Annotated in this window: 53 protein-coding genes (1 of these 53 running past the window's edge); 30 read left to right on the top strand and 23 right to left on the bottom strand. The window is 62.5% G+C overall.

The features are described 5' to 3' along the window. Window positions 1-248: the end of a DNA polymerase IV gene (gene dinB / locus GWP04_04575; protein ID NIA24823.1), read on the top strand. 994 nt of this gene lie to the left of the window's left edge; only the last 248 of its 1,242 coding nucleotides appear in the window; its start codon lies off the left edge, out of view; it ends in the stop codon at window positions 246-248. A gap of 59 nt (window positions 249-307) precedes the next feature. Here dinB and GWP04_04570 read toward each other — a convergent pair whose 3' ends face one another. Then, the gene (locus GWP04_04570) at window positions 308-1,279 is read right to left on the bottom strand and encodes a nitronate monooxygenase (protein NIA24822.1); all 972 of its coding nucleotides are present in this window, start codon (window positions 1,277-1,279) and stop codon (window positions 308-310) included. Between the two features lie 119 nt (window positions 1,280-1,398). Here GWP04_04570 and GWP04_04565 point away from each other — a divergent pair, with 119 nt between their 5' ends. Both GWP04_04565 and GWP04_04560 read left to right on the top strand, forming a co-directional pair. Then, window positions 1,399-2,580, top strand: a complete 1,182-nt coding sequence (locus GWP04_04565; GenBank protein ID NIA24821.1) for an acyl-CoA dehydrogenase — start codon at window positions 1,399-1,401, stop codon at window positions 2,578-2,580. Between the two features lies 1 nt (window position 2,581). Further along, entirely contained in the window at window positions 2,582-3,694 is a 1,113-nt protein-coding gene (locus GWP04_04560) for an acyl-CoA dehydrogenase (protein NIA24820.1), read from the top strand. A 176-nt stretch (window positions 3,695-3,870) separates the two neighbouring features. Here GWP04_04560 and sulP read toward each other — a convergent pair whose 3' ends face one another. From sulP to GWP04_04540, 4 genes are all read right to left on the bottom strand, one after another. Next, on the bottom strand, window positions 3,871-5,580 hold the full coding sequence (gene sulP, locus GWP04_04555) for a sulfate permease (protein ID NIA24819.1): 1,710 nt from the start codon (window positions 5,578-5,580) through the stop codon (window positions 3,871-3,873). Window positions 5,581-6,000: 420 nt separating this feature from the next. Beyond that, window positions 6,001-7,059 carry a mannose-1-phosphate guanylyltransferase/mannose-6-phosphate isomerase gene (locus tag GWP04_04550; protein NIA24818.1) on the bottom strand — a complete coding sequence of 353 codons (1,059 nt, stop codon included), beginning with the start codon at window positions 7,057-7,059 and terminating at the stop codon, window positions 6,001-6,003. Continuing rightward, a complete protein-coding gene (locus GWP04_04545) occupies window positions 7,056-7,703 on the bottom strand; it encodes a hypothetical protein (GenBank protein NIA24817.1) in 648 nt (215 codons plus the stop codon). The genes GWP04_04550 and GWP04_04545 overlap by 4 nt, the downstream gene beginning before the upstream one ends. A gap of 1 nt (window position 7,704) precedes the next feature. After that, window positions 7,705-8,508 carry a crotonase/enoyl-CoA hydratase family protein gene (locus GWP04_04540; protein NIA24816.1) on the bottom strand — a complete coding sequence of 268 codons (804 nt, stop codon included), beginning with the start codon at window positions 8,506-8,508 and terminating at the stop codon, window positions 7,705-7,707. A 33-nt stretch (window positions 8,509-8,541) separates the two neighbouring features. On the opposite strand from GWP04_04540, the gene GWP04_04535 reads away from it, so the two are divergent. From GWP04_04535 to GWP04_04525, 3 genes are all read left to right on the top strand, one after another. Further along, window positions 8,542-9,483 carry an aldo/keto reductase gene (locus GWP04_04535; GenBank protein NIA24815.1) on the top strand — a complete coding sequence of 314 codons (942 nt, stop codon included), beginning with the start codon at window positions 8,542-8,544 and terminating at the stop codon, window positions 9,481-9,483. A 337-nt stretch (window positions 9,484-9,820) separates the two neighbouring features. Beyond that, on the top strand, window positions 9,821-11,476 hold the full coding sequence (locus GWP04_04530) for a hypothetical protein (protein ID NIA24814.1): 1,656 nt from the start codon (window positions 9,821-9,823) through the stop codon (window positions 11,474-11,476). Between the two features lie 47 nt (window positions 11,477-11,523). Continuing rightward, window positions 11,524-11,751, top strand: coding sequence for a hypothetical protein (locus GWP04_04525; protein ID NIA24813.1), 228 nt, complete (start codon window positions 11,524-11,526; stop codon window positions 11,749-11,751). A 102-nt stretch (window positions 11,752-11,853) separates the two neighbouring features. Here GWP04_04525 and GWP04_04520 read toward each other — a convergent pair whose 3' ends face one another. Next, window positions 11,854-12,846: a deoxyguanosinetriphosphate triphosphohydrolase gene (locus tag GWP04_04520; GenBank protein NIA24812.1), complete on the bottom strand. Its 993-nt coding sequence runs from the start codon at window positions 12,844-12,846 to the stop codon at window positions 11,854-11,856. A 311-nt stretch (window positions 12,847-13,157) separates the two neighbouring features. Here GWP04_04520 and GWP04_04515 point away from each other — a divergent pair, with 311 nt between their 5' ends. Further along, window positions 13,158-16,373: an ExeM/NucH family extracellular endonuclease gene (locus GWP04_04515; protein ID NIA24811.1), complete on the top strand. Its 3,216-nt coding sequence runs from the start codon at window positions 13,158-13,160 to the stop codon at window positions 16,371-16,373. 167 nt (window positions 16,374-16,540) lie between these two features. On the opposite strand, the gene GWP04_04510 is transcribed toward GWP04_04515, so the two are convergent. The 6 genes from GWP04_04510 to GWP04_04485 form a co-directional block, all read right to left on the bottom strand. Further along, window positions 16,541-17,611 carry an ABC transporter permease subunit gene (locus tag GWP04_04510; protein ID NIA24810.1) on the bottom strand — a complete coding sequence of 357 codons (1,071 nt, stop codon included), beginning with the start codon at window positions 17,609-17,611 and terminating at the stop codon, window positions 16,541-16,543. Between the two features lie 820 nt (window positions 17,612-18,431). Further along, window positions 18,432-19,184, bottom strand: a complete 753-nt coding sequence (phnC, locus tag GWP04_04505) for a phosphonate ABC transporter ATP-binding protein (protein NIA24809.1) — start codon at window positions 19,182-19,184, stop codon at window positions 18,432-18,434. An 86-nt stretch (window positions 19,185-19,270) separates the two neighbouring features. After that, window positions 19,271-20,383, bottom strand: coding sequence for a phosphate/phosphite/phosphonate ABC transporter substrate-binding protein (gene phnD / locus GWP04_04500; protein NIA24808.1), 1,113 nt, complete (start codon window positions 20,381-20,383; stop codon window positions 19,271-19,273). 84 nt (window positions 20,384-20,467) lie between these two features. Further along, on the bottom strand, window positions 20,468-21,028 hold the full coding sequence (locus tag GWP04_04495; GenBank protein ID NIA24807.1) for a hypothetical protein: 561 nt from the start codon (window positions 21,026-21,028) through the stop codon (window positions 20,468-20,470). A gap of 179 nt (window positions 21,029-21,207) precedes the next feature. Continuing rightward, a complete protein-coding gene (locus tag GWP04_04490; protein ID NIA24806.1) occupies window positions 21,208-22,812 on the bottom strand; it encodes a hypothetical protein in 1,605 nt (534 codons plus the stop codon). Continuing rightward, window positions 22,788-23,573 (bottom strand): ATP-binding cassette domain-containing protein, encoded by a 786-nt coding sequence (locus GWP04_04485; protein NIA24805.1) that lies wholly within the window; start codon window positions 23,571-23,573, stop codon window positions 22,788-22,790. The genes GWP04_04490 and GWP04_04485 overlap by 25 nt, the downstream gene beginning before the upstream one ends. Before the next feature lie 226 nt (window positions 23,574-23,799). On the opposite strand from GWP04_04485, the gene dnaX reads away from it, so the two are divergent. The 5 genes from dnaX (at window position 23,800) to GWP04_04460 (ending at window position 27,671) form a co-directional block, all read left to right on the top strand. Then, window positions 23,800-25,593 (top strand): DNA polymerase III subunit gamma/tau, encoded by a 1,794-nt coding sequence (gene dnaX / locus GWP04_04480; protein ID NIA24804.1) that lies wholly within the window; start codon window positions 23,800-23,802, stop codon window positions 25,591-25,593. A 19-nt stretch (window positions 25,594-25,612) separates the two neighbouring features. Then, window positions 25,613-25,936: a YbaB/EbfC family nucleoid-associated protein gene (locus GWP04_04475; protein ID NIA24803.1), complete on the top strand. Its 324-nt coding sequence runs from the start codon at window positions 25,613-25,615 to the stop codon at window positions 25,934-25,936. Then, entirely contained in the window at window positions 25,936-26,529 is a 594-nt protein-coding gene (gene recR / locus GWP04_04470; protein NIA24802.1) for a recombination protein RecR, read from the top strand. The genes GWP04_04475 and recR overlap by 1 nt, the downstream gene beginning before the upstream one ends. Window positions 26,530-26,660: 131 nt before the next feature. Then, complete coding sequence (locus tag GWP04_04465) at window positions 26,661-26,939, top strand: DNA-binding protein (protein NIA24801.1); 279 nt, start codon at window positions 26,661-26,663, stop codon at window positions 26,937-26,939. An 87-nt stretch (window positions 26,940-27,026) separates the two neighbouring features. Continuing rightward, complete coding sequence (locus tag GWP04_04460) at window positions 27,027-27,671, top strand: HAD hydrolase-like protein (protein NIA24800.1); 645 nt, start codon at window positions 27,027-27,029, stop codon at window positions 27,669-27,671. A gap of 133 nt (window positions 27,672-27,804) precedes the next feature. Here the strand turns inward: GWP04_04460 and glpX are convergent, their stop codons facing one another. Together glpX and GWP04_04450 are read right to left on the bottom strand one after the other, a co-directional pair. Then, window positions 27,805-28,794, bottom strand: coding sequence for a class II fructose-bisphosphatase (gene glpX, locus GWP04_04455; protein NIA24799.1), 990 nt, complete (start codon window positions 28,792-28,794; stop codon window positions 27,805-27,807). Further along, entirely contained in the window at window positions 28,791-29,972 is a 1,182-nt protein-coding gene (locus GWP04_04450) for an acetyl-CoA C-acyltransferase (protein ID NIA24798.1), read from the bottom strand. The genes glpX and GWP04_04450 overlap by 4 nt, the downstream gene beginning before the upstream one ends. Before the next feature lie 56 nt (window positions 29,973-30,028). Here GWP04_04450 and mce point away from each other — a divergent pair, with 56 nt between their 5' ends. From mce to GWP04_04420, 6 genes are all read left to right on the top strand, one after another. Beyond that, window positions 30,029-30,439, top strand: coding sequence for a methylmalonyl-CoA epimerase (mce, locus tag GWP04_04445; protein ID NIA24797.1), 411 nt, complete (start codon window positions 30,029-30,031; stop codon window positions 30,437-30,439). Continuing rightward, window positions 30,429-30,605 (top strand): hypothetical protein, encoded by a 177-nt coding sequence (locus GWP04_04440; GenBank protein ID NIA24796.1) that lies wholly within the window; start codon window positions 30,429-30,431, stop codon window positions 30,603-30,605. Before mce ends, GWP04_04440 begins: the two co-directional genes overlap by 11 nt. A 48-nt stretch (window positions 30,606-30,653) precedes the next feature. Further along, window positions 30,654-31,712 (top strand): hypothetical protein, encoded by a 1,059-nt coding sequence (locus GWP04_04435; GenBank protein ID NIA24795.1) that lies wholly within the window; start codon window positions 30,654-30,656, stop codon window positions 31,710-31,712. A 62-nt stretch (window positions 31,713-31,774) separates the two neighbouring features. After that, window positions 31,775-32,161 (top strand): response regulator, encoded by a 387-nt coding sequence (locus GWP04_04430; protein NIA24794.1) that lies wholly within the window; start codon window positions 31,775-31,777, stop codon window positions 32,159-32,161. A gap of 154 nt (window positions 32,162-32,315) precedes the next feature. Then, window positions 32,316-33,416, top strand: a complete 1,101-nt coding sequence (locus tag GWP04_04425) for a hypothetical protein (protein ID NIA24793.1) — start codon at window positions 32,316-32,318, stop codon at window positions 33,414-33,416. Next, a complete protein-coding gene (locus GWP04_04420) occupies window positions 33,413-34,819 on the top strand; it encodes a glycosyltransferase (protein NIA24792.1) in 1,407 nt (468 codons plus the stop codon). The genes GWP04_04425 and GWP04_04420 overlap by 4 nt, the downstream gene beginning before the upstream one ends. A 193-nt stretch (window positions 34,820-35,012) precedes the next feature. Here the strand turns inward: GWP04_04420 and murJ are convergent, their stop codons facing one another. The 3 genes from murJ to GWP04_04405 all read right to left on the bottom strand — a co-directional run bounded on the left by murJ (window position 35,013) and on the right by GWP04_04405 (window position 38,340). Continuing rightward, entirely contained in the window at window positions 35,013-36,569 is a 1,557-nt protein-coding gene (gene murJ / locus GWP04_04415) for a murein biosynthesis integral membrane protein MurJ (GenBank protein NIA24791.1), read from the bottom strand. Next, entirely contained in the window at window positions 36,566-37,414 is an 849-nt protein-coding gene (locus tag GWP04_04410; protein NIA24790.1) for a PHP domain-containing protein, read from the bottom strand. The genes murJ and GWP04_04410 overlap by 4 nt, the downstream gene beginning before the upstream one ends. 74 nt (window positions 37,415-37,488) lie before the next feature. Continuing rightward, entirely contained in the window at window positions 37,489-38,340 is an 852-nt protein-coding gene (locus GWP04_04405) for a peptidylprolyl isomerase (protein ID NIA24789.1), read from the bottom strand. A 133-nt stretch (window positions 38,341-38,473) separates the two neighbouring features. Here GWP04_04405 and GWP04_04400 point away from each other — a divergent pair, with 133 nt between their 5' ends. Both GWP04_04400 and GWP04_04395 read left to right on the top strand, forming a co-directional pair. Beyond that, complete coding sequence (locus GWP04_04400; GenBank protein NIA24788.1) at window positions 38,474-39,694, top strand: aspartate kinase; 1,221 nt, start codon at window positions 38,474-38,476, stop codon at window positions 39,692-39,694. Between the two features lies 1 nt (window position 39,695). Next, window positions 39,696-40,700 carry an aspartate-semialdehyde dehydrogenase gene (locus GWP04_04395; protein ID NIA24787.1) on the top strand — a complete coding sequence of 335 codons (1,005 nt, stop codon included), beginning with the start codon at window positions 39,696-39,698 and terminating at the stop codon, window positions 40,698-40,700. A 4-nt stretch (window positions 40,701-40,704) separates the two neighbouring features. On the opposite strand, the gene GWP04_04390 is transcribed toward GWP04_04395, so the two are convergent. Beyond that, a complete protein-coding gene (locus tag GWP04_04390; protein ID NIA24786.1) occupies window positions 40,705-41,310 on the bottom strand; it encodes a hypothetical protein in 606 nt (201 codons plus the stop codon). Between the two features lie 215 nt (window positions 41,311-41,525). Between GWP04_04390 and GWP04_04385 the strand changes: the two genes are divergently transcribed. Both GWP04_04385 and GWP04_04380 read left to right on the top strand, forming a co-directional pair. Further along, window positions 41,526-41,699, top strand: coding sequence for a LacI family DNA-binding transcriptional regulator (locus tag GWP04_04385; protein NIA24785.1), 174 nt, complete (start codon window positions 41,526-41,528; stop codon window positions 41,697-41,699). 261 nt (window positions 41,700-41,960) lie between these two features. Then, complete coding sequence (locus GWP04_04380) at window positions 41,961-42,272, top strand: hypothetical protein (GenBank protein ID NIA24784.1); 312 nt, start codon at window positions 41,961-41,963, stop codon at window positions 42,270-42,272. A 28-nt stretch (window positions 42,273-42,300) separates the two neighbouring features. Here GWP04_04380 and GWP04_04375 read toward each other — a convergent pair whose 3' ends face one another. From GWP04_04375 to GWP04_04365, 3 genes are all read right to left on the bottom strand, one after another. Then, window positions 42,301-42,525, bottom strand: coding sequence for a hypothetical protein (locus tag GWP04_04375; GenBank protein NIA24783.1), 225 nt, complete (start codon window positions 42,523-42,525; stop codon window positions 42,301-42,303). A gap of 361 nt (window positions 42,526-42,886) precedes the next feature. Further along, window positions 42,887-44,473, bottom strand: coding sequence for a phosphoenolpyruvate carboxykinase (ATP) (gene pckA, locus GWP04_04370; GenBank protein NIA24782.1), 1,587 nt, complete (start codon window positions 44,471-44,473; stop codon window positions 42,887-42,889). A 637-nt stretch (window positions 44,474-45,110) separates the two neighbouring features. Next, the gene (locus GWP04_04365) at window positions 45,111-45,533 is read right to left on the bottom strand and encodes a hypothetical protein (GenBank protein ID NIA24781.1); all 423 of its coding nucleotides are present in this window, start codon (window positions 45,531-45,533) and stop codon (window positions 45,111-45,113) included. A gap of 386 nt (window positions 45,534-45,919) precedes the next feature. On the opposite strand from GWP04_04365, the gene GWP04_04360 reads away from it, so the two are divergent. The 3 genes from GWP04_04360 to GWP04_04350 all read left to right on the top strand — a co-directional run bounded on the left by GWP04_04360 (window position 45,920) and on the right by GWP04_04350 (window position 49,731). After that, window positions 45,920-46,624 carry a hypothetical protein gene (locus tag GWP04_04360; protein NIA24780.1) on the top strand — a complete coding sequence of 235 codons (705 nt, stop codon included), beginning with the start codon at window positions 45,920-45,922 and terminating at the stop codon, window positions 46,622-46,624. Window positions 46,625-47,058: 434 nt separating this feature from the next. After that, on the top strand, window positions 47,059-47,844 hold the full coding sequence (locus tag GWP04_04355) for a SagB/ThcOx family dehydrogenase (protein ID NIA24779.1): 786 nt from the start codon (window positions 47,059-47,061) through the stop codon (window positions 47,842-47,844). A 453-nt stretch (window positions 47,845-48,297) separates the two neighbouring features. Continuing rightward, the gene (locus tag GWP04_04350; GenBank protein NIA24778.1) at window positions 48,298-49,731 is read left to right on the top strand and encodes a nitronate monooxygenase; all 1,434 of its coding nucleotides are present in this window, start codon (window positions 48,298-48,300) and stop codon (window positions 49,729-49,731) included. A gap of 106 nt (window positions 49,732-49,837) precedes the next feature. Here the strand turns inward: GWP04_04350 and GWP04_04345 are convergent, their stop codons facing one another. Beyond that, entirely contained in the window at window positions 49,838-50,635 is a 798-nt protein-coding gene (locus GWP04_04345) for a methyltransferase domain-containing protein (GenBank protein ID NIA24777.1), read from the bottom strand. A gap of 340 nt (window positions 50,636-50,975) precedes the next feature. On the opposite strand from GWP04_04345, the gene GWP04_04340 reads away from it, so the two are divergent. After that, entirely contained in the window at window positions 50,976-51,416 is a 441-nt protein-coding gene (locus GWP04_04340; protein ID NIA24776.1) for a GNAT family N-acetyltransferase, read from the top strand. 322 nt (window positions 51,417-51,738) lie between these two features. Here GWP04_04340 and GWP04_04335 read toward each other — a convergent pair whose 3' ends face one another. Continuing rightward, window positions 51,739-52,821, bottom strand: a complete 1,083-nt coding sequence (locus GWP04_04335) for a glycoside hydrolase (GenBank protein NIA24775.1) — start codon at window positions 52,819-52,821, stop codon at window positions 51,739-51,741. Window positions 52,822-53,093: 272 nt separating this feature from the next. Here GWP04_04335 and GWP04_04330 point away from each other — a divergent pair, with 272 nt between their 5' ends. The 4 genes from GWP04_04330 to GWP04_04315 form a co-directional block, all read left to right on the top strand. Continuing rightward, on the top strand, window positions 53,094-54,362 hold the full coding sequence (locus GWP04_04330; GenBank protein NIA24774.1) for an ROK family protein: 1,269 nt from the start codon (window positions 53,094-53,096) through the stop codon (window positions 54,360-54,362). A 23-nt stretch (window positions 54,363-54,385) separates the two neighbouring features. Further along, complete coding sequence (locus GWP04_04325) at window positions 54,386-55,780, top strand: extracellular solute-binding protein (protein ID NIA24773.1); 1,395 nt, start codon at window positions 54,386-54,388, stop codon at window positions 55,778-55,780. Between the two features lie 171 nt (window positions 55,781-55,951). Continuing rightward, window positions 55,952-56,812 carry an ABC transporter permease subunit gene (locus GWP04_04320; GenBank protein NIA24772.1) on the top strand — a complete coding sequence of 287 codons (861 nt, stop codon included), beginning with the start codon at window positions 55,952-55,954 and terminating at the stop codon, window positions 56,810-56,812. Beyond that, a partial coding sequence (locus tag GWP04_04315) for an ABC transporter permease subunit (GenBank protein NIA24771.1) occupies window positions 56,812-57,671 on the top strand: 860 nt, incomplete at its 3' end. The genes GWP04_04320 and GWP04_04315, both read left to right, overlap by 1 nt.

The raw sequence follows: 57,671 nt of genomic DNA, 5'->3' as shown, positions 1-57,671 counted from the left end.
TCTCGTTGCTCGCGATCTCGGTCTCTCAGCTCACTCACGAGGCGGCGCTGCAGCTCGAGCTCCCCATTGACGTGGGTGACGGGCGGCTGCAACCGGGCACCGAGGAAGGCTCGGAACGCTGGGCGCTGGATCGCGCCGTCGACAGTGTGCGTGACCGGTTTGGGCGCACGTCGGTTGGCTATGCGTCGGTGATCCTCGACGAATTGGGTTCTGTGCCCGACGAGTTCCGGGAGCTGGCAGAACACTGACATCCTGAACCCTGGGCTCGTAGGTACCCCAGGGGTACCCGTGAGCCCAGGGTTCAGAGTTACGCGAGCTTGGCCAAGCGGTCGGAGATGATGTGAGTGGCCTCGGTCATGATGTGATCGATGAGTTCTTGCACGGTCGGGATGTCGTGGATCAAGCCGATGACCTGACCGACGGCCAGGGTCCCTTCATCGACGTTGCCTTTCTCGACGACCTCTTCAAGACCCCTGCGACCGGACACGTAGGAGACGATGTCCTGGATCGTCGCGTGACCGGTCGATTCGATCTCGATCACCTTCTCCGCCGTCTTGTTGCGGAGGACACGCTCGGTGTTGCGAAGTGTTCGCATGATCAGGGCGGTGTCGGTCTCGTTGTGATCGAGGATCGCCTGCTTCACCGCCTCGTGGACGGGGGCCTCCTTGGTCGCGACGAACCGCGTTCCCATGTTCATCCCGTCCGCGCCCAGGGCCAGCGCCGCGACGAGTCCTCGGCCGTCGCCGAAACCTCCCGAGGCCACGATCGGGATGTCGAGAGCGTCGACCGTTACCGGAAGCAGCACCAGCGACGTGACGTCGTCCTCGCCCGGATGCCCCGCGCATTCAAAGCCGTCGATCGACACCGCATCGCAGCCAATCGCCTGGGCTTTGAGCGCGTGACGAACCGACGTGCACTTGTGGATTACCTTCATGCCGGCGGCCTTCATGTGGGGCATGTACGGTTCCGGATTACGACCGGCCGTCTCGATGAACTCGATACCTTCTTCCGCGCACACTTGGAGGTAGGCGGGATAGTCGGGCTGGCGCAGTGATGGCAGGAACGTGAGGTTGATCCCGAACGGCTTGTCGGTCATGTCCCTGCACTTGCGGATCTCGTTACGCAGACCGTCTGGAGTCTCATGGCTGAGGGCAGTCATGAAGCCCATGGCTCCGGCGTTGGCGACTGCAGAGGTGAGTTCTGCGGTGGCGATCCACATGAGGCCGCCCTGGACGATCGGGTGCTCGATCCCGAACAGATCCGTGATTCTGGTCTTCATTCCCGACTCCCTTCGATTGTCCACAGCGTAGATCCATTCAGCGGGGCAGGGCACGTCGTTGTGCAGCGAACCGGGGTCTGCGTTGCCTGATAACGTGTGATCGATCAAAAGGAGTCGCTATGACAGATGGAGCGTCGCTCGTCGACGAGCGTGTCGCGGAACTCTTGTCCGGGTTCGACCCGGACATGGATCCCAAGGAGTTCTGGGGAAGACAGTACGACCTGGGCCTCGCGTGGGTCCACTTCAAGGAGGGGTTTGGCGGTCTCGGAGTCAAACCCAAGTACCAATCCGTCGTGCAGGATCGTCTCGAAGCGGCCGGTGCATCGGTCGAGAATCGTGAGCTGAACCTCCTCGGCATCGGCATGGGCGCCGGCGTTCTCGCCGCACACGGGACGGAGGAGCAGCAGCGTCGCTGGCTGCGTCCCATGTTCACGACCGAGGAGATCTGGTGTCAGCTCTTCAGCGAGCCGGGTGCCGGTTCAGACCTCGCGGGTCTGTCGACGAAGGCCTATCGGGACGGGGACGAATGGATCGTCAACGGCCAGAAGGTGTGGACGACGCTCGCTCATGTCGCCAAGTGGGGGATGCTTCCGGTGCGCACCGATCCGGAAGCGCCAAAACATCGGGGCATCACGTATTTCATTGTCGACATGAAGGCCGAAGGTGTCGACGTACGCCCCCTGTACCAGATCACCGGTGAGGCCGAGTTCAACGAGGTGTTCTTCGACGACGTGCGAATTCCGGACGATCAGCGCATCGATGCGGTCGGTGCAGGCTGGCGTGTGGCGATGACGACACTCATGAACGAGAGGGTCGCGATCGGCGGCAAGACCTTCCCAAGGGGATCGGGGGCGATCGAGAATGCCGTCGAAACCTGGCGGGAGTACGGGCTCGACGATCCGGTCCTGCGCGACGAGTTGGCGAGATTGTGGGCCGAATCGGAGGCGTTGCGCCTGACCACGATGCGCGCGGCAGAAATGAGAAAAGTCGGTGTTCCCGGTCCGGAAGGTTCTACCGGCAAGCTCGCATGGGCCGATCTCAACAAGGTGATCACCTCGTTCACGATGGACATGATGGGCTGGGACGGTACTTTGTTCCCCGGTGGCTATCAGAAGGTTCGGCCCGTATCGATTGGTGATCCGAAAGCGAGACAGAAGCAATACCTGCGTTCACGCGCCAATTCGATCGAAGGAGGGACGTCGGAGATCTTGCGCAACATCCTCGGAGAGAGAGTGCTCGGCCTTCCGGGCGAGCCGCGGGTCGACAAAGATGTGCCCTGGAAGGACGTTCGCCGTGGCTGAGATGACCTTTGCACTCACACAAGAGCAGCAGATGCTGCAAGAGACGACTCGGCAATTCCTCGAGGACCGTGCGGATTCAAAGATCGTCCGCGATCTGATGGAGAGTCCAGATGGTTTCGACAGCGACTTGTGGAAGGCAGGCGCAGAACTCGGATGGCACAGCCTGGCCATCCCCGAAGAATACGGTGGCGTCGGATATGGGTTCGCCGAGACGAGCATCGTCATCGAGGAGCTCGGCAGGGCTCTGTTCCCGGGACCGTTCCTTCCGACCGTTGTGATGGCGGCCAACGCGATCCTGCTCGCCGGTTCGGAAGAGCAGAAGCAGGAGCTCCTGCCAGATGTAGCTGCGGGAGAGACCATCATGACGATGGCGCTGTTTGAGGGATCGCACGGTGCCGGACCGAGAGACATCGCGATGCGAGCGACGGCCGCCGAGGGCGGCTGGGTGCTCGACGGAGTCAAACGATATGTGCTGTATGGCAATATCGCCGACACGCTCATCGTGGCTGCCCAGACAGATGGCGGTCTCAGCCTTTTCCTCGTTCCTGGTGACGCGGACGGTCTGAGTGTGACCGTTGTACCGACACTCGACGCGACGCGTCGTGAGACCGACGTGTCCTTCGACCATGTCGTCGTGAAAGAGCTCCTCGGCGAAGAAGGGTCGGCGGAGCCGGTGATCGAGCGGGTTCTGTTGCTCGCCAACATCGCGCTTGCCGTCGAGCAGATTGGGGGAGCGCAGTGGTGTCTCGAAACGGCCGTCGAGCACGCCAAGACCCGTTTCCAGTTCGGCCGGGCAATCGGGTCGTTTCAAGCGATCAAACACAAGTGTGCCGACATGCTGGTCGCGGTGGAGCACGGGAAGTCCGCCGCATACTGGGCGGCGCGCAACGTGGACGATGAAGCCGAAACGAGGATCGCGTCGCCGATGGCGAAGGCGGTCTGCTCGGATGCCTACGTCTCAGCGGCCGGAGAGACTATCCAGATCCTCGGCGGAACGGGCTTCACGTGGGAGCACGACATCCATCTGTATCTGAAGAGGGCCAAATCCACGTCGCTCATGTTCGGCGGAGTCCGGCACCAGCGCCGGCTTTTGGCCGACGCGCTCGGCTTCTGAGCAAATCCGCCCCCGGCGATGTCGGTGTGGGGATGGGCGGCTGTGCACGCCATTCGTGAGGCCGGAGATTCCGTCGGTACCTGTGTGGTACCGACGGAATCGAGAAGCCGGCAGTGGTGCACGGTCGCCGAGACGCATGCCACACATTTCTCGGCGGGCTCGGAGGAGTTCTCGTCTCAGTCGAGTTGGCCGTGTGTGCGCTTGAACGCCTTGATGCCGGCGGTGATCGATCCGTAGATGTGGTCTTCGCCGATTGCATCGAGCACGCCGCTGGACCGCATCACGTCCTTGACGGGATCGCGGACACGAGCGAAACACAGTGACACTTGACGACGCTTCAGTTCGTCGTGCAGCTCGAGGAGTCGTTCGGCTGCGGTGGAGTCCAAGCCGTTGATGCCTTCGGCATCGACGAGGACCGTGTCGACGTCGCCTTCGGAGGCCAGACGCTCAACCTCGTCTACGAAGTAGGCGGCATTCGTGAAGATCAACGGGGCCTCGAAACGGAACACGACGAGTCCCGGGACGGTCTTGCCCTCCGGGTGCAGCGAGAGGTCCTGGAAGACGTGACCGGCGGTCTTGCCCAGGGTGACCGCTCGGGGGCGGCTGGCGCTGCGGATGAGGAGGAGCAGGTCGAGGGTGATTCCTGCCCCGATTCCGGGAAGCACGCCCAGCAAGAGGACTCCGAACATGGAAACGAAGGCGAGCAGGAATTCCGAGTGGCTGATACGCCAGAGTCTCCGGAAGTACGCGGGATCCGCAAGGGTGAACATCGCCTCGATGACGACAGCGGCAAGGGCCGCGTCGGGCAGATGCGCGAAGACCGGCATGAGGTACAGCAGCGTCAGGACGACGAGGCCCGCTGTGATGACAAACCCGAGTTGTGTCTTGGCTTTCGCGGCGAGTGCCACCGAGGTCTTGGAGAAGCTCCCGACGGCGACGAAACCTCCGCTGAGGCCTGCCCCAAGGTTGGCCGGCCCTAGGGCGAGGAGTTCCTGGTTGGGATCGATTGTCTCGCCGGTCTTGGCGGCGGCGGCCTTGGCCGATCCGAGCGTCTCGGCGTAGCCGAGGAGAACGATGGCGAGCGCCCCGGAGAGAAGTGTCCTGTACGCAGAGAAGCCGTCGACGGAGGGCAGACCCAGGCTGGGAAGACCCGCGGCGACGGTTCCGACGGTGGCAACCCCGTGACTTTGGAGGTCGAACAAGGTCACGGCCATGATGGCAACGGCGATGGTCACCAAGGCTGCGGGGACCCGCGGCGCGTGCTTCCTGATCCAGAAGAGCAAGAACAGACTGCCCACGCCAACGATGAGTGTGGCCGCGTTGACCTCGTTCAGGGCACCGAGGATGTTCCAGAACTGCTGGAAGAAGTCACCCCTTGTCGCGGTGAGTCCGATCAGTGTCGGAACCTGACCGATGATGGTGACCAACACGACACCGGCGATGAAGCCCTGCATCACCGGGTGGGAGATGAAGTCTGTGACCCATCCGAGGCGAAGTAGGCCGAACACCAGAAAGAGGATCCCGACCAGGATGGCGAGTGCCGCCGTGAGGGCCACGTAGTCGGCGGTGCCGCTCGCAGCCAGAGATCCAATCGTTGCAGCCGACAGCAGTGCGGTTGCCGAGTCGGGACCGACCACCATGATGCGAGAGCTCCCGAAAATGGCATAGGCGAGCAGCGGCAGGGGGACCGTGTAGAGACCGATGACAGGGTCGACCCCGGCGATGCCGGCATACGCCATGGCTTCCGGTACGAGCACCGCCCACAGCGTGAGTCCAGCGAACAGGTCCGGGCGCAACCACGAGCGCCGGTAGTGAGGCAACCACGCCATGATCGGCAGGTAGCGCTGAAGAGCGCTCGTTCGACGTTCGCTGCTCCGTTCCCGCATACTTCGAGACTAGGAGCCCGCCGAGTAATGCATGGCACACACCTCGACGACCGTGCATCGCTCATCGAGGTACTCCGTACCGCTCGCGAAGCGAGCCTACGACAGGGGACCTCTCAGTCCTCGCTCACTTCGGGTCAGGAGGTGCGCTGGTCGGGTGCGTCGGGATCGATGCCGCATCTGTCGATCGCGTCTTGTGACCTTTCGAAGCCGATAGCAGCAGCCGCTACGTCCGCCCTGCGGTCTTGCATCAATGCCGCCTCGCGATACGAAGTACGAAATACGAAGTACTGGAGAACCGCCAGGACATCGTTCCCATTTGGCAGGATGTGTGTTGTCTCTTTGGGAGGTTGTCGTGGCCGATGGTTTCGGTTCGGTGCAGCCGCGTCGGAGGGGGCACTTCAGCGTGTCGAGGAGAAGCGCCTACTCGATTTCCGGCCGATCGGCCGCTTCGAGACGTTCGACCAGTTGCGCGACGTCCTGGGCCTTCTCGCGAGAACACACGAGGATCGCATCGGGAGTCTCGACGACGACCACATCATCCAGACCGACGATCGCGACGAGACGGCTCTCCGCTCGTATGTACGACCTCGAAGTGTCCAGAGCGAGAACATCTCCGGTCAGGATGTTGTCGTTCTCGTCCCGATCCCCGATATCCCAGAGGGCGGACCACGAGCCGATGTCGCTCCAACCTGCGGCGAGAGGTACGACGACGGCGTCTGCCGTCTGTTCCATCACCGCGTAGTCGATCGAGTCGCCTTCTATTGCTGCAAAAGACTCGAGGTCGATGCGAATCGTTCCGTTGCTTCGAGCGCTGTGCGATGAAGCCGACCGGACGGCGGCGAGCATCTCGGGACGGTGTTTGCCGAGCTCATCGAGGAACCGGGAAGCCCGGAACACGAACATGCCGCTGTTCCACAGGTAGCGGCCTGACGCGATGTAGTTGGCCGCGATCGCGGCGTTGGGCTTCTCGACGAACCTGGCGACCCGGTACGCGTCCCCGATGGAGCCTCCCTGCTCGATGTAGCCGTATCCGGTCTCGGGTGCGGTCGGTACGATCCCAAAGGTGACGAGCCTGCCGGCATCGGCATGGGGGATCGCCCGGGCCATCGCATCGAGGTAGGCGTCGAGGTCTTTGATCACGTGGTCGGCCGGCATGACCAGCAGGATCGGATCGGTGCCATCGGCGGTGGCGTAGAGAGCGGCGAGAGCCGCGGCGGGCGCCGTGTTCCGTCCGACAGGCTCGATGATCAATGTCGCTCCGGGTGCCTGTTCGCGCACGGTGTCTGCCTGGGCGGCGTTTGTCACGATGATCGGGGCCCCGGCAGCTTCAATGGCCTCGGCTCGCTCGACGGTATCTTGGAGCATCGTCTGAGAGCCGGTGAGGGCGGTGAACTGCTTCGGGCTGGTCCGTCGCGACAGTGGCCAGAGACGTGTTCCGGAACCGCCGGCCAGGATCACCGGGATGATTGGACTACTCATTGCGCTACCTCGGCTTCGGTGATGCCTTCTTGGGTTGCGAGCAACTCCACGAGCGTCTCGGCACGCTGGGCATCGACTTCCATGCGCATCATGCCACCCGTGTCCCCATACCGCTGAAAGCTGACATCTTGAGCGGAGGGGTCGATTTTGGTTGCGGTCTTCCAGACTTTCGAGAAACTCGCTGCGTCGTCGAGGATGACCTCGACCGTGACGAGGTTGGTGCCGAGGCGCCGCCGCAGCCAGGCGTCGATGATTCGCAAACCCAAGAGGACCAGGAGCACGACTGCGGTGGCGACGATGGCCAGCAGCAGACTTCCGGCGCCGGCGGCCATTCCGATCGCCGCCACGGTCCACAGTCCTGCTGCCGTAGTGAGGCCTCGAACGGTTGCGCCTTCCTTGAAGATGGCGCCTGCGCCGAGGAAACCGATGCCGGTCACGATCTGTGCGGCGACACGAGCCGGATCGGCCGTCGGGCCGAAGGCGGTGAGCGAAAGGAGCGTGAAGAGAGCCGAGCCCACGCCGACGAGCATGTGGGTGCGGAATCCGGCGGCTTTGAGTTGGACCTCTCGTTCCAACCCGATGGCGCCCGAGAGCAGTGCCGCGACCAGGAGTCGGCCCGCATCAGCGAAGAGGATGAGATCCACGTCACTCTCCTTTGAAGTCTGGTGTACGGCGTTCCATGAGCGCGGCGAGGCCTTCTGCGAAGTCGTTGGAGTTGAGGAACGCCGCGTTCCAGAGGGCCACGTAGTCGAGTGCCTCCTCGATCGACCGGTTCGCGCCGGCGCGCAGCACCTGCTTGATGCCGCGGATCGTAAGCGGTGAGTTGGCGGCGATGGACCCGGCGAGATCCTGTGCGGCTGCGATGAGGGCGGCGCTGTCCGGGTAGACACGGTTGACGAGACCGATGCGTTCGGCCTCGGCCGCAGAGACATCGCGTCCGGTGTAGATGAGCTCGGCGGCGTACCCGGCAGGGATGATCTTGGGAAGGCGCTGCATTGTGCCGACATCCGCGATCATACCGAGCCGGGTCTCACGCACCGAAAACAGGGCGTCTGCGGCGGCGAGGCGAATATCGGCGGCGGTGATGAGGTCCACCCCGGCACCGATGCACGCGCCGTGAATAGCGGCGATGACGGGCAGGGGACTGTCAGCGAGCGCGGTGAACGATCTCTGAAGGCGCTTGATCTCCCGGTAGAGGTCCTGGCGACGCTTGACATCGGTACCGGCCGGGAAGGAGGCCAGAGCGGTGATATCGATCCCGGCGGTGAACGCGCGGCCTCGTCCTGCGATGACGATGGCCCGGGTCTCTCCGTCGTCTCCGACGGCCCGGATGGCCTTGGGGAGGTCGTCCCACATGGGCAGGTTCAGAGCGTTCAGCTTTTCCGGCCGGTTCAGCCAGATCGTTGCAACGTGCTCTTGGCGCTCGATCTCGATAACGTCAGAATCCACAGCAGCAGGTTAGGCGAGAGACAGGAGCCGATGATGCGTTACCGGCAGTTGGGCAAGTGGGGGCTGAAGGTCTCGGAGATCTCGCTGGGCGCATGGACGACCTATGGCGATTCCGTGAAGGACAAGCAGTTGGTCACCGAGATCACCAGGACCGCGTACGACGGCGGTGTGAACTTCTTCGACAACGCCGACGTGTACGCACAGGGAGCCGCCGAGCTGGTCATGGGCGAGGTGCTGTCGGATTTCCCGCGGCACACACTGGTGATGTCATCGAAGGTGTACTGGTCGATGTCCGAGGATGTGAACGATCGGGGTCTGTCCCGCAAGCACGTGAGAGAGTCGATCGTGAAGAGCTTGGCACGGCTTCGCACCGACTATCTGGATTTGTACTTCGCTCACCGCCATGACGATGCGGTGTCCATGGAAGAGATCGTCACCACGTTCAGCGGACTGGTCGACGAAGGCAAGGTGCTGTATTGGGGTACGTCGGAGTGGCCCGCGGCCAGGATCGCCGAGGCGGTCGCGTTCGCTCGTGGGAATGGTCTGCACCCGCCGGCGTGCGAGCAGCCGCAGTACTCGATGCTGTATCGGGAGCGAGTCGAGAGCATGATCCTGCCCGAGGTGAAGGCGGCCGGGATGGGCATGGTCGTGTGGAGTCCGCTGGCCGGCGGAGTGCTGACCGGCAAGTACGACGACGGTTTTCCTGAAGGATCGCGGTATGCCCAGGACGGAGAGTTGAAGGACTGGATGTACACCGAGGAACGGCGAGAGAAGGCCAAGGCGCTGAAGCCGATCGCCGAGGAGGTGGGGCTGACCCGATCCCAACTTGCGCTTGCCTGGGTGCTGCGCCAGCCGTCGCTGACGAGTGCGATCACCGGCGCGACGAAGGTGTCACAGATCAAAGAGAGCCTGGGCGCGAGTGAGGTCGAGATCCCGGCGGAGGTGCTGGAGAAGATCGACGCGATTCTTGGTTGAAGTTTCCTGTCAATGGCAGCGTCGAATAGCGACGCCAGCATTGACGAGAAACCGACTCCCCGTTTCCTCCCCAAGTGAGACTGCAGGGCCGAGGGATTTGGCGGCGGTGTCTGGCCACACAGCGTGGCCCTAGGCTCGATGGTGGACTGATTCGCCGAAGGGGCACGTGCTGATCGCATTGTGGGGACGCGACTCGGGAGGACACCGATGTCCGGTCGATGTCCCACTTTCGTCATCCGTTTGACTGTGCTGGCGCGCGTCCTCTGACAAAGGAGGGCAATCGGGAGATCCGTTTCTTGCGCCGACCGTTCTTTGGGAGAGACACAGGAGGCACAAGATGACACGAGAACCTCGAAACGGCCGCTGGTGGATCATCGGCCTGGTCCTGCTGCTCACACTTGCGCTCATGGCGCCCGCCACAGCAGCACCGAACGGGCACGCCAACCACCATGCGTTTACGAAGACGATCACAGTGGTGAGCACCAACGACTTCCACGGCGCCCTTATTGGAAGAACTCACTCGTGGTCGCACGGCGACGTTGTCGGCGGCGCAGCCGTCCTAGCCGGCTATCTGGACATCGTCCGTGATGAGAATCCAGGTGGATTCTTGTACTTGGACGCTGGCGACGCGATGCAGGGCACGCTGATCTCGAACTACTTCGATGGGGCATCGACAATCGACGTGTTCAACGCCATGGGCGTGGATGCGATGACCATCGGCAACCACGAGTTCGACTGGGGACAGGATGTGCTGGCCGATCGGGAACATCAGGCCCATTTCCCGTTTCTGGCGGCAAACATCTACTACAAGAACACGACGACGCGGCCCTACTGGGCAACACCGTACATCGTCAAGCGGGTCAAAGGTGTCAAGATCGGCATCATCGGGGTTGCCAACCCTGAGACGCCGTCGATCACCAACCCCGTGAATGTCTCCGACCTCGAATTCACGGACCCCGATGGAGCAGTGAACGATCTCATCGAAGACGTCGAGGCTGCAGGGGCGACGATGATCATCGTCAATGCTCATCTCGGGGGATTCTGGCCCGACTTCAAGGAAGGAATCAAAGACCTTGCCTGCAGCCTGGATTCGGACAAGGTCGACTTGATTGTCTCGGGCCACACACACTCGCGTATCGACGACGTGATCTGCGACATCCCGGTGGTGCAGGCCTACTCGTCCGGCACCGCGTTCGCCCGGGTGGATTTCACCGTCGACAAGCGCACAGGCGAAGCGATCAGCTATGAGATGAACTACAAGCCGACGACAACCTTTGAGACCTACTACGGAGCTCCCGCTACCTACGAGCGGTGGGACACCGGGGTGCGGCAGGAGGTCGTGCCGAATGCGGAAGTCGCCGCCATCGTCGCTCGTTACGCGGCGGAGGTCGATGCAATCAAGAATGAAGTCATCGGCGAGACGACGATCGCGATTACTCGTGACTACCGGTACGAGTCGGCGATGGGTGACTGGGTCACTGACATCATGAGGGCATACGATCCGGCGATCGACTTCGCGATGACGAACAGTGGCGGACTTCGTGCCGATATCGATGCTGGGTCGATCACGTTCGGGGAGGTGTTCGAGGCGCTACCGTTCGACAACACGCTCGTGACTGTCGAACTCACGGGTGCCGAAGTGATCCAGGTTCTCGAAGAGGGGATCACCGGGGAGCACGGTGTCGTGCAGGTGTCCGGCCTGCAGTTCACGTTCGACTATGACGATGTCGCCGGGAGTCGGATTGTCGGGGATGTGATCGACCTGTCGACCGGCTCGCCGCTCGGCTCGACGACAACGTACTACGTCGCCGTGAACGACTTCATGGCCAATGGTGGCGACGACTACGCCACGCTGGCCGCGAGCCCGCAGGTGAACAGCTACGTACTGGTACGAGATCTGGTCGTCGACTGGGTGAAGGCCAACTCGCCGTTCACCCCACCGGACCCGACAGTGGAGCAGCGCATTACCGCGCTGGGTACACCGCCGAGCTAGGAGAACATTGCTGGGGAGGTCCTGGCGGCCTCCCCAGCCCCTGCCTGATGACGCAGCGTCGCATCACCTTTTTCGTAGATGACCATCCGTACACACGGTGGTATGGAGCGACGGTCGAGCACGCCGTCATCGCCCACGATCAGCGGATCCTCTCCGACATTCGAGAGGGTCGGGCATGGGTGGTCGACGCTCGTGGTGACCGTGTCGGCCTCGGTGGCACGCTGGAGAACGGCGTCCACCTCTACGTCCGGCATGAGCCGGATCGCCTCATCTGACCAGCACGTCACGAGAGGGGCGGGCTCTCCGGGCCCCGCCCCCCGTTTGTTTCCTGTCAATGGCAGCGTCGGATAGCGACGCCAGCATTGACGAGAAACTGGCTAATTGATGCCCTCGGGGCGGAACAGGTCGTCGTGGACCCGCAGCGCGTACCGGTCGGTCATCCCGGACACGTAGTCGATCGCTCGCTCCACGGCGCCGGCATCGTCGAGGCGGTAGGTGTCGGGCACCTCCTCCGGGTGCTCGATGAAATGATCGACCAGGTTCCTGATCACGGCGATGGCACGTTCCTGCTGTGGACGTGAGGCCGGTCGCAGGTACACCCGTTCGAACATGAAGTCGCGTAGCACCTGCATGGTCTCGGCGACCGTGGGTTCCATCACCACCGAATCTTGACGGAGTGACTCGTCGACGACCGCGGCGATCATCGTGTTGATCCAATCCGATCCCGGCTCGCCGAACACTCTGAGTGCCCGGGTGGGAAGATCCCGGCGGCTGATCACTCCGGCACGCAGGGCGTCGTCGACGTCGTGAGTGAGGTAGGCGATCCGGTCGGCAAACCGACAGAGGTGACCTTCGGGCGTTGCAGGGCCCGGGCCTACCTTCCACGAGTGCGCGCGGATCCCATCGAGCACCTCCCATGACAGGTTCACCGGCTCCAGCACACGAAGCACTCTGATGCTCTGTTCCGAGTGCAACCATTCGCCTTCCACGTAGGGGGACAGGGCCTCCTCTCCGGTGTGCCCGAACGGTGAGTGCCCGACGTCGTGACCGAGGCAGATCGCCTCGGTCAACTCCTCGTTCAACCCCAGGTCGGCGGCCATCGCTCGACCGACCTGGGTCACCTGCAGCGTATGGGTGAGGCGCGTGACGTAGTGGTCTCCCTCGGGGTTGATGAACACCTGCGTCTTGTGTTTGAGGCGCCGGAACGCCTTGGTGTGCAAGATCCGGTCCCGGTCACGTTCGAACGCGGTGCGGTATGTGTCGGGCTTCTCGGGATGCTCGCGCCCTTGGGACTCTGTCGATTTCGTCGCGGCGGGTGCCAGGAGATCGCGTTCCTGCTGCTCCCGCACTTCACGAGTGCGGCGGATCATGGCGCTCATGGCATCAAGGTTAGAGGCCATCTCTCTGGTTCCTGTCAATGGCAGCGTCGGATAGCGACGCCAGCATTGACGAGAACGCGTTCTGCTCTCCCACGGAGGTCGCAGGTATTTGGCGGCGGTGTCTGCCCACGCAGCGTGGCCGACCGTCGGCTAAACTCGATCGTGGACTGATTCGCTGAAGGGGCACGTGCTGATCGCATTGTGGAGACGCGACTCGGGAGGATATCGACGTTCAGTCGATATCCCACTTTCGTCATGTTCTTGACCGTGTCGGCGCGCGCCCTCTGAGACAGGAGGGCAGTGTGAAACGCAAGAGATGGACCGTACTGGCGATCTTCGCGATGGTGGTGGCACTGTTGCCTCTCAGCGCAGCGCCGGCGGGGGCGGCAGGGACTCCAGGCCTCGACATCACCGGTGTTGTTGATGGGCCGTTGACTGGTGGAGTGCCAAAGATGGTCGAGTTCCGTGCCATCAACGATATTCCCGACTTGAGCATCTACGGATTCGGTTCGGCGAACAACGGAGGGGGCAGCGACGGTGAGGAATTCACGTTCCCTGCGGTTTCAGTGGTCGCAGGGGAGTATGTCTGTGTAGCGAGTGAAGTCCCCGGCTTCAACTCATTCTTTGGTTTTGATCCCGACTTCACCAGCAGCACGGCATTCATCAACGGGGATGATGCCATTGAGTTGTTCATGGATGGCGGAGTCATTGACGTGTTTGGCGACATCAATGTCGATGGCACCGGTGAGCCCTGGGAATACCTCGACGGCTGGGCCCATCGCATCGATGGTACAGGTCCTGACGGAAGCACATTCGTGCTTGGGAATTGGACGGTTAGCGGACCCAACGCATTGGACGGGGAGACAACCAACGCAACTGCCGGGAGTCCGTATCCCATCGGATGCGACGGACCTGCAGGGCCGGTGCCCGCTCCGGACGTCACGAATACGATCTACGAGATTCAGTACACGACCGGTGATGCCTCGCCGCTGGCCGGTCAAGCGGTGGTGACCGAGGGCGTCGTCACCGCCGTGTTCGGCAACGGGGTCTTCATCCAGGACGGAACGGGACCGTTCAGCGGACTGTATCTCTACAACCCGAGTCCGATCCCTGTCGTCGGCAACGTCGTTCGAGTCCAGGGCGTAGTTGAGGAGTACTACGGCAAGACGGAGATCGACGGTGGCACACTCTGGAACATGGGTCCCGGGACGTTTCCGGCGCCCGAAGTGCTGGCCACCGGTGATATCGCCGATGAACAGTGGGAGTCCGTTTTCGTCCGTGCCGAGAGTGCGACGGTCATCGATCCTGATCTTGGATACGGCGAATGGTCGGTCGACGATGGCAGCGGGCCGGTGCGAGTCGACGATCTCGGCTCATACGGATACGTACCGTATGCCGGCGATCCGGTGACTTTTGTGCAAGGACCCCTCGACTATGCATTCAGCAACTTCAAGATCGAGCCACGTGACGACGGGGACCTCTTCGTCGATCTGAGTGCCTGCGGTCTCCGCTACACACCGATCTACGACATCCAGGGCAGTGGTGAAGACAGCCCGGTCGAATACCAGACCGTTTGGACCGAAGGTGTCGTGACCGCCGACTTCCAGGAATCGAGTGAGCTGAAAGGCTTCTTCCTTCAGGACGCCGCCGGTGACGGTGACGTCGCGACGTCGGACGGCATTTTCGTATATCAGAAGGCGGCATGGGGCGACGTGGAAGTCGGCCAGCATCTGCGTTTCCAGGCGAAGGTGTCCGAGTACTACGGGCTGACGGAGCTGAAGTATGTATCCAACCTGACCGTGTGCGGCAGCGGATCGGTTGCGCCCACGGAAGTCGATCTGCCGGTTGCGGAGGACGATCGCGAAGCGTACGAGGGCATGCTGCTCACGTTCCCGGAATCTCTCGCGGTCGCCGACAGCTACAACCTGAGCAAGTATGGCGAGGTCATCCTGTCGGCCGAGGGGCGACTGTTCGTTCCGACCAATCAGTTTGCGCCGAGCTTCGACTGGTACGACTCGAGCGACAGTGACGGCGTCGCGGAGATCCTCGAACCGCGTCTGCTCGTCCTCGACGATGCCAGTAACTACTGGTACCCGGATCCAGTTCCCTACATTCAGCCGTACGGGACCCTGCGCTGGGGCGACACGACGACCGATCTCACCGGGGTTCTTACCTACACCTACGGTGCCTACAAGTTGGAACCGACCGAGGCCGTCGTTTTCTCCGAGGACAATCCGAGGCCCGGCACACCCCCCGGTGTGGGCGGTGTGATCAAGGTCGGATCGTTCAACCTGCACAACTGGTGGACGACGCTCGGAGGCCGTGGCGCCCGGAGCGAGACCCAGCTGGAGAAGCAGGGAGCCAAACTCGTTGCTGCGATCACGGGCCTTGGAGCCGACGTCATTGGTGTTCAGGAGCTCGAGAACAACGGTGACACGGCGGTTTCCGCGCTCGTCGATTTGCTGAACGTCGAAGAAGGCGCCGGGACGTGGGATTACATCCGCGATCCCGACTACCCGGGCGGCATCGAAGCTACGAACGCCATCAAGGTGGGGATCATCTACAAGCCCGACGTGGTCAGCCCCGTCGGTGATGCCGAGTGGAGCCTCGACGCCTCGTTTGCCGAAGCGCGGCCTCCTCTGGCACAGACCTTCGAGTTCTATGGGGACGAGTTCACGCTGGTCGTGAATCACTTCAAGTCGAAGGGCCACTACGGGGATCCGCTCGCTGAGGGCGATGAGGATATCGGCGATGGCCAGGGCTACTACAACGCCACAAGGGTCAGCCAGGCCCATGCGGTCGTGGAGTTCGTGTCCGCGTTGGAGGATGCCGGCAAGCCGAACGTTCTCGCGGTCGGCGATCTGAACGTCTATCCGAAGGAGGATCCGGTTGTCGTGCTCGAGGCCGACCTCGAGAATCTCCTGGCAGGACTTCCGATCAACGACAAGTACTCGTACACGTACTATGGGCAGGCCGGCGAGCTCGACTATGCCTTCGGCAACGACGCGATGCAGGAGTACGTGCGTGGTGCAGGGATCTGGCACATCGACGCGGCAGAACCGGTCGGGTTCAACTACTACGGAGCGAGTTCGCTCTACGCGGCGGATCCGTTCCGGGCGTCCGACCACGATCCGGTGATCGTTGGCGTCTGTGAGCTGATACCGCCGAAGATCTACCTGAGTGCCGATCCGGACGTGCTCTTCCCGGCGAACCACAAGTACGTCGAGGTGAACGTCGACGTGACCGTCGTCGACAACTACGCCCAGGATGTCGAGTGGCACCTGGTCTCGGTCGTCTCGAACGAACCGGACAATGGCAGGGGTGATGGCAACACGGTTCAGGACATCGTGATCATTGACGACACGACGTTCTTGCTTCGTGCAGAGCGCTCCGGACATGGGGATGGACGCATCTACACCGCCACGTATCAAGCGACAGATTCCTGCGGGAACACGACCGTGGCCACGGTGACCATCACGGTTCCTCACGGCCATGGCATGTGTCCGAGAATCAGGTAAGCAACACGAACACGAGAGGGGCGGGCTCTCCGGGGCCCGCCCCCCGTTTGTTTCCTGTCAATGGGACCGTCGGATAGCGACGCCAGCATTGACGAGAATCGTGCCTTGTTGTTCCTGTCAATGGCAGCGTCGGATAGCGACGGCAGCATTGACGAGAAACACGGGGGCTAGACGATGCGTTCCCGCACCCTTGAGCTGAGGTAGTCCATGGACGCCACGACGATGGCGATGGCCAGCATGTTCACCGCCGCTGCCCGGTAGTTGAGCAAGCGGATATTCTGCTGCAGGACCATGCCGATACCACCACCACCGGCGAACCCGATGATCGTGGACATGCGCACATTGATGTCCCAGCGGTACAGCGTGAACGAGATATACGGCGGAACGATCTGCGGGATTACCGCATACACGATCGTCTGCACCCGAGTAGCACCGGTGGCCTGCACGGCCTCGAGGGGTCCGGGAAGGATGCTCTCGACTTGCTCTGAATAGAGCTTCGCGAGCGCCGCGATCGTGTGCAGCGACAGCGCCAAGGCACCGGCAAACGGTCCGAGACCCACCCACACGACGAACACGATCACCATCACCAGTGGCTCGATGGAGCGGATACCGTTGAACAGCGTGCGGGCCATGTAGTAGATGGTCAGCCCGATGCTGATCGCTTCCTTCTTGTAGACACGTGCTGCCAAGGCAAGGCCGAAAGCCGCTCCAATGGCGGCGGGCACCCAGATGATCTTCAGCGGATCCTCGATTCGGTAGAGCCACGAGATTCCCTGCCCGATGATGAGCATGACTGCTGCACCTGCTGCAGCGGCGAGCGGAAGGCTGATCGGACGGGTGACCGAATCGGGGGCATGGGCGCGGAGCCAGTTCGCGAAGCGACCGGCGAGACCCATGAGAACGCCAGCGGCGAGGATCGCGGTGGCGAGAGTGATTGTGGCCGCCAGAATATCGCCCAACGTCGTCGCGAAACCGCCCAGGAAACCGAAGGATGCGAGTTGTGGCGTCAGCCAGTCCCCGAACCGTGTCAGGAGGTTGGCGAGTAGGAAGAGGACGATGATCCCGAGGACCGAGGCTGAGAACAGGACCAAGGCTCGTGTCACGCGCAGCCCGGTCGACGGTGGCTCATCCTCCACGGCGGGAAGCGACCAGCGGAACGCGATGCCGATCAGTACCGGCAAGACGATGAGTCCCAGCAGCAACAGCCCGAGGTTTGACGTCAGGTGCCCACTCAGCATTCGAGCCTGGTGCGCAGCCGTGATACCGACGCCGACACCGATGGGGAACGCCAGGATCTGCAAACCCAGCTTCACGAGCGGGATCTTGATGTCCTTCATCAGGTTGCGAGAAGCGAAGAACGACATCGGAACGGCGATGAACACACCGAGCGTGGTAGCCAGCAAAGCCAGGAACACGGTCTCGAGGATCTTCTCCCACGTCTGCTTTGCTGCCTCGGAAATCCGCGGTGAGGTGACGGTGACCTCGCGGCCGGTCAGGGGGTCGATCGACTCAACCTGAACGGGGTGAAAGATCGTTCCCTCCGGTTCGCGTGTGATGGCACGGATGGTCTGCTGTTGGTCGGAAGGCCGTTCCCTCGTGTCGACCGTCACTGTGAATTCGCCGTCCTCGTCGGCGAGGAATTGCTGTCCCAACGGCAGTTCGAGGTCGTTGGTCGGAGGGACCAAATAGATGGTGACCCTGGCATTCGGAGAGAAGTTCTCGCCGATTACGGTGACCTCGGCGCCGGGGTCCGCGCATGGCGGCTCGGCGATGATTCGGCGTTCATACGGATCGGTCTCGGGAGGGGTGAAGCCTCCCGGAGGACACGGCATGAAGAAGGGAGCGTCCGTGTTCGTGTTGACTCGCTCATACGTCACGAGTTCGGGTCGTGCAAGGGACCGGATGACTCGGGTGAGTTGCGCGAGGCGCGATTCGGAGCGGATTTCGCTGAGGTCGACATTCGTGACACTGAAGCCGTAGGCATACACGACGACTCCAGCGATGATCGCCAGTGCCACGATGAGGGAGTGCATGCGTGAACGGCGGGGTCCGTCTGAGTTAGCCAACGCGCTCTGCCTCCTCTCCGTAGATCTCTTTGAACTTCTCGTCGTCGATCTCCACAGGGGGACCTTCGAACACGAGATGTCCGTCTTTGAGGGCGATCGTGTTGTCTGCGTACCGGTGGACGAGGTCGAGGAAATGCAGCGAGCAGATGACGGTGACGTTGTCTTCTTTGTTGATGAGTTCGAGGTACTGCATGATGGAGTGGGCGAGCACGGGGTCGAGGCTGGCGACCGGCTCGTCGGCGAGGACCATCTCCGGGCTCTGCATCATGGCTCGGGCCACGCCGACCCGCTGCTGCTGGCCGCCGGAGAGTTCGTCGGCGCGTTTGTGCGCCTGATCCAGCAGACCGACGCGCTCGAGCTGGGCGAACGCGCGTTCGACCTGCTCTTTGGGAAACTTGTTGAAGATGCTCAGGGCCGGGTTCACGTAGCCGAGGCTGCCTTGGAGCACGTTCGTCAGCACCTTGGATCGGTGCACCAGGTTGAAGTGCTGGAATACCATGCCGATGCGCCTGCGGATCCGGCGCATGTCGTCCTGGGAGGCGGCGGTCACATCGATGCCGTTCCAGATGACCCGACCTTCAGTCGGTTCGATGAGGCGGTTGATACAGCGCAGCAAGGTGGATTTCCCCGATCCGCTCAGGCCGATCACCGCGAGGAATTCTCCCTCGGGTACTTCGAAGCTGACGTCTTCGAGAGCGACGGTGCCGCCTTCATAGACCTTGGTGAGATGTTCGACCTTCAGCATGCCCTATCCGTTGATCGTCGGTTTTGCTCGCAAGATGGGGCAGGGTGTACCCCTGCCCCATCTTGGCGTCTCAACTGCGGATCCGATCAGCCTTGGGGGGTGTATCCGACAAGAGCAACGATCTTTCGAAGGTTGTCGTACTCGGAGTCCGTGGCGGGTGCGATCCCTGTCCATCCGTAGAAGTCCTGGTTGCCGATCGACTCAGCCCAGGCGTCTGTCTGGGAGAAAGCCATCAGGGCATCTTCGATCTGCTGGCGAACGTCTGCAGGAAACTCCGGTCCGAAGGACAGAGTGTCGTTCGGGATCGCCGGCGAGATCATCATGATCTTCACCTTTTGGATGATGTCTGGTGCGTCGGTACGGACACTGGCCCGTGCGTCGAGCACACGCCATCCATCACACATCAGCTTCTTGCCGTCCTCGGTTGGAGCGCACGAGGGGACCAGATCATCTGGAATGTCGGGAGCGTCGCCTTCTTCCCAGCTACCTTCAGGCAGCAGCGGTGGGCTGAAGTACGATGTCGCAAAATCGGCGTCGCCACGATAGACGGCGAGCACGGCGGCACCGTGGCCACCCGCTTCGAGTGTCTCACTGGGCGTGACACCGGCTTCGTTGAGCATCAAGGTCGGGACCATGTAGCCGGATGTCGACCCGGTATCCGGGTACGCCCATCTCTTGCCGTCAAGGTCAGCCAACGTATTGAGGCCACTGTCGCGACCGACGAGGATTTGTGCCCAGTAAACGGCATGACCGTACCGGACCGCCTTGAAGGCAACGTCGACGCCGCAACGGTCGCTGGCGAGGACATAGCCGAGACCAGGGATGAAGCCCATGGTGTTGGCGGGGGATGCGCACATTTCTTCGATGGTTGCCGCGTAGGACGTCGGCACACTCACCTCGAAGGTGAGTCCTGTGGCCTGGTTCAATGCGTCGGCCATGATCTCGCCACCTGCGACGATGACTTGGGCGTCGACCGACGGGACGAACAACACCTTGATCGGGTTCTCAGGGGTCCCGATGGCCGGTGGCGGCGCCTCAGTTGTGGTGGTGGTTGGAGCCGCGGTGGTCGCTGGTGCGGCCGTCGTGGCTGGTGCGGCCGTCGTGGCCGGTGCTGCGGTCGTTGTTGTTGCTCCACCGCCGCATGCGGCAGCGATCATTGCGAATACAGCAACGAGCAGCAGGAATCTCCAGCTTTTCATTCCGCCCTTCCTTGCTCGTGGACGAGTTCTGCGTTGCGCGCAGCGCAGCGCACTCCTGAGGCTAGTGCATGAGGGACGCGGCTTCTATTCGGACTGGGGCGAAGCCAATAGCAGGAAGTCGTCCCATGAGTGCACATCCACGGCGCGGTCCACCGGCTTGTTCCACGGGCGGACGAAACGGCAGACCGTTGCCTCGGGCCGTTCGGTCACGAGGCGCTGGATCTGGTGGGGCGCATCGTCGAGATAGACGTCGCAAGGGACCTGCCATTTGGCCTCGATGATGTGAACTTCCCTGGTTGGGATGCGCTTGTCGGCCAGCCATGCGAACGTGTCATGGATGGCCCAGCCGGGCTTGGAGGTAACGATGACGATGTGATGCCCGGCGGCCGTCAGGGCTTCGAGTGTCTCGAGTGCTCCTTGGTACAGGTCGAGATGTCGAAAGATGCTCCCACCGCCGTGACCTTGCGCCCACGCCCAGAACTCACGGTCGTTCCGGAAGTGGGTCAGGGTATGGAGCCCATCCCAGGACTGCACGGAATGGAGCGGCAGTTCGGTCTCGAACTCGGTGTTGTATTGGTCGATCCATCCGGCGTTGAAGTCGGCAACGACGCCGTCGAGATCGATGCCAAGCCGCAGGGGGGTCATGACGAGGAGGGTAACCGGGACCCAGTGGTCCAGTGGCCGGCAGCTGACGGGGCGTCGTCCGTCGGGAACGCTTCGACGAGCGTCGTCCGTCGGGAACGCTTCGACGACTGACGACTGACGACTGACGACTGACGACTGACGACTGACGACTGACGACTGACGACTGACGACTGGCTGCCTCAGATCGTCTGGACCAAGGCCACGATCTCAGGCACTCTTCGTGCCAGCACCTTGCTGGAGATGAGTAGGCCGATCGCGTAAATGAATGCCCCCCACAGCAGCGACCCGGCGATCGCCACCCACGGGGAAAGCGCCTGGCCGAAGGACACCACGAGCGTGAACGCGGAGACCGGCCCGACCATCAGGACGGTGATCACAAAGAAGGACACGACCTGTGCCCCGACCGAAAGGCAACCTTGCTCTGAGGCTTGAGCGAACATGTCGGTCCCGACATTCGGTAGACGCAGCGGAGCGAGGACCGAGACGATGTTGCCGACCGAGAGTTGGCATGCGGCTGCGGTGAGGGCGAGCGGCGGGATGAGCCAGAGGACGTCCCAGGCATTTGCGACTCCAGCGAGGATGACGGAGAGGGTGAGGGTCTCGAGGAGGACTGCGGAGGACGTCGCGAGATTCTTGCCGACGATCATTTGGAAGGGGCGAATGGGGAGGGCGAACAGGAATGAGGCGGCGTTGCGTTCCCACCCGAACTGGTTCAGCGCAATCGGAAGCCCGACGAAGATGACGACCAGTGGCCCGAGGAGCGGGAGCCAAACACTGGTGCGCAGCAAGGAGAGGGTCGCGGTACCGACCATGACCGAGGCCGCGATGACCCCGAGGAAGATGACGGCCCCTGTCCAAACCATTCGCTGCCGAGGATCTCGAAGATAAAACCGGAGCTCCTTCCTTGCGATGAGCAGCGGTGCGGACCAACCGGGGAGGTGAGCAAGGCCATGGCCATTCCTACGCGCCATCGGCGAAGTGGCAGCCTCCGAGGTCGTGGTGAGATGTTCGATGAGTTGATCCCATCCGGCACCGATCAGCAGCAGCCATCCGGTAGCGACCGTCAGCATTGTGATTGCCGCGATCCAGTTGCCGGAGCCGGCTTCGACGATCGCACGCTGGGCAGCTACAGGGGGCAGAGCCCACGCGAGCGGCGAGAGTGGGTAGGACAGCACCGCGCCTTCCATGCCAAGGGTATCGATGGTTCTGGAGAGCATCTGCTGAAGGCCGAACCCTGCGACGCCGATCGACGCGACGAGCAGCATGGCAATGTCTCGGCCACGCCGGCCGCGAAGGACCCTTGTCACAAAACTCGAGAAGGCTCGTCCGCTCACGATCATGAGCAGCAGCAGCAGCGCCGAGCCCAGCCACGCGATCGGCGCTCCGGGTCCGTGCGCGAAGAGACGGAGATCATCTGCGAGGAGAACGATTGGGACCAGGAGTGTCGGTGTAATGAGGGCGGCGGCTGCGAGACCGACTATCCGTTTTCCGCGAGGAATCGGGGAGAGGGAGAATCGTGCAGGGTCGAGCGTTTCGTCGAGGGGAAAGAGAAGGACCGGAAGTGTTGCCCACGCCAGCCACGTAATGAGGGCAGCCCAATAGGTGAACTCCGCTCGCGCTTCGCTGGAGAGCGAAAGCGCAGCGTCTAGGAATTGCTGGGACAACCAGAACGATATCCAGATGATGAGCAGCACAACGAGGGGGAACCCGACGGCGCGTTGCCTGTCTCGCTTGAGACCATTCACGAGAAGGCGCCACTTCAGCCAGACGAGGCGGTTAACCATCCGAGTCCTTCACCGAGATCTTCGGCTCCCACTGCCGAAAGGAATGCGTCTTCCATCGATCCGTATCGCGCCTTGAGATCTGCCGGAGTTGCTTCGGTCACCAGCTTGCCGTGCAGCATGATCCCGACTCTTGTGCACAGCCGCTCCACCAGGTCCATCACGTGGGATGAGAACACGACCGTCGAACCTTGGGCCGTGTAGCTCTGGAGCAGTCGCCGGATGAGGCGCGCGCTGACGGGATCGACGCCCTCGAACGGCTCGTCGAGAAACAGGACCGGGGGAGCGTGGATGACTGCTGCAGCGAGTGCCAGTTTCTTGCGCATCCCTCGTGAGTAGTCGGCGATGAGCGCGGACGCCGTGTCTTCGAGGTCGAGCAGGTGGAGCAGCTCGCGACGGCGCGAAACTGCATCTTTCTTGGGAATGTGATGAATCGCCGCCGTGAAGTCCAGGAGTTCGGCCCCGGTGAGGCGGTCGTAGAGATTGAATTCCTCGGGGAGGACGCCGACTCTGCGTTTGACCTCGATCGGTTGACGCCATGTCTCGAACTCACTGATCCCCGCGGTGCCTGCCGTGGGCCGAAGAAGGCCCACGATCATTTTGATCGTCGTGGTCTTCCCGGCACCATTCGGTCCAAGAAGTCCGTAGAACTCCCCGCTGGCGATGGAGAGGCTCACGTCGTCGACAGCCAGGTTCTTGCCGAACCGGCGTACGAGACCGCGGGCCCACACGGCGGGGGTTCCGGCCGGCAGAGCATCTTGGATTTCGGTGCCCGTGTCGCGAGCGTCTGGTGTCTGGTTCACTGAACTCCTGTCTCGTAGCGTATCGGACGCCAGGGGCACAAACTTGTGGGAAGAAAACCTTCGGATGTCAGTTATCGATGTACGCCAGGATCTCTTCGGATCGAATTCCGGTCGGCGATTGGTGACCGGCGACTCGAATAAACCGGCGACCGGCTGCTGTCACCGGTCCCCGCTACTATCGCCATCAGTGGATTACCAGGCGCTCTACCGCAAGTACCGGCCGCAACGCTTCTCGGAAATCGTAGGCCAGGATCACATCACCGAGACCCTTGCCCGAGAGATCGGGGAGGGACGTGTCGCCCACGCCTACCTCTTTGCCGGACCACGCGGTACCGGAAAAACCACGACTGCGAGGGTGCTCGCGAAATCGCTGAACTGTCCGGATCGTGATTCCGAGGGTGAACCGTGCGGAGTGTGCCCGTCGTGTGTGGCGATTACCGAGGGATCCTCGCTCGACGTGATCGAGCTCGACGCTGCTTCTCACAACAGTGTGGAAGACATCAGAGAGATGCGGGTGAGCGTCTCGACCGTCGCTTCGGTCGGAGGGGCGAAGCGAGTGTTTATCCTCGACGAGGCGCACATGCTGTCCAAGGCCGCAGGCAACGCACTGCTGAAGACGCTCGAAGAGCCGCCAGAGCATGTCCATTTCGTGCTGGCCACCACCGAGCCGTACAAGCTGCTCGATACCATTCGGAGCCGTTCCCAGCGATTCGATTTCCGGCAAGTGCCGGTCGACGTGCTCATCGCACATCTGCGTCGCATCAGCGCGTCGGAAGGCTACGAATCGGCCGACGTCGCTTTGGCAGCGGTCGCTCGTCGCGCGAGAGGTTCGGTCCGCGACGCACTCAGCCTGCTGGAACAGGTTGCGGCGCTCGGCGAGGGGAAAGTGGAAGTCCAGGGGGTGAACCGGGCTTTGGGTCTCGCCGACGGTGAGGCATTCTCCCGGCTCTCGTCGGCCATCACGAGCCAGGATGCGAAGGCGGCGCTCGAGCTGATCGCGGAACTCTCGTCCCAAGGTGTTGATCTGAGACGATTCGTGTCAGAGGCTCTCGGTTACTTCCGTGGCGTGTTCCTCGCCCACTACGCGCCCAATCTCGCTGAAGTGGCCGATGAACCGGAGGCGACGCTGGATGAGTGGCGGAAGGTGGCTAGCGAGTTGCCGCCACCAGAGGTGCTGCGCGCTGTCGACCATCTCAGTGAGGCGCTCCTGAGGCTCAGAGAAGGTCGTGAAGAGCGACTCATGGTCGAGTTGGCATTGCTCAAGCTGACCCGGCCGGAGACGAGTGCCGATGTCGCCTCCTTCTCGACCCGGATGGATCGGGTCGAACAGCAGGTGAGGCGTATCCAGCAGACGGCGCCTCGACCCTCCCGATCCCCGGTGGTCACTTCGTCGCCGGCGGGCAAGGTCGATGATTCAGAGACGACGATGGAGCAGACATCGAAGGTGGAGCCGGTACCGATCACCGAGCCGGTACCGACCGCCGAGCGGGTACCCACCACCGAGCCTCGGGACGCCCAGCAGGGATCGGTCGAGATCTATGAGGAGCACCTCGACGCGGAGGCCATGCCTCCGGTCGAGGGGCTGACGATCGAGCAGTTCGAATCGGTGTGGCCGGCACTGGTGGGCGCCGTTCGAGACGAGTTGGGTCCGCGCCGGCTCGCGATGTTCCGCGAGGCGAGCCCTGGGCATGTGGAAGGATCGACGATCGTGCTTGTGCTTCCCGAGCATCTCGGTTTTCATCTCGCGCAGATCAACAGCGATCCGCACATAGCCCAAATCGTCGCAACTCGAGCAGGCGAACTGCTTGGAGGATCCGTCCAGATCGTCTTTCGGTCGAGCGCCGCCGCACCGGCTGACGTGAGCGATCAACGGGCCCCCGACAAGGATCAACTCGTCGAGGCTCCCGCCGACGCAGATCCGGGAGCGCTCGTCGAGGGCTTGCTCGGCGGGCAGGTCATCGAGGACATCCCCAGGGACTGATACCCTGGTGCCCATGGGAATGCGACCACAGGATATGCGCAAGCTGATGCAGCAGGCACAGCAAATGCAGGAACGGATGGCCTCCGTGCAACAGCAGCTCGCGGAGAGCGAGTTCGAAGGATCGGCCGGCGGCGGCGTCGTAAAGGCCATCGTCACCGGCGGCGGTTCGATCGTCTCCGTCGACATCGACCCGTCGGTGATCGATCCCGAGGATCCGGAGATGCTCGGCGACCTGGTCGTTGCCGCCATCAATCAGGCACTCGGGGCAGCATCGGGCGCTGCCGAGCAACAGATGGGCAGCGTCACCGGGGGACTCGGGAGTCTTGGAGACCTCCTCGGCTGATGTTTGCGGCTCCCGTTCAGCGTGTCATCGACGAGCTCTCTCGGCTGCCGGGAATCGGGAGGAAATCGGCCCAACGACTGGCATTCCATCTGATGGGTGTCGAAGAGGCGGATGCTCGCCGTCTCGCACAGTCGATCATCGACATGCGCACGCAGGTACAGGTATGTCGCCGTTGCTTCAACGTCGCTGCCGAGGACGAGTGCGCCATCTGCCGGGACTCTCGGCGTGATGGTTCGCTCGTGTGCGTTGTCGAGCGTCCTCAAGACATCGTCGTTATCGAGCGGACACAGGAGTTCCGGGGCCGCTACCACGTGCTCGGTGGTTCGCTCTCACCGATAGCGGGAATCGGGCCCGGTCAGCTCCATATCACCGAGCTTGTGGGGCGGATTGCCGACGAAGGAATCCAGGAAGTGATCGTGGCCACCAACCCGACGGTAGAAGGTGACACGACTGCCATGTATCTGGCAAGGGAGCTGAAGCCGTTGGGGGTACAGGTGACCCGTCTCGCGAGTGGGCTCCCCGTCGGTGGGGATCTGGATTACGCCGACGAACTCACCCTCGGGCGGGCATTGATTGGCAGACGGGAGATGTAGGGGACGACACAATCCCCCACAAAGTCAACGAAACAGGGTAGGTTTTGGGTGTCGTCGGACGCGGCGGCCGGGGAAAGAGCGCTGGAACCCTCCGGTGCGTGAGCGAGGGAGAACTCGTGAACAAGAAGGAAATGGCCGACAAGCTGGCCCAGAAGACCGGCTTGACAAAGACCAAGGCTGCAGAAGTGATCGAAGAGATCTTCTCCACGAAGCCGGGCGAAGGCATTATTGCCGTCGAGTTGGATGCCGGCCGGAAGGTCGAGATCGCGGGCTTTGGTAAGTTCGGAACGCGTAGCCGTTCCGCCCGCAAGGGCCGTAATCCTGCCACGGGCGAAGAGATCACGATTGCTGCGACGAAATACGCCTACTTCAAGCCATCCACCGGGCTTCGCCGTCGCGTCGCCGAGTAGTCGATAGGGTCCCAGGATTCCGCCGAGTGATGCATGGTCGTCCGATGTGTGCCATGTACTGCTCGGCGGGCTCCTAGGGTCTCAACGGTGCACATCGTTTGGGACTGGAATGGAACTCTGCTTGACGATCTGACGCAGGTCGTCGATGCGGTGAATGTGACGTTGAGAGAGATCGGCGAGCCGTCGATCACCGTCCGAGAGTACGGGGCGCACTACCAGCGCCCTGTACGGCGTTTCTATGAGTCGCTTCTCGGAAGGACGGTTCCCGACGATGAGTGGCGTCTGATCGACGATGTCTTCCACGTAGCCTATCGGGACCTGCTCCCGCAGATGAGGCTCGCACCGGACGCAACCGCGGCGCTGAACAGCGTGACCGGAGCCGGTCACACACAATCGCTCCTTTCGATGCTTTGGCACGATGACCTGGTGACCATGGTCGAACGATTCGGCATTGGATCATCGATGAGGCGTGTCGAAGGCCTTCGAGGGGAGCGGGGAGCCCGCAAGCAGGCTTTCCTCGAGAGCCATCTCCAGGCTCTCGGAGAGAGCGGGAACGTTCAGGGAGTGCTCATGATCGGTGATGCCCTGGACGACGTCGAAGCGGCAGTGGCCGTTGGTGCCAGATGCGTGCTCTACGACCGCGGGACATTTCCGCAGGAGCGGATCCAAGCCACCGGAGTGGCGACCGCGTCGACACTGGTGGGAGCCCTCGAGGTCGGTGGCGCGATCTAGGAGACAGCCACCAGCCACCAGTGACCAGCCGCCGGCGAGGGGCATCACGGCCGCGCCGCGGTCTCGTCGACGTTTCGGCGCAGTACTGGCGACTGACGGCCGATGACCGAATACGGCGAGCGAAGCGAGCCTGTCAGCTCAAGGGGACGCTGCTGATGTGCTCCAGCTTCTTGAGATTGTGTCGCGTGTGGACGTAACGGATGGCGCCGGTCTTCGAACGCATGACCACTGAATGTGTTTCCGCACCGTCCGCGAAGAATGTCACCCCGTCAAGGAGCTCCCCACCGGTGACCCCCGTGGCCGCGAAGAAGACGTTGTCGGAGTCGACCAGGTCCCTTGTTGTCAGCACGGCGTCGAGGTCGAGGCCGTTCTCCAAGGCATACACGCGCTCTGCGTCGTCTCGCGGCCAGAGCCTGCACTGCATCTCACCGTCAAGGCAGGCCAGTGCCCCTGCAGCGATCACCGCTTCTGGAGATCCGCCGATACCGAGCAGGATGTCGATACCGGAATCCTCCTCTGCAGTCGAGATGGCTGCGGAAACGTCACCATCTCGGATCAGGCGGATGCGCGCGCCCACGGCGCGCACCTCGTCCACGTACTTCTTGTTCCGCGGACGATCGAGGATGATTGCCGTGAGGTCGTTGATGTCTTTGCCCAGGGCGCGGGCGAGTTGACGCAGATTGTGGGCGACCGGGGCATCCAGGTCGATTAAGCCGGCGGCTTCGGGGCCGACGGCAATCTTGTCCATGTACACGAGACTCCCCGGTGCATACATCGAACCGGCCTCCGCGACCGTGATTACGGCAAGCGCTCCGGGCATGCCTTCCGCGGTCAGCGTCGTACCGTCGACGGGGTCCACGGCAACGTCGACTTGCAGACCTTGTCCAGAACCGACGCGCTCGCCGTTGAACAGCATGGGAGCGTTGTCCTTCTCACCTTCACCGATGATGATCGTTCCGTCGATCGCCACGGTCGAGAGGACCGCACGCATCCCGTCTACGGCGGCCTGGTCTGCGTTTTCCTTGTCCCCTCTGCCCTGCCACCTGGCGGCAGCCATCGCTGCCACTTCCGTGACGCGGACCAGGTCGAGTGCGAGATTGTGATCGGGCGCTTCCAGCATCATGCAAACACTTTCAGAATCAGGGCATCGCCCTGGCCGCCACCACCACAGAGCGCCGCTGCACCGATGCCGCCTCCTCGCCTGCGGAGCGCGTTGATCAGGGTCACCGTGATGCGGGCTCCGGATGCGCCAAGCGGATGTCCCAGAGCCACCGCACCACCGTAGACGTTTACCTTCTCCGGGTCGAGGTCGAGCATGCGGGCAGACCAGACGGCGACCGAAGCGAACGCTTCGTTGATCTCCACGAGTTCGAGGTCCGCTGCGTCCATGCCGGCCTTCTTCAAGGCAAGCGCGAGCGCCTCACCCGGACGCTCCTGGAGCGTGGCATCTCTGCCTCCGATCTGGCCGTAGGACAGGATCTCGGCGAGGATCGGCAGTCCTTCGGCTTCTGCAGCAGCACGATCTGCGACGACGACGGCGGCCGCGCCATCGGTGATCTGTGAAGCGTTGCCGGCTGTAGCCGTTCCGTCATCCGAGAAAGCCGGCCGAAGTCCTGCAAGGCTCTCCATCGTCGTGTTCGGGCGGATGCCTTCGTCTGCGACGACGACGATCGGGTCGGCTTTGCGCTGTGGCACTTCGACAGGAATGATTTCATCGGCGAACGCACCGGACTCTGTAGCTGCCTGGGCCCGTTTGTGACTGTTGAACGCCCACCGGTCCTGCTCTTCGCGATCGATACCCAATTGCGCACTCTTGCGATCGGCGGATTCGCCCATGATGCAATGATCGAAGCTGCACCAGAGGCCATCGTGCAGCATGGCGTCGACGAGTTGTACATCGCCCATCCGGGCTCCCCACCGAGCCTTGGGAGCGATGTAGGGCGTATTCGTCATGGACTCCATGCCTCCTGCCAGCACGAAGTTGGACTCGCCGAGGCGGATCGATCGGTCCGCCATGGCGATGGAAGTCATCCCCGACAGGCACACCTTGTTGATCGTCACAGCTGGGACCGTCATGGGAACTCCGGCCTGGACGGCGGCCTGTCGAGCGGTGATCTGACCTTCTCCTGCCTGGAGCACCTGGCCGAAGATCACCTCCTCGATGCGTTCCGGAGCGAGCCCGGACCGTTCCAGCGCGCCTTGCATCGCGGCCGCGCCGAGCTGGACTGCCTTCAGTGGCTTGAACACTCCAGCGAACCTGCCTTGTGGCGTTCTGGCGATTCCGGTAATCACGGCACCCATGGGGACTCCTTTTGCGCGACTGAGGCATCGTACCCCAGGGGCGGTAGGCTGTTCCCGTGAAGGCGTTCAATCTCGACCATGTCGCCATTGCCGTCGACGATCTCGATGCATCCCTTGCAGAGTTCAAGGAACTCCTCGGCGTCGAACCGCTGTCACGCGAGGTCGTCTCTGAGCAGGGAGTGGAAGAGGCGATGTTGCCGATCGGGGGGTCCTACCTGCAGTTGATTGCGCCGCTGTCATCGTCGAGTCCGGTGGGCAAGTTCCTGGCCAAGCGCGGCGAGGGTCTACACCACGTCGGCATCGCGGTGACCTCGATCGACGATGCCCTGGACCATCTCAAGGAGCGAGGAGCGCGTCTCGTTGATGAGGAAGCCCGCACTGGAGGTGGTGGCCATCGCATCGCGTTCGTACATCCCGCGACGCTGGCCGGTACGCTGATCGAACTGGTGGAACTCAATGGAGACTGAACTTCACATCGCAGGCGGCGCGGGTCCGCTCGAAGCCGCAGCAATCGCCGCCGTGGTCCGGCAGGTCTTGTTGGAGGAGGAAGTGGCAGCTTCCCTGCCATCGATGCCACACCTCGAAAGCCCCTGGGTGTTGTCAGGGCGCACGGAGGCGCCGCTGGAGAAGTGACAGAGACGGTTTGCTCAACTAATCGGTGGCCAGGTCGAAAGTAGAGAGATGAGGGATCGTCCTGCCGAAACCGGGTTGTCGCGCTCACAGCGTCGTTACCACCGGCTGATCACGTCCATCGTCGTGTTCGTGCTGGTTCCTGTGCTGGCATGGCCATCGGTGGGATGGGCGATATGGAGCAGCCGACCGGTTCGTGATCTCTCGTTGGTCGTTTTCGACCAGACGGTGCTCGACGACTCGTATCGTGAGCACCAGGCCCTGGGTCTCGTCCTTCATTCGCTGAAGGTCCCCTTCTCGGTAAGTGAGGGTTACATCGGTTCTGCTCCCGGGGGTTCGCCGATCGGTCAGTGGCCGAGCATGAGGCCCGATCTCGTGATGCTGGTCGACGCCTACGGCGTGTACGTCAACGATGATGGCGCAGTCGATCCCCAGGGGCACCAACGGGTCTCGGGCCGACTCGAAACCTCCGACGTCGAACGCATCTTCGGCTGGCACGAACAGGGGACGTGGCTCTACGGGGAGACGCAGATTCTTGGCGATCCGACTCCTGTCGAGGCGAGGGAGAGGCTCGAAACCCTGTTCTCGGTCGAGTCGAGCGGATGGTCGGGACGCTGGTTCGACGATCTGTCGACCGTACCGGAGTCGTTGCGGACCGGTGACTGGGACTACGCGGGGAGCGGCATCGTCATGGTTTCGAAGAACGACAGGTTCGTACTGTCGGGAGCGGAACTCACCGGGAACTTCCCACGGGTCACAGGGCAGACTCCCCAAGGGCAGGACTTCGACGTTCCTTTTGGCAACTGGTTCGAGATCGTCGAAGCGAAGGGCACCGTCGATGCGTGGTTGGAGTTTCCCGTGACCTCCTCGGGAGCGGTCGCCCTCGAGCACCGCGGGCTGCCAACCAGCGCGCCGATGATCATTCGGGGCGAACGGACGATATACATTGCCGGTGACGTGAGCGAAGCGGCGGTATCGTTTCCCCTGCGGAGTGTCGCAGGAAGTGCAGCTGTGGTGAGGTGGCTGCCGCAGACCGTGGATTCGGCATTCTTCTACCGTGCCTACATTCCGGTCGTAACCTGGCTGGTTGGAGCAGCAGGAAACGGTTGAAGCAGGAGTGCCTCCGGGAAGGTCGTAAGTGGCCCGTTGCGCAGCTATGGTGATCAACCAGCATGAGCGCAGCAAGAATCCTCGTTGCTGAAGACGACCGGGTCGTCTCGATGCTCGTCTCCAGGAGTCTCGAAGCCTCCGGCGCGCGGGTGACTGCCGTCTATGACGGCATCGACGCGTATGAAATGGGTAAGAGCGGCGAGTTCGACCTTGCGCTTCTCGATCAGGTGATGCCGGGGCTGTTGGGAGCGGAAGTACTTCAGAGGTGGTCGGATGACGGTGTCGATCTTCCGGTCATCATGCTCTCCGGTCTCACAAGTGAAGAGGACATCGTCGCCTGTCTCGACCTCGGTGCTGTCGACTTCGTGCGCAAGCCGTTCAACGTACGGGAAGTCCTTGCTCGTGTGCGCGTGCAGCTGCGGGCTGCCGGCCTGAGTCTCGAGGGGTAGCACGGCACCGGTAGGAGCGGCGGACCTGCCGAATTCGATCGATGGCCACCGGCGACTTCCGAAGGCCACAGGGCAGGTGGCACCTTCCGATTGCTTGAACCGTTTAACTCGCCGTGCTTTGCGGCCGACGTTATGGGTGAATGAGAGCCGAACGATGAGTACGCAGTTGGTGCCGGTGCTCTTGGTCGTGGTCATATCCTCGGGTCTGATCGCAGTGTGGCTGTTCGCGACCAAGGTGATCGGTCATTTCAAAGGGCGCTTCGACCAGTTTCGCCGCGCCTCCTACATCGGAGCACTCAGCGAGATCGTGACGCGGTCCGGCTATCCGCTGCACACGCTCCGCTCCTGGGCCGAGGATCGAGTGTTCCTCGAAACGCTCCTGGATTTCCTGCGGTCCGTACAAGGCGCCGAACGAGCCAACCTCCTGCGGATAGCGAGGGACCTCGGCATCGTCGAGCGTTTTGTCCGGGACCTGGAGAGATCCCGACGCAGAGAGCGGAGGGTCGTCGCAGCCGGTGCCCTTACAGAACTTGCCGACCCGACCACAGCGGATGCCTTGCTGGCAGCTCTCGGTGATAGCGTCCCGGAGGTTCGGGTGCAAGCCGCCGATGCTCTGGCCGGGCTGAAAGATCCGCGGGCGGTGGAGCCACTCGTCAAACTGCTGGAACAGGAAACGGAATGGAACGCCAGCAGGATCGCCGATTCTCTCGTGAAGTTCGGTTCGGTCTCCGTACCCGTTCTGGCTGGGCATCTCACCTCGACCGACCCGACCGTGGAGCGCTCCGGCCGTCGGCTGCCGCTGATCGCAAGGGTGCTCGGCTCCATTGGTGATGTGGCTGCAGAGCCGGCTTTGATGAGTGCTCTGGAGAGTGGAGATGATGAGCTGAGAATCCGGGCAGCCGCCGCACTGGGAACCGCCGGTACGCCACAGTGTGTTCCCGCGTTGATGAGCGCCGCGACCGATCCTGTGTGGGAAGTTCGTGCCCAGGCGGTCAAGGCGCTTGGCGACCGGATGGACCCTCAAGCCGTCGAGGTGCTGGTCGAAGCTCTCCGAGACCCGAAGTGGTGGGTGCGTCGCAATGCTGCCGAGGCGCTTGCGATGATCCCAGGTGGCAGGCAGGCTCTGATCGACGCCCAAGACGACCAGGACCGCTTCGCTCGCGATGTAGCGAGAGAGCAGCTGATGTTGAGCGGGAATCTCCCTGCCGTGGACTCGTTTGCGCCGGACGATACGGCGGTGGAGGAGGCTGGATGAATTTCGTTGAGGTGTTCAACTATGCGGTGCTTCTGTATTTCATCATTATGGAACTGCAGCTGGTCATCCTCGCGTTCATTTCCTACCGTGCGCTGCGCGCCGACCAGTTCTCTTCCCGGTTTGGGCGCATCCACGACATGCTCAGCTCGGACACGACTCCGCCCGTATCGATCATCATCCCCGCGTACAACGAGGCTGCCGGCATCGCGGAATCGGTGCGCTCGATGGCAATGCTCAAGTACGCCAAGAAGGAAATCATCGTTGTCAATGACGGGAGCACCGACGACACGTTGCAGCAGCTCATCGACGAGTTCCGCATGGAGCCGGTCGATACCCCGTACCGTGCCCGTCTCGAGACCCAGCCCGTCCGGCGTACCTATCGTTCCCGGCTCCCCCTGCCGATCGTCGTGGTCGACAAAGACAACGGTGGCAAGGGAGATGCAATCAACGCCGGCATCAACGTCTCGCGGTGTCCCTATGTGATGGCCACCGATGCCGACATGGTGCTCGATGAGGAATGTCTACTTCGCGCGGTCCGACATTTCGTCGAGGATCGCGCCCGGACGGTGGCCGTCGGCGGCAACGTCCGTCCGCTCAACGGATGTGAGGTTCGACGCGGGAGGGTTACAAACGTGTCACTTCCCAAGCGGCCGATCGAGATGGTCCAGGTCGTCGAGTACATCCGCTCGTTTCTCGCTGCACGCCCAGCGTGGTCGGCACTCGGGTCTCTGTTGATCGTGTCGGGTGCGTTCGGGATCTTCAAGAAGGAAGCCGTGGTCGACGTAGGTGGCTACCAACAGGGACATCTCGGTGAGGACATGGAACTGACGATGCGGCTGCATCGGTACTACCGCAAGCAGCGGAAGCCATACCGGATCGTCTACGCGCCTGATGCCGTTGCATGGACGGAGGTGCCGACGACAAGAGAGGTGCTGCGCAAGCAACGGATTCGCTGGCATCGCGGACTGATGCAGGTCGTGTGGCAGTACCGGGGGATGCTGTTCAATCCGCGATACGGCATCATCGGGATGATCGCCTGGCCATCATTCGTCGCATTCGAGTTCCTTGCACCGATCGTCGAAGTGATCGGTTGGGTGGTTGTACCTGCATCGCTCGCGCTCGGGTTGCTCAACCTGGAGATAGCGATTCCACTCATCCTGGTTGCCCTGGCGATCGGCACGGCGAACTCGCTGATTGGACTGATCCTCGACGAGCGCTTCGGATACTACGAAGGTCCCGGAGAGGCGTGGCGGCTGCTGGTCTACTCGGTGGGAGAGCAGCTGGGGCTGCGGCAGCGAACGGTCTGGTGGCGGGTTCGTGCGATGTTTTGGAATCCGCGGCGGAAGGTCTGGGGTGACATGCAGCGCACGGGGGTTGGCAACCTGTCGCGAGAGGTGTCGTGATCCCGGCGGTGAACGCGCCGTCTGTAGTGGGGTCTCGGTGTCTCTTGGCACCTGCCGGCGCTTCGCAGTCTTGACCTTTGCTTCTCAGAACGCGATGTATCTTCGTCTCGCGGTCTGGCTGTGTACGCGGTTGCGGTACGGAATACGTCCTGTCACGTGACACCGTGTCGCCACCACCGCAACCCGGGACTGGCTACCGTCCGCTCACCCGCTTCCTGTGCAGCAGCTTCGCCAGCTCTCTGCTGCCGAGGAGTTGTGCAACGCCCGCGTAGACGAGGACGACGACGAGAGCGCCGGTGGCGAGAGCGCCGAGGGAGACGGCTGCATCAGGTACGGAACTGCCGGTGATGAGCCTGACCACACCCCAGGTGGAGAGGCCGGCCACGACGCCGGCGGCTGTGCTCCGCCAGGCTGTGTCAAGAACCGGTCTCAGATCTTCGACTCCATTGCGGACATACCAGATCGACGCGAGTGCAATGGCGTAGATGGCGATCGAGAGGGTGCTGGCGAGGGCGAGGCCTCGGATGTTCATGATGTGGAAGAGCCACATGTAGAGGGGTATCGCGACCGCGGTCGCCGCGGTGCCGACTCCGACGGGAATCCACATGCGACGTTGTGCGTAGAAGGCTCTGGCATAGATCTGGTGGATTGCCCAGAACGGGATACTCAGCGCGTAGAGGGCCAGGAGACTGGCGGTTACCAGGGTGTCGTCCGGTCCAAATCGGCCGCGCTGATAGGCGATGCGGATGGCGGGCAGCGCTGCTCCGGCAGCGGCGGCGGCCGCCGCACATCCGAAGAAGATGCCGTACCGCAGCGCGCGAGTGACCGTCTGGCGAAACTCACGAATGCGCCCTTCTGTGAACAGGCTCGCCAAGAACGGATACGCGGCGACACCGGCGGCCTGGGCGATCATTCCCACAGGGAGCATGTTGATGCGCCTGGCATAGGCGAGCAGACCGGTGGACCCGGCTTGTGCGAGCTGGCCGAAGAACTTGAGGAACTGCTCATCGAGGACGGCGACCGACTGTCCGAGCATGAGTGGCAGCGCCATCAGCAGGTATTCCTTCAAAGCGGGGTGATTCCAGGGAACGCCGCGCTCCCATCGGAGGCCGAGACGGTGCGCCCCATACCATTGGAGTCCGAAGTTCCCGATCGCTGCCCCGGCGAGAGCTCCCCATATGAACCCCTCTGCGGACGTGTCGCCCGCCCGCCATGCGAGCAGTCCGCCGGCGATGATCATGGTGTTGTAGACCAGGGGAGCCAGGATCGGTATGACGAATCGTTTGTGGGTGTACTGAACGGCCATGAACAGCGACCCGAGAACGAAGAAGATCTGGGCCGGGAACACGATGCGCATCAGGTGAGCGAGTTCGTCGAGTTCCGCAGCCGTGAATTTCGGGAAGACGACGGAGACGATGGGACGAGCGGCGATCATCGCAATCACGGTGAGCACCGTCATCGTGATGGCCACTGGACGAAAGACCGCAGCGAAGGATCGCCACCCTTCCCGTTCGTCTCCTGCTGCCAGGTGACGTGACAGGATCGGAATGAAGGTGATACTGAGGAACCCGCCGGCCATCAGATAGAACAGGATGTCAGGAATCGTGAAGGCATCCTGGAACAGATCCGCAGCGCGTGTCGACCCCAGGATCCCGGCGAGCGTCATGGTGCGGAGGAATCCGAGGAGGCGGGAAAGCAGGATGCCGCCGGAGACGATCAGGGCAGCCTTGCCGAGGCGCGTGCCGCTCATGGGGTGCCCCGAGCTGCACGCAGTTCTTCGAGCAGCTCTGCCGGTACCCGCAAGTCCCCATGCCCTCTTCCGACCCGCACACCGGGTAGGTACGAGCCGTGGTAGTCGGATCCCCCTGACGGTATGAGACCGTGGCTCCGTGCCACCGATGCGAGTTCCAAACGCTCGTCGGGCTGGTACTCGGCGCAATAGGCCTCGAGTCCGACGAGCCCGACCGACCGAAGCCATCGGAATGTGCGTGCGAACTCGTCGGCCGTGTTGTGTCCGAGAGTGTGGGGATGCGCGAGGACCGACACGGCACCCGACGCTTTTGTGAGCCCGATGGCGTTCTCGGGAGTGAGCCGCTTTTGGCTCACGTAGGCCGGCTTGCCGTCTGCCAGTAATTCGCAGAATGCGCTGTTGATGTCGTCGACGATGCCTTTGCGGACCAGGACGGCGGCGAAGTGGGGACGGCCGACGACACCCATGCCGGCCTCCAGTGCCACTTCTTTGTAGGTGATGTCGATACCGAGGTCTTGAAGACGTTCGACAATCGTGTGATTGCGGACATCTCGCCCGCGTTGGATGTTGGCGAGTTCGTCTTGGAGGGGTCCGGGCCCTGCGTCGAGGAAGAGCGCGACCATGTGCATGGTGCCCGGTGTCCATTCGCAGGAGATCTCAACTCCGGGCACGAGTTCTACGCCCTCTTGGTCGGCAGCCTGGTGCGCCTCAGGTATGCCTTCGAGGGTGTCGTGATCCGTGAGTGCAACAGCCGTGAGGCCGGCCTCAGAAGCACCATGGACGACGTCGGTCGGCGAGTCGCTCCCATCGGAGAAGAAGCTGTGTGTGTGCAGATCCACTGCCATCGAGGTGAGCGTACCTGGAGAGTTCGCCGAGTCCATGCCTGCGTGGCTCAAGATGGGGCCAGTGAGGTGGAAGGTCAGCCGGTGATGTTGATCGTCACCGTGTTGATGTAGACGGTCTCCAGGGGGTTGCTGTTCTCGCCTGACGCCGAGGGACCGACCGGAACCGCCGCGATCGCATCGAGGGTGGTATCACCGTCGAGGACCGTGCCAAGCAGCGAGAATCCGGGTTGGAGGCTCGTGTCGTCGAGCACGACGAAGAACTGACTTCCCGTGGAGTCGGGTCCCGAATTGGCCATGGCGACGACACCGCGATCGTAGGCGAAACCTGCCGGCGGGAACTCGTCGGCGATCGTATAGCCGGGCCCACCGGTGCCGACTGCTGTCGGGTCGCCACCCTGGATCACGAAACCAGGGACGATGCGATGAAAGACGGTTCCGTCGAAAAAGCCCTGTCGGGCGAGGAACACGAACGAGTTGACCGTCTGTGGAGCGGCCGTGGGATCCAGATGGATGACGATGTCACCGCAAGATGTCGCAACCGTGGCGGTCACGATCGCAGCAGGGTCGATCTGCTGGTCGTCCGGGGCATCGAACTGCATCTGCCGTGCGGGTGGTGGAGCAGTTGCACCACAGGCCACCTGCTGGCCTCGGAACGCCTCGTAGGCGGGACCAAGGGCTGAGGGAGCGGTCGTGTCTGTCGTCGGCTCGGCGATCGTCGTGGATGACGATTGCGTCGAGGTGGTCGTGGTGGTCGCGTCCGATCCCCTGGTCAGATTCGAGAGGGTAACGACGGCCATCACGAATGCCGCAATCCAGATGCTCTGGATGAAACGCCGTTTCAGGAGCGCGTTTCGGCGGGCTCTTTGCAGACGTTTCCGTTTCTCTTCCCGGTTGCGGTGCTGACGATCGCGTTTCTCGCTTGGCATGACGGAGCGATGCTAGTGCCTCGGCGGGCAACGTTTCCGGCCGACAGAACGGCGAACCCAGGGCTCGTAGGTACCCGTGGGGTACCCCTGAGCCCTGGGTTCGGGAGTTTGGCCAGTACACTCCCTGCGCGACATGGGCCTGTATGTTCAAAAGTTCGGTGGAACGTCGGTGGCGGACGCGGAGCGGATTCGGCGGGTCGCCGCCCGGGTCGCCGCGACGAAACGTGCCGGCAACGAGGTGCTCGTCGTCGTGTCCGCGATGGGGTCATCGACCGACGACTTGATCGACCTTGCCAACCAGGTGCATCCCGATCCACCCGGGCGCGAAATGGACATGCTGCTGAGTGCCGGTGAGCGAATCGCAATGTCGCTGCTCGCGATGGCGATCCATGCCGAGGGGATCGAGGCCGTCAGTTTCACCGGTTCACAGGCGGGAATCCTGACCGATTCGCGTCACGGAGGAGCAAAGATCCAGGAGATTCGTGGTTTCCGTGTCGTGGAGAGCCTCGGAGAGGGGAAAGTCGTCATCGTTGCCGGGTTCCAGGGAGTCGATCCGGAGTCCAAAGATGTGACAACACTTGGACGGGGCGGTACGGACACGACAGCCGTGGCGCTCGCTGCAGCGAACCATGCCGATGTGTGTGAGATCTACACGGATGTGGACGGGGTATTCACCGCCGACCCTCGGCTGGTCCCTGCTGCTCGGAAGCTCGATGAGATCACGTTCGAGGAGATGCTCGAGTTGGCATCGACCGGTGCGAAGGTGTTGATGGCGCGATCTGTGGAGGTTGCGCAGCGGTTCGGTATACCGTTGCATGTTCGTTCGTCGTTTCATGATGGGCAGGGTTCCTGGGTGAAGGAGGCCACAATGGAGCAAGCGATCGTTCGTGGGATTTCTCACGACACAGCAGAGACAAAAGTCACCATCGTTGGCGTCCCCGACCGTCCGGGAGTCGCCGCCTCGGTGTTTGCACCTCTTGCCGACCGTGGGGTGAATGTCGACATGATCGTGCAGAACGTATCGCACGATGGAACGACCGACATCAGCTTCACGATTCCCAAAGGCGGAGTCGCCGTTGCAGAGGAGACCGCGCGTGAGGTTGCCCGAGAGGTGGGCGCCAAAGCGGTGCTGGTAGACCTCGAGATCGGCCGCGTTTCCGTCGTCGGAGTGGGGATGCGGTCGAACCCGGGCATTGCCGCGCGCATGTTCAAGGTCTTGGCCGATCACGGCATCAACATCGAGATGATCTCGACGTCGAGCATCCGGATCTCGTGTGTGATTCGAGAAGGTCAGGTCGAGCAGGCCGTGCGGGCTCTGCACAGGGCCTTTATCGAGGAGGAATCCGATGGGTAGCGTGCGAACCGCTGTCGTCGGAGCGACGGGCGCTGTGGGGAGGGCGATGGTCTCGATCCTGGAGGAACGAGGCTTCCCACTGTCGGAGTTGCGGCTGATGGCCAGCAGTCGTTCTGCCGGACGAGTCGTGGAAACCGCGTGGGGTGAGGTCGAAATCGAAGATCTGGACAAGGCGGACCCGGCCGGTATCGACGTTGCCCTGTTCTCGGCAGGAGGATCCCGATCGCGGACGTACGCTCCTGCGTTTGCCCATGCCGGAGCGGTCGTCGTCGACAACTCGTCGGCCTTCAGGATGGATCCGGAGGTCCCGCTCGTGGTGGTGGGCGTGAACGATGCCGCGGCGAAGAGGCATCGGGGGATCATCGCCAATCCGAACTGCACGACGATGGGGCTGATGATGGCCGTCGCTCCGCTGCACAGAGCAGCCGGTATCGAATCAATGGTGGTGAGTTCCTACCAGGCCGTGTCGGGTTCCGGCCAGCAGGGCATCAACGAACTGACCCGCCAGTTGGCCGAGCTCGGTGAGGACCTCGATGCCCTTTCCGGCGGCGGATGGAAAGATCCTGGCGGTGACGTGTATGTGCGACCAATCGGATTCAACGCATTGCCGTTCGCGGGCAATGAGGCAGATGCCGGCTACACCGATGAAGAGTGGAAGCTGGTGAATGAGAGCCGCAAGATTCTCGATCTTCCCGAGTTGCGGGTCGAACCGACATGTGTGCGGGTGCCGGTGATGGTGGGCCACGGCATCACGGCCACGCTCATGTTCTCGCGGCCACTGGGAGTGGAGGAAGCGACCCGGCTTCTCGAAGAGGCCCCCGGCGTGGAGGTTTGGTCGGACCGGGTGCCGACGCCTCTGGACTCTGCCGGACGTGACGAGACCCTTGTCGGCCGAATACGGGAGACGCTCGGGACACCGGGAGGGTTGAATCTCTGGTGCGTCTCTGACAACCTTCGCAAGGGTGCTGCACTGAACACGGTGCAGATCGCAGAGCTACTGCTGTAGGCAGTTAGGCGAGACCCGGACAGCTCCGTGTGACCCAGGGTGGTTCGTGTAGGACGAGCTCTCGAGTGTCGCTACCCGAGCAAGGACTCAGCATGAGTTCAGGGGGGAGCGCTGGAAGGTTCGGCGATGTGTGGCGCGCGTGCGCCGGGGCGACCGCCGTCGCAATCGGACTCGGTGCCGGCTGCGTGGGCGCATCGCCGCCCGCCCCCTCACAGAAGATCACCGATACGTAAACAGCTCCGTCGCTCGTCGTGGCCATGCCGGTGCCCATGGACGTCCATCTCGACGAGGTGATCAGACCCCAGTGGGGAGGACTGTTGCGGAAGGCTTCGAAGATCGAGTCGAGATTGGGTCCGACTCCGACGACTTCACCGGCTGCGGAGCAGACGCTGAGCAACGGATTCAGGTTCGTGTGGAACTGCTTGCCTGCCTTGGCCTGCGCGGCTGCAGATTGTCCTGCGAGGGCATCTGCCGCCATCAGGATCGGAAGGTCGGGAGAACGCACAGCGTCCACTTTCGCGGCCAAGGCGTCGGCGAGCACAGGACCGGCAAGTCCCAGGACCATAGCAAAACTCAGGACAACAGCAGCGATAGGACGTAGGGCGCGCACGAGTTGGCAGCATAGGAAATCCGAGCAGTAAGAGCCAAGTCGCGGTGGCCCTCGTAGCTTCCGGACAGGCCTCATGTGTCTCGTCGAAATCACCGTTCTCGTGACGGTTGACCGGGATCATTCCTGGTGATTTCCGGTGGCGGGAGCGACGTGCGACTCATGGAGATGAGCTATGGCATGTCCGATGACTCCGAGGCGGGTGGCGCGCTCGGCAAGTGGGCACGATCGGCGAGGCCGCCGAGGCGGCTGGGGTGTCGACGAGTACGGTGTCGAGCCTGATCCGAGAGCGTGAGCGGCTGGTTGGCTGCAGCGCGTCCAGGCGCACCACCTATGGCGATCAATTCGTGACGGGTTACCTCAGGATCACGGACCGACCGAAATCTCCGTGATGGAGGCGCGGCCGGACCTGGTTCTCGGCGACGGAGAGTTACCTACCCAGCGTTGACATGGTGCGGGCGTTTCCATTTGCCGTTGCGGGGGAAGGCATCGACTGCTCCTGTCGGGACTTGTCCTGTCGGGTGCCCGTCACCGAGTCTGACCGCTCGCGGGTCCAGGCGTTCGCCTCGGCAAGAACAGCGATTGAACACTTGGGCATTGACATTGGCGGGTTCCCGGCGCAGGTTGTAGATAGTCAAGCGAGGGGATCGTCAATGGCTTTCCTACTGCAACATTGTGATCGCCGCGACACGGCAGATCGGATCGAGTTTGGTGAGGCCGCCTATGGACTCTGCCGAGCGTTGCGAGGAAGTGACGGGATCGCGAACTCCCGGTTCTACTGGGTCAACGCAGACCGCATCGTCATCCTCACCGAGGCGGAGTCGATGGTGGACTTGGATCGGCCACCCAAGCCAGAAGCGGCGAGCGCGCTGTTTCGTCTCGCCGACCTGGCGCGTTTCACCGACGAGGAGCGCTGGTTCGACCCGGGCGTCGGGGAGGACACCTACCGCATGGCCGGCAGGTAACAACGCTCACCGGCAGGTGAGCACCGCGTCAAGGAACCTCCCCTTCCGCGCCGCCGAGCAGTGCCGTCCGCCAGTCGGTCGGGTGGCTCCGCTTGGCAGCGGGTGGGTGACACGGATACCTGCTCGACCGGGCGAGACCTGTCATCTCCGAGCTGCTTCCCAGGTCGGACAGGAGCGCGTTGAGGCTGTGCCGTCTTGGGGCGATATGGCGGTCCTCCACCGTCATCCATGTGACGCTCTGATTGGCTGACATCTCTTTGGCCACCTCGTCAAAGAGAGGGTCAGATCCCGTGGTGACGACCAGTGTCGGGGTCTGTAAGCGACTGAACTCGGCTGGGCCGAGCTGTGCCGACCATGGAGGAGCGAGAGGCCGTATCCGTTGTATGTGAACGCGCTGTGCTTCAGTCAGCTCTGCACGCTCTGACTCCTGGTCAAAGCCTTGCAGCAGTGGGCAGACACCTCCCACGGCTAGAGCAGCCGCCGGAGCTGAGGAACCGGGCAGCTTTGGGTGCGGTCTTGTTCCCGTCGGATACCCGGCCGATCCCGAAGCTCACCGTCAACACGCGAGTACCGGCAGAGCTTGCCGGCGTCTTTCACGTTGCCGATGCACCGTGCTAGATGTGCGGCCCGGCGGCGATCACGGCCTCGGAAACATCGTCTGCGTACTGCTCAAAGTTCCTCCGGAACATTCCGGCCAGCTTGACGGCTTGCGTGTCGTAGGCAGATGGATCGCCCCAGGTGTTACGAGGGTTGAGCAATTCGGCGGGAACCCCTGGAACCTCTGTCGGGATCGAGAGGCCAAAGATGGGGTTCTGGTGGTACGTGGCCTCGTCGAGGTCGCCGGCGAGTGCCGCGTTGAGCATCGCCCGCGTGTGGGGGATCCGGATCCGGTGGCCGACACCGTGGGGTCCACTGGTCCATCCGGTGTTGATCATCCAGAGTCCGGTGCCGAACTCTTCGATCTTGTCGGCGAGGACGTCCGCGTAATACGAGGGCGGCAACGGAAGGAACGGGGCGCCGAAGCATGGGGAGAAGGTGGCGGCCGGCTCGTTCACACCCCTTTCCGTGCCGGCGAGCTTGGCGGTGTACCCGGAGATGAAATAGTACATCGCTTGCTCGCGAGTCAGTCGTGAGATCGGAGGGAGCACACCGAACGCGTCCGCAGACAGAAACACGATGTTACGCGGGTGCGCTGCCATGCCGCTTTTCACGATATTGGGAAGGTGCACGAGCGGATATGAGCTGCGGATGTTTTCGGTGCGAGTTGCGTCGTCCCACTCCACCCGGCGGCTCTCAGGGTTGATCACCACGTTCTCGAGCAGCGTCTCGAACTGGTTGGTGGCCTCGAAGATGAGCGGTTCGTCCTCGGGACTCAGGCAGATCACCTTGGCGTAGGAGCCGCCCTCGATGTTGAAGATGCCGTTGACGCCCCATCCGATCTCATCGTCGCCGATCATGTTCCTCGTCGGGTCCGTCGCCAGGGTGGTCTTGCCGGTACCGGAAAGTCCGAAGATCACGGCCGAATGTCCTGCCTGGTCGACATTGGCCGAGGCATGCATACTGAGCACACCTTTCTTCGGCAGCAGGTAGTTCAACACCGAAAAGACCGACTTCTTCATCTCGCCCATGTACGTGGTGCCACCGATCAGGAGCACCTTGTGCTCGAAGGAGATGATGATGAAGACTTCGCTGCGGGTGCCGTCACGCTCAGGGATTGCTTTGAAGTCCGGAGCGTGCACGAGCGTGAAGTCCGGGTGAAACGGTTCGATCTCATCGTCGAGCTCGTAGGAGCGCGGTAAGCGGAACATATTCCGGCAGAAATGCGCGTGCCACGGACTCGAGGTAATCGCCCGGACGGCCAGCCGGTACCGCGGGTCTGCTCCCGCGTACAAATCCTGGACGTAGAGATCGCGCTCGGCCAGATGTTCTGTCACTCGCGCATAGAGAGCGTCGTACACCTCGGGCTCGATCGGATGGTTGACGTCACCCCACCATATGTCGCCCTCGGTCTGAGGGTCGCGGACGATGAACTTGTCCTTGGGGCTCCGGCCGGTGTAAGGCACGGTGTTGACAACGAGTGGTCCCCGGTGGGCCAACACGCCCAGCCCTCGTTCGAGGGTGTGCTCAATCAGAACCGGCGTCGACAGGTCCCAGAAGACTTCGTGTTTCGGCTCGATGCCGTGAGGGATGAGATCGTGCATGTGGATTCCTTCTCTCTTGGCCCTCCTGGGATGTGGCCAGGATACCTCTGGCGCTTTCGTAGCCGACCGGCGTGACGGCTTGACGTCCGGCCTCGCGCCGGGCGGCAAAGCGGCGACCGGCGAGGTTGACTGCGGTAGGGGAGAAGTCGACCCCGTGACTTCGAACCTATGGCGAGCCAACGAGATTGCCTCAGTTCCTAGTCCACAGCCGAGATCGATCGCCCGACCAGAACGGCCCCGTCCCCCCTGGATCAGTTGCCGAAGCATCCCCGTGGCCGAGCCGAACACCCACGTCTTGGGCATCCGGAATCATCGCCGTCAACCGATAGAGCGGTTCATACAACCGCCTCAGCGAGATTCTCCTTCTCGAACGAAGTGATGCCGATTACCGAACCCTGATCTATTTGACCCCACATGACGACGTCACGGACCCGACGCTTCGGTCGCACCGCCAGAGAACCGCCGACATGCCCAGACGGTCTCACAACTTTCGAAGTCCATCTGCCGAGAAGGGGTACGAAAGGTCAAAGGTGGCAATGGCGATCTGACTCAGACCTCAGTGTCGCCTGTTGGGACGGAGCTGAGTGCCGAGCTGCCGTCATGTTCGGCATCATAGGCGGCCGTCTTGGGGCCGCTCCTAGTTTGGTGTTGTCAACATGATCACACCGGAGAGAATCACCGCCACACCGAGGAAAGACCGTGGCCCTACGAGACTTGTGCCGGTGGCAGCGTCGATGGCGAGCCCGGAGATGAGCTGAGCGCCGACGGCCACGGCTAGGACGGCCGCGACACCGACACGACTGGAGGCGAATCCGAGAGCTGCCACGACGACCCATCCTCCAATACCCAGCGGTATCCACCACCAGAGCCGCGTCACAGCTGCAACGTCGGACCAAGCCCCGCTGGTCGTCGCCCAAGTTGCTGCCACGGCAACCCCGGAGAGTTGGAGTGCCAGCGAGACGGCGAGCGGATGAGCGTTGCTGGAAGCTCGGCCAACGAGTGCGACCTGGAGGGCAATTCCCATTCCGACGAGACCGGCGATGATGTATCCACTACTCATTTCACGACTCCTTTGTTGTCGTGCGGAGAGCAGTGACCGGCTCGACCTGAATCTGTCGGTTCAGACGGCCCGCAAGGCCGGTGCCAGATATCGTAGGGCCGGAGATCGGAGAACGCACCCACCTTGAGCCGGCACATTGCGGGCATATCCAGGCACCAGCGGGTCGTCGGGTTGACGGGGTGGTTGACAGCGGAATCGGCGGGGTACGAAAAGCCAAAGGTGGTATTGGCGATGTGATCTCGACCACAAGCTATCGCAACCTGGTCGAGTGGCTGCTCGGTATGTAAGGATATGGGGCGGTTTCGTGGTGTTCTCAGTTGGGGAGCAGCAGGGTGTCGAGCCCTGTCCGATTACCGCCTGGGGATGGAGACGCCGGAAGGAGAATCATGAGCGACTATTCGCATCTGTTCAGGGAGCAGTACAGCACCTCGCTGCTGGCTGACGCTGCGTTCCGGGCCGGGATCGAGGTGGGGCTGCCGGAGTCAGGGCTACGGCCTCTCGACATGCACAGCAGGTTGGCCGGTCCGGCGGTCACGGTCGAAGCGGACAACGATCTGGTTTCCATTTTGGAGGCGGTCCACCGAGCCGCGCTGAACGACGTTGTCGTGATCGCCAACCGCACTGCGGATGTGGCGCTGATCGGTGATCTGATCGGAACCGAGGCGGTCCGGAAAGGGTTGGCGGGGTTTGTGGTTGATGGCCTGGTGCGAGACATCGTCGATCTGGTTGATCTGCGGGTTCCTGTCCATTGTCGAGGTTCCTACCCAGTTGGTCCGCTCAAGGTTCCGGCTGCCATGAAAGGCATCGGTATCGTCGGGGGGTCTGTGTCGATCGGCGGAGTCACCGTGGCTCCGGGTATGTGGGTGTTTGGGGATGCAGACGGTCTGATCATCCTCAAGGCCGGCGATCTCAAAGCAGTCTTCGACCATGCCGCGGTCGCCCTGCGACAGGAAGAAGCGTTGGCCCGTGAAATCGCCTCGGGGACTGCCCTGGGGGATGCGTTCGAACTCGACTCGTTCCTCTCCAAACGCAGGAAAGACCCCCAGGCCGACTTCAACGCCCACCTGGCCGAAATCGGCCGAGCCATCTGACCGGCCTGACCAAGCCCGCAATGCGAACCGAATGATCGCGGCGTCGGGCCATCGCCCTCACATGATGCGATGAGTGGGTGGGGGGCCTTCCCGTTCGTCGGTGACCCGGCACCATTCGGGCTGCCGTATCAAGTGACCCATCCGACGGATGCATCGGGGATGTGCGTCACAGGCTTGGACCACCATCGAACTCCATGATGTCAGCCTGCTGATCTCGAGTGCGCCGATGCTGCTCCGATGAGTGCTGGTCAGTTGGCGAATCGTGTGAACCGCATACCATCGACGGCTCCCGCCGGCGTGCGCCCATTTACAGAAGGCGAGGCTTCGTGGTGTATCAGAGGAGACCGGCGCGCGAACATGCTGCGGCGCACGCCAGATCCGGCAAACTGTGGCATGCCGATGATAGGTCCGACATTCGGTTGGTAGGGTGGTTGATGTTGAGAATCGGAGGGGTGCGAAGAGTCAAAGGTGGCACCAGCGGTGTGGGCCCGACCACCAGCGGTCGTGGCCTTACCGGGGCATCATGGATCGAGGACTCTCCAGTGCGTTGGCGCGTGACGCTCATTATCGTGATATTGATAGGTGGCTGTGGCACAACCACCGAGGGTGTCGACACACCGGGAGGCGCCATCGTGACCGAGCGAATCGATCTCCCACCGCCCGTGGCGGCCGGTGGAGGCTCACTGGCGGACGCGTTGTCCCGGCGTCGTTCAGTTCGTGAGTATGAGCCGATGCCTCTTGATTTGGCCGACATATCCCAGCTCCTGTGGGCGGCGCAGGGTATTACCTCGAGTGCTGGTCAACGCACCGCGCCATCGGCGGGCGGCCTGTGTCCGCTGGAGATCTATGTGGTCACCGGCCGCGGGCGATACCACTACGACCCGTACCGTCATCAACTCGAAGTTCTTGGCGAGGAGGATGTGCGAAGGGAACTGTCCCGAGCGGCTCTCTCCCAGCAGGCCGTGGAGGAGGCAGCTGCGGTCTTCGTCTTGGCTGCGGTCTATTCCCGGATCGAGCAGAAGTACGGTGATCGAGCCGAGCGGTACGTGAAGCTCGAAGCCGGGCATGCCGCCCAGAATCTCTTGCTGCAGGCCGTCTCTCTTGGGTTGGGAGCGGTGCCGATCGGTGCCTTTTACGACGATCAGGTGCAGAGGGTATTGGGGCTTCCGAGTGACCACGAACCGCTGTATCTCATCCCAGTCGGGCATCCGGCGAAGTAGCCGGGTGACCGGCACCCCCGGGAGATCGCTCGCAGTCACACACGTGCCGACCGACTCGTCCCCTCCGCAGGCGTGACGCGCGTTTTCCCAAGCCATCGAGATGTCAGCCACGCCGCATTCTTCAGTGACAGGTCCTCTGTTGAATCTCTGTCGACAGGCGTAGGGGGGTTTCGCAGCCGTACCGTCTGATCGGGCTCTACCGGCGGGTCGAATGCGACACGCTTGGAGAGGCAGTGACCGCCAGAGGGGTTCTTGCGTTCGTCACGGAGCTGCGGCCGGATGCTCACGAGAAGCCGACGGATGGAATACCCACTGCTTATCACCAGACTACGGACAGGATTACCGGTTTCCGGTGACCTTTTGTTCCGCATATGAGTCTGACCGTGCGACGATCGGTGGTACGACCGCCATTTGTTGCGATCGGGACCTAGTCGAGTAGAGAGAGCATTGATCATGACCAACGGGCATCCGGTGTTGATTCAGGGCGGTATGGGAGTCGGGGTTTCGGGCTGGCGGCTCGCCTCTGCGGTTTCCTGCGCCGGTCAGCTCGGAGTTGTGTCGGGCACCGGGATCGATGCGGTCCTGGTGCGTCGCTTGCAGCTGGGTGACGTCGGTGGACATGTTCGGCGGGCACTGGAGGCTTTTCCTGTCCCCGGTGTCGCTGCTCGTATCCTCGATCGGTATTTCTTGCAGGGCGGCAAGCCTCCCAAGGCTCGTTTCCGCTCAAAGCCGATGTTGAAGGCGACACCATCGCGCCGTCTCCGAGATCTGTTGGTGGCCTCCAACTTCGTTGAGGTGTTCTTGGCCAAGGAGGGACACGGGAATCCGGTGGGGATCAACTTCTTGGAGAAGGTTCAGCTGCCGACCTTGGCGTCGCTGTATGGGGCGATGCTGGCCGGCGTGGATCACGTGTTGATGGGGGCGGGAATCCCCCGTGCCATTCCGGGAGTGTTGGATCGGCTGGCCGAGAATCTGCGAGTCCGCCTGAAGTTCGACGTGAAAGGCGCCGCCCGGGATGCCGACACGGTCACCGAGTTCGACCCGGTTGCGTACACCGGTGGTGACCCTCCCAAGGTGAAGCGCCCATTTTTTCTGGCCATCGTGTCTTCGGATGTGCTGGCAACGATGCTGACCCGGAGGACCGAATCGCACGTGGACGGTTTTGTCGTTGAGGCGCCCACCGCCGGCGGTCACAACGCGCCACCACGTGGCAGGCTCCAGTTGACCGACTCCGGAGAGCCTGTCTACGGCGACCGAGACATCCCCGATCTCAACGTGATCCGCGAGCTCGGCCTCCCGTTTTGGCTGGCCGGGTCGCGCGCCGAACCGGAAGCGATTGCCGACGCCCTCCAGTTGGGTGCCACCGGGGTGCAGGTAGGGACCGCTTTCGCCTTCTGTGAGGAGTCGGGGTTGGAACCCGCGACGAAACGGCGGGTGTTGGAGCTGAGCCGGCAAGGCCGGGCTCGAATCTTCACGGATCCGGCGGCGTCACCCACCGGCTTCCCTTTCAAGGTTGTGAACCTGGAGGGGACCCTTTCTGAACCCGAGGTATACGCAGGGCGCGAGCGGGTCTGCGATCTCGGATACCTCCGGCATGCGTATCAGCGCGCGGACGGATCATTTGGATGGCGCTGTCCGGCAGAACCGATAGACGACTTCGTGGCCAAAGGTGGATCGAAGGAGGACACGGTGGGTCGCAGGTGTCTGTGCAACGCCCTGCTTGCCAACATCGGACTCGGCCAAACCCAGAGATCAGGAGCCCCGGAACGTCATCTGCTGACTTCCGGAGACGACATTGCCGACGTGGCTCGTTTCCTTCCCGAGGACGCTCACACCTACACCGCCGGCGATGTCATCGAGTACCTCTTGAGTGACTTGCCGGCCTAGGAGGCGCTCATGTTCGTGTTGGCGGCGCCCAAGGTGTGGGTGCGATCGGACGACTGCATGGTTCGCCTGAACCACGGAAGGTCCGGCTGTCTGCGGTGGCGGTCTTTCAGGCTTTGATCCCGCTGGTCGCGAAGACGCGATGCGGCACGCAGAGTTCACCCGGGAACTCGCGGGCGAGTAGTTCGGCCAGCTCAGTGTCGAAGCGCTCGACCTGGTCGTCGCTGAGAGCGGAGCCGACACCGTTGCAGGTGCGGATGCGGCCGCGCCAGTCCATGTGCGTGAATGGCACGTTGGTCACATAGCTGAAGCTCTCGATGTGCTGGAAGCCCCCGCGATCGAGAGCTTGCACCTGCTCGGGGTGCACGCCACGCCAGCCCGCCTTGGGCCAGCCAGGGTCGTGCTGCAGAATCAGGTCCTCGGTACGGCCGGCGACATTGCCGGGCAGGGACACGTAGCTGAAGTTGCAGATGAGCAGGCGACCGCCTGGGGCGAGGATGCGCTTGACCTCTTCGATGGTCTTGTCCGCGTCGAACCACCACCAGCATTGACCCGCGCTCACGAGGTCAAAGCCGGCGTCGTCCTGGCCGGCGGCTTCGGCGCGCCCCTCGACGAAGTGAGCGGACAGTTCGCGCTCGACGGCAGCTCGGCGTGCGACTTCGAGCAACTCGGGGGCGATGTCGATGCCAGTGACCTCGAGTCCGCGGGCGGCGAAGCCCAAAGCGAGCGAGCCAGTGCCAGTGCCGAGATCGAGGGCGCGTTCGCCCGCAGCGATCCAGCGGCTGTGCACCAGGCGGTCGAAGAAGCTCTCAGGAAAGCCCGGACGATGACGTTCGTAGTCGACGGCAGTGTGGCCAAAGTCGATGACTCGGCCCTCATGGTCAATAGATCCGGCGTCCTTGCTCACGGGAGGAATCTAGCTCCTGGCCGCGTCGTCTCGTAACGTTCAACCGGCGCTGCATGCCTCCGTCTTCTGGCCCGGCAGGTCGTGTGTCACGCGCCCAACAGGGTCACTGACACTGGAATTGGAAGGGTAGGAAGAGTCAAACGTGGCCCTGGCGGTACGGTCCGGATCGCGGTGTTTGTCACCCAGGAGTAGGGCCGCCTATGAGGTGCGGGTATGGGCACTCGGAAGACACGGGCATGTCGCCTATGCCGGGCGATCCGGGTGCCTGACGTCAGATCGGTGAGTGCGGTATTGATCGCTTTCAGGACCGGCTCGGGGCCGGGTGATCTGTCACACTGTGGTGGTGGTTGAGATCCGCGAGGTCGAACGAGTTGATGCGCAGCTGGTTGAAGGGTTCGGTCGGCTGATTCCGCAGCTGTCTTCGACCAGCCGGTCTCCGACCGCTGAAGAGCTACAACGCCTGCTGGAATCGGACACCACCGTGCTGTTCGCGGCTTGGGAGGACGGGACGATCGTAGGGGCGTTGACCCTGGTCGTGGCACGGCTCCCGACCGGGATCCGGGCCCGGATCGAGGATGTCGTGGTGGATGAAGCGTTTCGGGGCAGGGGGGTGGCAGCCGAGCTCAGCCAAGCGGCCCTCCGGCGCGCCGCCGCGGAGGGAGCCAAGACAGTCGATCTGACCTCGCGCCCGGATCGGACAGCCGCCAACCGCCTCTACGAGCGGCTCAGGTTCGAGAAACGAGACACCAACGTCTACCGGCTGCGCCTAAGCGGCGAGTGAGAGGGCGTTCCCGCATTGCCGGCACGTGGTTTCCTCGCTTGATCTCACCGGGAGGAATCAACCTGCACGACTTGTGTCGGACCCAACCCGTTGACCGCTTAGCCTCAAGTGACCTTTACATCGGTTTGGGTGAGCGGGCAGTGTTTGTAGCTCGTTCGAGGAGGTCGGACGGTGATGCAGGGATGGGGTCCGCCTCGTCGGTTGTCCTTTCCTGAGCGGCTGGAGTTGGGGCATCGTGTCGGCGATGGGGAACGGTTCGAGGATGCGGCCCCGGTTCGTCGGTGTGGGTCTGGGATGCAGGCGACGTTCCGATGGGCGAAGATCAGATCTTGGGCTGTTCGGAGGCCTGGCGCCGGAGGGTCTCGCAGACGAGATACATGGCGTGTGACCAGAGCAGCGGTGAAGCGATGGCTCCCCAGCGTTGGCGCCATGGCTTGTAGCAGGAGGGGTCATTGAGGTTCTCCGGAACCTGCTCGGGCAAGTATCCCTCTTCGGTGGCGTGTGCTTCCACCCAATCGATGGCGGTCTTGGCTTGGTCGTACGCTCCACGCTCGTGGTAGTACCAGGCGAGCCAGCACGTGAGCAGCAGCCATTCACCGCCCCCGTAGTAGGTGTCGGTGGGGTACCGGTGCAGGCCACCACCCTTGCGGAGTGTGGCTTCGATCTGGGCAACTGTGCCGAGCATCTTCGGGTCATCAGGATCTACCACGCGATAAGGGACGGCCAGCCCAAGCAAGCTCGCGTCGACAACATCGGATCCCGGGAACTTGACGAAGTGACCGTTCTTTCGGGCCTCGGTTGCGATGAACTTTGAGACGGAGGCGAGCGTCCCATGATGGGAGACACCATCGATTGCCTGATGGGCAGTGAGGCCTCCATGGATCGCAGCGACGGTGTGGGTATGGACGCTGTCCGGGAACTCTTCCCAGCAGTCGTAACAGGGTTTTGCCCAGAGGGCCGTGAGGTAATCGGCAACCAGATTGGCAGCGGTGTGCCATTCGGCATCCAGTTCTCCACCGGTGCGCTGAAGGTGGTCATTGAGCGACCACAGCCATGTCCCGAACCCATCGAGTTGGTAGTCGGGCCAGTTCTCCCCACTGGCTTCATGACCGTCGGTCGTGTAGCGCGTGTGCAGGAAATCGGCGCGGGTCAACGGTTCGCAGCGTTCCGCCTTGGCCGCGGCGCGCCGCACCGTGTCTGCCCGGCTGTTGATGACGGCGGCTGCCCATTGGTGAAACCTGCGAGAGCTGTCATGTTCGCCGACGAGATCCATGGCATAGGCGATGTACGATCCGTCCCGGAACCAGGCGTACCGATAGGTCGGGAAGTCCGGGGAGGCCGGGTAGGCGCCACCACGGGTCTGGTTTTCGAGAATGATCTCGATACTTCGGTCGTAGAGGTCCAAAATCAGGCTTCCTTCCCTGGCTCGAGTTCCATGGACACCCTCGCCCGGTAGTCGATCGACGGCACCGTCACTCCATTGAGCAAGCTGAAGACGGTAGTCGTCTCCGTCCGGACCGGCGCACCACATCTACGTATCTGTGGCGTCGGAGGGCGGATGCTTCGGCTCCGGGCGTTGTGGCGACGAAGCCCTGTGGCCCGAGGCATGCACCCGGTCACAAGGCGCCGGGGTCGGTTGACAGCAGGAGTTTCCCGTTCGTATACTCCATTTATTCAATGAATGAACAACATGCCAACCGTGATTGGATGAAGCGCGTCAATCGCAATCTCGTCCTGAATCTGGTGAAGAGCGCGGGTCCGATCTCCCGCAAAGAGATCTCCATACGCTCGGGGTTGAGTGCGGCAACGGTCACCAATCTCACGGCCGAGTTCATCGCCGAGGGTCTTGTTCATGAGATGGGCTCAGGGAAGGCGGTCCGGGGTCGTCCGCCGATTCTTCTTCGCCTCAACACACAAGCAGGTTTCGTTGCCGGGGTGAAGGTGATGCGAGGCTCACTCGCGGTCGTGGTAACGGACCTGGACGCCGAGGTGATCTACTACCGCGCCGTGCCCCTCACGGCGTCCGGTGACGGGTCGACGATGTCTCCCGATGAGGTGCTGGAAGCCGTGGCCGCCATGGTAGAGGCAGCCTTCACCGCCAGTGGTGTCGATCGTTCTCATGTGCTCGGTGTCGGGCTCGGCCTCGCTGGTTTGATCGACGGCCAGACCGGAACGTGCCGCTATTCACCGTTTTTTGGCTGGCGAGACGTCGACTTGGTGGAACGTCTGCAATCCGCTCTGGGTCTCGAGGTGTTTGTCGAGAACGATGTCAACGCTCTCACAATCGCCGAGCAGTGGTTTGGGCACGGGCATGGTCGATCTCACTTCGCGGTGGTGACCATCGGATCTGGGATCGGGCTGGGATTAGTTCTGAACGGCCAGTTCTACCGGGGGAGCGGTGGCTCGGCCGGGGAACTCGGGCACATAACGGTTGCCGGCGATGGTCCCGAATGCACTTGTGGGAGGCGAGGATGCCTCGAGGCCATCGCCTCCGACTCGGCGGTGGTTCGCCAGGTTGTCGAGGCGATCGACGCCGGGGAGAAGACGGTCCTCGACTCCGAGTTGGTGACCATCGAAGCGGTCGTGGCCGCCGCCGACGGTGGGGACCTGGTCGCCCAGAAAGTACTGGCTCAATCGGGTCACTGGCTTGGTGTCGGGCTGGCGACTGTCGCGAACGTTCTGGCGCCGGAACTCATCATCGTCGGAGGTGAAGGGGTCGCCGCCGGGCATTGGCGACTGGACCCGATGCACCTCGCGTTCAGCGAACACGCCTTCGACCATGTCGCCGAACGAACCCAGGTGATCATCGAACCGGCCGGCGATGAGACGTGGGCCCGAGGGGCCGCCTGTGTCGTTCTTGGTGAGCTCTACAAGTCGCCGCTGCTCGACCGAGCCGCCGCTCCGCGAGAACAGCCGACTGCAACAGTTTCCACATCAGACAGTTGACCAAACGAATAGGAGGAGGATCTTTGATGCGAACACATGCTCTCAGAACAGGAGGCAATCGATTGACGACGATGACCCGCTATCTCGTCTGGTTGACCGTCATGGCCTTGTTTGTTACCGCCTGTGGTGGAACGTCGGCGTCGACGACAACGACCGCTGCCGCTTCGAACGCAGCCACCACCACGACCGCTGCTGCCGGAGCGACCGAAACCACTGCTGCCGGAGCAGTCGAGACCACTGCACCGTCCAGTGAACCGGACTGTGCCGGTGGTGCCGAGGCGGAGATCACGTTCTGGCACACTTACAACACAGATGGTCCGGAGAACAAGCAGCTCAACGACGTGGTGCTTCCGGCCTTCGCCAAGATCTGTCCCAATATCACGGTCGATGCCGTGGTGATGCCTTATGACGGGTTGCATGATCAGTTGATCGCAGCAGTGGCCGGTGGCGGCCTGCCCGACGTGATGCGGATGGACATCATCTGGACTCCGGAGTTCGCCAGCCTCGGCGCACTGGTCGAGGTGGACTCGCTGCCGGGTTTCGCGGAGCTTGCCGATCGGGTACTTCCCGGGCCACTGGCAACGAATCAGTATCAGGGCAAATACTACGGTGTTCCTCTCGACACCAACACGCAGGTGCTCGTCTACAACACCGACCTGGTCCCGGAACCACCGGCGACGCTGGATGATCTGCGTCAGGTGGCCGAGGGTCTGAGCGACCGACCGGACACCTGGGGTTTGGCGCTGGGTGGCGCCGGGCCATGGAACGTCTTCCCTTGGTTCTGGACGGCAGGCGGTACGGTAACCAATGATGACCTCACCAAGGCTTCCGGCTATCTCGACTCTGATGCGTCGATCCAGGCGCTGCAATGGTTGGTCGACATGCAGAACGACGGTCTGCTTGGGCCTTCCACCCTCGGCGGAGATCCCGACTCGTGGGGTGGTTTCAAGAATGGCAACTATGCCATGCTGAGCGATGGGCCGTGGTTCTTCCCCATCATCGGAGCGGACATGGGTCCCAATGTGGTAGGCGCCCCGCTTCCCAAAGGCCCCGGTGGTTCGATCTCGGTGGTCGGCGGCGAGAATATCGTCATGTTCCAGACGACTTCGAATGTCGACGCTTCGTGGGCATTCACGCAGTTCATGTTGTCCGATGAGGCTCAGGTGGCGATGGCCGAGGTCGGTCAGATACCGGTTACTCAAACAGGTCTGGCGTCCGATGCCGTGACGAGTGTCGACTACTACGCCCCATACATCGTCCAGCTGCAGACGGCGCGGCCCCGCACAGTCGCTCCCTCCTGGCCGCAAATCGAACAGATCCTGACTGACGCATTCACCGCAGCCCTGCGCGGCACGAAGACCGTCAAGGAGGCGCTGACGCAGGCGGCCGCTCAGATCGACCCGTTGTTGAGCAAATAGAAGAGACATGAAGAAGAGGACGCCGGCCGGGACTGTCGATCCCGGCCGGCGTCCCGCCAACCGACGATGAAGACCATACGTCTCGCTCACCAACCCGTCAGGCACCCTTCCCAGTCGACGGGTTGGCGTGCGGGAGACAGGCGCACATCGAAGCGGTGGCGCGAGCTTCGGGTGGCGCTTCCGTTCATGCTGCCCGGGTTGTTGTTCGTGTTGGTGTTCGTTCTGTGGCCGCTGGTTCGCGGTATCCAGATGAGCATGTACAACTGGAACCTGATGGTTCCCAATCGGAGTGTCTTCGTCGGGGCAGACAACCTGATCCGGGCACTTACCGATCCGAGCTTCTGGGTGGCCACACGCAACACGTTCCTGTATGCCGCGGTGACCGTTCCCGGTCAGATGGTCCTCGGGCTGGCTGCAGCGCTCATGTTGAATACCCGCATCCGCAGCAAGGTGTTGTTCAGAACCCTTTACTACCTGCCGGTGGTGACGTCCTGGCTGGTGGTCAGTTTCATCTTCCGTTTCCTGTTCACCGACGGTCTCGGCCCGGTCAACTACATGTTGGTCGACGTCCTCCACATCGCTGATAGCCCGATCCCATGGCTCCACCAGACCTGGACGGCTCAGGTCCCGATCATCCTGCTCGGAATCTGGAAAGGTGTTGGATGGAACATGGTTATCTTCCTGGCCGCTTTGGCCACCATGCCTGCAGAACTTCACGACGCGGCTGCCGTGGATGGCGCAGGCAGCTGGGATCGGTTCCGCTATGTGACGCTTCCCCTGCTGAAACCGACCGTCTCGTTCGTCGGCGTTGTGCTGACCATTGGAGCGTTCAACGTTTTCCTGTCGGTGTACCTGCTCACCGGTGGAGGGCCGGAACGCAGCACCGAGGTTCTGCTCACCTATATGTACAACCAGGCGTTCCGATTCCTCGACTTCGGCTACGGGGTCACCATCGGTCTGCTCCTGGGAGTGGTGGTCGTCATATTGGGGTTCGTACAGCGACGGGCGCTGCGCGGGGCGGTGGAGTACTGATGGGCACCGCCGACCTCGCTACCACCGCTGAGACCTCCGTGGAGAGACGCGGCCGCCGGCGTAGCGGACGGCTCGTTCTATACCTCCTTCTCGTCGTGGGCGCGGTTGTGATGATCCTCCCATTCGGCTACATGATCGGGACCGCTCTGAGCCCAGATCGGTGGATCATGCCCTACCCGCCCACCCTGTGGCCGGAAGGTGCCACACTTGACAACTTCGCCAGGGCGTGGAACGAGGCCGGTCTCCAGCGTTACATGCTGAACAGTGCAATCGTGTCCGTGGTGACTGTGGTGCTCACCCTGGCGGTGGCCTCCACAAGCGCCTTCGCCTTCGCCCGGCTCCGTTTCCCAGGAAGAGAACTCATATTCGGGCTCTACCTGATCACGATGATGATCCCCGACATGATCGCCCTGCTGCCCAAGTTTCAGGTGATGCGCGACTTCGGTCTCACCAACTCATGGATGGGACTGTGGATCGTGTATGTCTCCGGTGCGGTCGCGTTCAACACGTTCTTGCTTCGCGCCTTCTTCCAGCGAGTCCCCAGCGAGCTCGAAGACGCGGTACAGATCGACGGAGGGGGACCCTGGACGTTCTATTGGCGGGTCCTCATACCCCTGACCAAACCCGCCTTGGCCGTGGTGGCGGTGTTCACCTTCCTCGCTGCCTGGGACGACTTCTGGTGGGCACGACTGCTCATCCAGACCCCTGAGCTGCGCACGCTGCCCCTCGGCATCCTCTTGTTCTTCAACGCTCACGGAACCCAATGGTCGACCGTGTTCGCCGCCACCACACTGGCTGCTATCCCCGAGATCCTGGTGTTCGTGTTTCTCCAAAGGTATTTCGTGACCGGCCTCTATAC

The sequence above is a fragment of the Gammaproteobacteria bacterium genome, assembly GCA_011682695.1.
In the GTDB taxonomy this organism is placed as follows: Bacteria; Actinomycetota; Acidimicrobiia; order Spongiisociales; family UBA4744; genus BMS3Bbin01.
This window is presented reverse-complemented; position numbering and strand designations above follow the sequence as displayed.

What these genes read in the sequence shown, in the direction of transcription:
- GWP04_04475 (NIA24803.1), top strand. Translation starts at nt 25,613, where the DNA reads ATGCGACCACAGGATATGCGCAAGCTGATGCAGCAGGCACAGCAAATG.
- GWP04_04495 (NIA24807.1), bottom strand. Translation starts at nt 21,028, where the DNA reads ATGACCCCCCTGCGGCTTGGCATCGATCTCGACGGCGTCGTTGCCGAC.
- GWP04_04520 (NIA24812.1), bottom strand. Translation starts at nt 12,846, where the DNA reads ATGATCCGCCGCACTCGTGAAGTGCGGGAGCAGCAGGAACGCGATCTC.
- GWP04_04465 (NIA24801.1), top strand. Translation starts at nt 26,661, where the DNA reads ATGGCCGACAAGCTGGCCCAGAAGACCGGCTTGACAAAGACCAAGGCT.
- GWP04_04435 (NIA24795.1), top strand. Translation starts at nt 30,654, where the DNA reads ATGAGGGATCGTCCTGCCGAAACCGGGTTGTCGCGCTCACAGCGTCGT.
- GWP04_04425 (NIA24793.1), top strand. Translation starts at nt 32,316, where the DNA reads ATGAGTACGCAGTTGGTGCCGGTGCTCTTGGTCGTGGTCATATCCTCG.
- GWP04_04405 (NIA24789.1), bottom strand. Translation starts at nt 38,340, where the DNA reads ATGCCAAGCGAGAAACGCGATCGTCAGCACCGCAACCGGGAAGAGAAA.
- pckA (NIA24782.1), bottom strand. Translation starts at nt 44,473, where the DNA reads ATGCACGATCTCATCCCTCACGGCATCGAGCCGAAACACGAAGTCTTC.
- GWP04_04525 (NIA24813.1), top strand. Translation starts at nt 11,524, where the DNA reads ATGACGCAGCGTCGCATCACCTTTTTCGTAGATGACCATCCGTACACA.
- GWP04_04380 (NIA24784.1), top strand. Translation starts at nt 41,961, where the DNA reads ATGGCTTTCCTACTGCAACATTGTGATCGCCGCGACACGGCAGATCGG.
- GWP04_04410 (NIA24790.1), bottom strand. Translation starts at nt 37,414, where the DNA reads ATGGCAGTGGATCTGCACACACACAGCTTCTTCTCCGATGGGAGCGAC.
- GWP04_04440 (NIA24796.1), top strand. Translation starts at nt 30,429, where the DNA reads ATGGAGACTGAACTTCACATCGCAGGCGGCGCGGGTCCGCTCGAAGCC.
- GWP04_04360 (NIA24780.1), top strand. Translation starts at nt 45,920, where the DNA reads ATGAGCGACTATTCGCATCTGTTCAGGGAGCAGTACAGCACCTCGCTG.
- GWP04_04350 (NIA24778.1), top strand. Translation starts at nt 48,298, where the DNA reads ATGACCAACGGGCATCCGGTGTTGATTCAGGGCGGTATGGGAGTCGGG.
- GWP04_04430 (NIA24794.1), top strand. Translation starts at nt 31,775, where the DNA reads ATGAGCGCAGCAAGAATCCTCGTTGCTGAAGACGACCGGGTCGTCTCG.
- phnC (NIA24809.1), bottom strand. Translation starts at nt 19,184, where the DNA reads ATGCTGAAGGTCGAACATCTCACCAAGGTCTATGAAGGCGGCACCGTC.
- GWP04_04510 (NIA24810.1), bottom strand. Translation starts at nt 17,611, where the DNA reads ATGCTGAGTGGGCACCTGACGTCAAACCTCGGGCTGTTGCTGCTGGGA.
- recR (NIA24802.1), top strand. Translation starts at nt 25,936, where the DNA reads ATGTTTGCGGCTCCCGTTCAGCGTGTCATCGACGAGCTCTCTCGGCTG.
- murJ (NIA24791.1), bottom strand. Translation starts at nt 36,569, where the DNA reads ATGAGCGGCACGCGCCTCGGCAAGGCTGCCCTGATCGTCTCCGGCGGC.
- phnD (NIA24808.1), bottom strand. Translation starts at nt 20,383, where the DNA reads ATGAAAAGCTGGAGATTCCTGCTGCTCGTTGCTGTATTCGCAATGATC.
- GWP04_04420 (NIA24792.1), top strand. Translation starts at nt 33,413, where the DNA reads ATGAATTTCGTTGAGGTGTTCAACTATGCGGTGCTTCTGTATTTCATC.
- GWP04_04400 (NIA24788.1), top strand. Translation starts at nt 38,474, where the DNA reads ATGGGCCTGTATGTTCAAAAGTTCGGTGGAACGTCGGTGGCGGACGCG.
- GWP04_04450 (NIA24798.1), bottom strand. Translation starts at nt 29,972, where the DNA reads ATGGGTGCCGTGATTACCGGAATCGCCAGAACGCCACAAGGCAGGTTC.
- GWP04_04375 (NIA24783.1), bottom strand. Translation starts at nt 42,525, where the DNA reads ATGTCAGCCAATCAGAGCGTCACATGGATGACGGTGGAGGACCGCCAT.
- GWP04_04565 (NIA24821.1), top strand. Translation starts at nt 1,399, where the DNA reads ATGACAGATGGAGCGTCGCTCGTCGACGAGCGTGTCGCGGAACTCTTG.
- GWP04_04330 (NIA24774.1), top strand. Translation starts at nt 53,094, where the DNA reads ATGAATGAACAACATGCCAACCGTGATTGGATGAAGCGCGTCAATCGC.
- glpX (NIA24799.1), bottom strand. Translation starts at nt 28,794, where the DNA reads ATGATGCTGGAAGCGCCCGATCACAATCTCGCACTCGACCTGGTCCGC.
- GWP04_04570 (NIA24822.1), bottom strand. Translation starts at nt 1,279, where the DNA reads ATGAAGACCAGAATCACGGATCTGTTCGGGATCGAGCACCCGATCGTC.
- GWP04_04530 (NIA24814.1), top strand. Translation starts at nt 9,821, where the DNA reads ATGACACGAGAACCTCGAAACGGCCGCTGGTGGATCATCGGCCTGGTC.
- GWP04_04490 (NIA24806.1), bottom strand. Translation starts at nt 22,812, where the DNA reads ATGGTTAACCGCCTCGTCTGGCTGAAGTGGCGCCTTCTCGTGAATGGT.
- sulP (NIA24819.1), bottom strand. Translation starts at nt 5,580, where the DNA reads ATGCGGGAACGGAGCAGCGAACGTCGAACGAGCGCTCTTCAGCGCTAC.
- GWP04_04550 (NIA24818.1), bottom strand. Translation starts at nt 7,059, where the DNA reads ATGAGTAGTCCAATCATCCCGGTGATCCTGGCCGGCGGTTCCGGAACA.
- GWP04_04365 (NIA24781.1), bottom strand. Translation starts at nt 45,533, where the DNA reads ATGAGTAGTGGATACATCATCGCCGGTCTCGTCGGAATGGGAATTGCC.
- GWP04_04355 (NIA24779.1), top strand. Translation starts at nt 47,059, where the DNA reads ATGTTGAGAATCGGAGGGGTGCGAAGAGTCAAAGGTGGCACCAGCGGT.
- GWP04_04560 (NIA24820.1), top strand. Translation starts at nt 2,582, where the DNA reads ATGACCTTTGCACTCACACAAGAGCAGCAGATGCTGCAAGAGACGACT.
- GWP04_04535 (NIA24815.1), top strand. Translation starts at nt 8,542, where the DNA reads ATGCGTTACCGGCAGTTGGGCAAGTGGGGGCTGAAGGTCTCGGAGATC.